This is a genomic window from Pseudonocardia sp. Cha107L01 (assembly GCF_052566575.1).
Genome location: NZ_CP199579.1, coordinates 8,140,314 through 8,197,148 on the forward strand (window position 1 = coordinate 8,140,314; position 56,835 = coordinate 8,197,148).

Annotated in this window: 53 protein-coding genes and 1 pseudogene (2 of these 54 running past the window's edge); 23 read left to right on the top strand and 31 right to left on the bottom strand. The window is 72.4% G+C overall.

Going from position 1 to position 56,835, the window contains the following annotated elements; translation table 11 throughout:
- Positions 1–99, top strand: partial view of a TetR/AcrR family transcriptional regulator gene (locus ACTXG6_RS38395; protein ID WP_445184222.1) — the end only. Its footprint begins 702 nt before the window's first position; only the last 99 of its 801 coding nucleotides appear in the window; its start codon lies beyond the left edge, outside the window; the stop codon is at positions 97–99.
- A 247-nt stretch (positions 100–346) separates the two neighbouring features.
- A complete protein-coding gene (locus ACTXG6_RS38400) occupies positions 347–1,162 on the top strand; it encodes an HlyD family efflux transporter periplasmic adaptor subunit (RefSeq protein WP_445184223.1) in 816 nt (271 codons plus the stop codon).
- A gap of 97 nt (positions 1,163–1,259) precedes the next feature.
- Here the strand turns inward: ACTXG6_RS38400 and ACTXG6_RS38405 are convergent, their stop codons facing one another.
- Positions 1,260–1,628: a response regulator gene (locus ACTXG6_RS38405; protein WP_445184224.1), complete on the bottom strand. Its 369-nt coding sequence runs from the start codon at positions 1,626–1,628 to the stop codon at positions 1,260–1,262.
- A gap of 134 nt (positions 1,629–1,762) precedes the next feature.
- Here ACTXG6_RS38405 and ACTXG6_RS38410 point away from each other — a divergent pair, with 134 nt between their 5' ends.
- Positions 1,763–2,413, top strand: a complete 651-nt coding sequence (locus tag ACTXG6_RS38410; protein ID WP_445184225.1) for a response regulator — start codon at positions 1,763–1,765, stop codon at positions 2,411–2,413.
- Complete coding sequence (locus tag ACTXG6_RS38415) at positions 2,410–5,304, top strand: PAS domain S-box protein (RefSeq protein WP_445184226.1); 2,895 nt, start codon at positions 2,410–2,412, stop codon at positions 5,302–5,304. The genes ACTXG6_RS38410 and ACTXG6_RS38415 overlap by 4 nt, the downstream gene beginning before the upstream one ends.
- A 69-nt stretch (positions 5,305–5,373) precedes the next feature.
- Here the strand turns inward: ACTXG6_RS38415 and ACTXG6_RS38420 are convergent, their stop codons facing one another.
- Positions 5,374–5,880, bottom strand: a complete 507-nt coding sequence (locus tag ACTXG6_RS38420; RefSeq protein ID WP_445184227.1) for a L,D-transpeptidase — start codon at positions 5,878–5,880, stop codon at positions 5,374–5,376.
- 370 nt (positions 5,881–6,250) lie between these two features.
- Between ACTXG6_RS38420 and ACTXG6_RS38425 the strand changes: the two genes are divergently transcribed.
- The 8 genes from ACTXG6_RS38425 to ACTXG6_RS38460 all read left to right on the top strand — a co-directional run bounded on the left by ACTXG6_RS38425 (position 6,251) and on the right by ACTXG6_RS38460 (position 11,781).
- Positions 6,251–7,636, top strand: a complete 1,386-nt coding sequence (locus ACTXG6_RS38425) for a hypothetical protein (RefSeq protein ID WP_445184228.1) — start codon at positions 6,251–6,253, stop codon at positions 7,634–7,636.
- 150 nt (positions 7,637–7,786) lie between these two features.
- Complete coding sequence (locus ACTXG6_RS38430) at positions 7,787–8,887, top strand: calcium:proton antiporter (protein ID WP_445184229.1); 1,101 nt, start codon at positions 7,787–7,789, stop codon at positions 8,885–8,887.
- Between the two features lie 19 nt (positions 8,888–8,906).
- The gene (locus ACTXG6_RS38435; RefSeq protein ID WP_445184230.1) at positions 8,907–9,101 is read left to right on the top strand and encodes a hypothetical protein; all 195 of its coding nucleotides are present in this window, start codon (positions 8,907–8,909) and stop codon (positions 9,099–9,101) included.
- On the top strand, positions 9,101–9,373 hold the full coding sequence (locus ACTXG6_RS38440) for an undecaprenyl diphosphate synthase family protein (protein ID WP_445184231.1): 273 nt from the start codon (positions 9,101–9,103) through the stop codon (positions 9,371–9,373). The genes ACTXG6_RS38435 and ACTXG6_RS38440 overlap by 1 nt, the downstream gene beginning before the upstream one ends.
- Before the next feature lie 4 nt (positions 9,374–9,377).
- Complete coding sequence (locus tag ACTXG6_RS38445) at positions 9,378–10,262, top strand: alpha/beta hydrolase (RefSeq protein ID WP_445184232.1); 885 nt, start codon at positions 9,378–9,380, stop codon at positions 10,260–10,262.
- 84 nt (positions 10,263–10,346) lie between these two features.
- Positions 10,347–10,433: a putative leader peptide gene (locus ACTXG6_RS38450; RefSeq protein WP_445190220.1), complete on the top strand. Its 87-nt coding sequence runs from the start codon at positions 10,347–10,349 to the stop codon at positions 10,431–10,433.
- A gap of 57 nt (positions 10,434–10,490) precedes the next feature.
- Positions 10,491–11,615, top strand: a complete 1,125-nt coding sequence (locus ACTXG6_RS38455) for an LLM class flavin-dependent oxidoreductase (RefSeq protein ID WP_445184233.1) — start codon at positions 10,491–10,493, stop codon at positions 11,613–11,615.
- A gap of 25 nt (positions 11,616–11,640) precedes the next feature.
- A complete protein-coding gene (locus ACTXG6_RS38460) occupies positions 11,641–11,781 on the top strand; it encodes a hypothetical protein (protein WP_445184234.1) in 141 nt (46 codons plus the stop codon).
- A 62-nt stretch (positions 11,782–11,843) separates the two neighbouring features.
- On the opposite strand, the gene ACTXG6_RS38465 is transcribed toward ACTXG6_RS38460, so the two are convergent.
- The 3 genes from ACTXG6_RS38465 to ACTXG6_RS38475 all read right to left on the bottom strand — a co-directional run bounded on the left by ACTXG6_RS38465 (position 11,844) and on the right by ACTXG6_RS38475 (position 12,766).
- On the bottom strand, positions 11,844–12,011 hold the full coding sequence (locus ACTXG6_RS38465; RefSeq protein ID WP_445184235.1) for a hypothetical protein: 168 nt from the start codon (positions 12,009–12,011) through the stop codon (positions 11,844–11,846).
- Between the two features lie 81 nt (positions 12,012–12,092).
- Positions 12,093–12,341 (bottom strand): hypothetical protein, encoded by a 249-nt coding sequence (locus ACTXG6_RS38470; protein WP_445184236.1) that lies wholly within the window; start codon positions 12,339–12,341, stop codon positions 12,093–12,095.
- Positions 12,338–12,766: a GNAT family N-acetyltransferase gene (locus ACTXG6_RS38475; protein ID WP_445184237.1), complete on the bottom strand. Its 429-nt coding sequence runs from the start codon at positions 12,764–12,766 to the stop codon at positions 12,338–12,340. The genes ACTXG6_RS38470 and ACTXG6_RS38475 overlap by 4 nt, the downstream gene beginning before the upstream one ends.
- Positions 12,767–12,938: 172 nt before the next feature.
- On the opposite strand from ACTXG6_RS38475, the gene ACTXG6_RS38480 reads away from it, so the two are divergent.
- The 3 genes from ACTXG6_RS38480 (at position 12,939) to ACTXG6_RS38490 (ending at position 15,589) form a co-directional block, all read left to right on the top strand.
- Positions 12,939–13,028, top strand: a complete 90-nt coding sequence (locus tag ACTXG6_RS38480; RefSeq protein ID WP_445184238.1) for a putative leader peptide — start codon at positions 12,939–12,941, stop codon at positions 13,026–13,028.
- 69 nt (positions 13,029–13,097) lie between these two features.
- Positions 13,098–14,192, top strand: coding sequence for an LLM class flavin-dependent oxidoreductase (locus ACTXG6_RS38485; RefSeq protein WP_445184239.1), 1,095 nt, complete (start codon positions 13,098–13,100; stop codon positions 14,190–14,192).
- Positions 14,189–15,589, top strand: coding sequence for an NtaA/DmoA family FMN-dependent monooxygenase (locus ACTXG6_RS38490; protein ID WP_445184240.1), 1,401 nt, complete (start codon positions 14,189–14,191; stop codon positions 15,587–15,589). Before ACTXG6_RS38485 ends, ACTXG6_RS38490 begins: the two co-directional genes overlap by 4 nt.
- A 64-nt stretch (positions 15,590–15,653) precedes the next feature.
- On the opposite strand, the gene ACTXG6_RS38495 is transcribed toward ACTXG6_RS38490, so the two are convergent.
- The 3 genes from ACTXG6_RS38495 to ACTXG6_RS38505 form a co-directional block, all read right to left on the bottom strand.
- Entirely contained in the window at positions 15,654–16,703 is a 1,050-nt protein-coding gene (locus ACTXG6_RS38495; protein WP_445184241.1) for an ABC transporter ATP-binding protein, read from the bottom strand.
- Between the two features lie 233 nt (positions 16,704–16,936).
- The gene (locus ACTXG6_RS38500; RefSeq protein ID WP_445184242.1) at positions 16,937–17,773 is read right to left on the bottom strand and encodes an exodeoxyribonuclease III; all 837 of its coding nucleotides are present in this window, start codon (positions 17,771–17,773) and stop codon (positions 16,937–16,939) included.
- 4 nt (positions 17,774–17,777) lie between these two features.
- On the bottom strand, positions 17,778–18,815 hold the full coding sequence (locus tag ACTXG6_RS38505) for an FAS1-like dehydratase domain-containing protein (RefSeq protein ID WP_445184243.1): 1,038 nt from the start codon (positions 18,813–18,815) through the stop codon (positions 17,778–17,780).
- Positions 18,816–18,917: 102 nt separating this feature from the next.
- Between ACTXG6_RS38505 and ACTXG6_RS38510 the strand changes: the two genes are divergently transcribed.
- The gene (locus ACTXG6_RS38510) at positions 18,918–19,610 is read left to right on the top strand and encodes a Type 1 glutamine amidotransferase-like domain-containing protein (RefSeq protein ID WP_445184244.1); all 693 of its coding nucleotides are present in this window, start codon (positions 18,918–18,920) and stop codon (positions 19,608–19,610) included.
- A 230-nt stretch (positions 19,611–19,840) separates the two neighbouring features.
- Positions 19,841–20,125: a hypothetical protein gene (locus ACTXG6_RS38515; RefSeq protein ID WP_445184245.1), complete on the top strand. Its 285-nt coding sequence runs from the start codon at positions 19,841–19,843 to the stop codon at positions 20,123–20,125.
- A gap of 142 nt (positions 20,126–20,267) precedes the next feature.
- Here the strand turns inward: ACTXG6_RS38515 and ACTXG6_RS38520 are convergent, their stop codons facing one another.
- Positions 20,268–21,251: a sunset domain-containing protein gene (locus ACTXG6_RS38520; RefSeq protein ID WP_445184246.1), complete on the bottom strand. Its 984-nt coding sequence runs from the start codon at positions 21,249–21,251 to the stop codon at positions 20,268–20,270.
- Positions 21,252–21,410: 159 nt separating this feature from the next.
- Here ACTXG6_RS38520 and ACTXG6_RS38525 point away from each other — a divergent pair, with 159 nt between their 5' ends.
- A complete protein-coding gene (locus tag ACTXG6_RS38525; RefSeq protein WP_445184247.1) occupies positions 21,411–22,916 on the top strand; it encodes an FAD-dependent oxidoreductase in 1,506 nt (501 codons plus the stop codon).
- Positions 22,917–22,938: 22 nt separating this feature from the next.
- On the opposite strand, the gene ACTXG6_RS38530 is transcribed toward ACTXG6_RS38525, so the two are convergent.
- Complete coding sequence (locus tag ACTXG6_RS38530) at positions 22,939–23,871, bottom strand: SGNH/GDSL hydrolase family protein (RefSeq protein ID WP_445184248.1); 933 nt, start codon at positions 23,869–23,871, stop codon at positions 22,939–22,941.
- A gap of 169 nt (positions 23,872–24,040) precedes the next feature.
- On the opposite strand from ACTXG6_RS38530, the pseudogene ACTXG6_RS38535 reads away from it, so the two are divergent.
- Positions 24,041–24,895: pseudogene (locus tag ACTXG6_RS38535) on the top strand (esterase/lipase family protein); the annotation flags it as partial.
- 149 nt (positions 24,896–25,044) lie between these two features.
- On the opposite strand, the gene ACTXG6_RS38540 reads toward ACTXG6_RS38535, so the two are convergent.
- Both ACTXG6_RS38540 and ACTXG6_RS38545 read right to left on the bottom strand, forming a co-directional pair.
- Positions 25,045–26,160, bottom strand: a complete 1,116-nt coding sequence (locus ACTXG6_RS38540) for an acyl-CoA dehydrogenase family protein (protein ID WP_445184249.1) — start codon at positions 26,158–26,160, stop codon at positions 25,045–25,047.
- Positions 26,157–27,350: an acyl-CoA dehydrogenase family protein gene (locus tag ACTXG6_RS38545; RefSeq protein ID WP_445184250.1), complete on the bottom strand. Its 1,194-nt coding sequence runs from the start codon at positions 27,348–27,350 to the stop codon at positions 26,157–26,159. The genes ACTXG6_RS38540 and ACTXG6_RS38545 overlap by 4 nt, the downstream gene beginning before the upstream one ends.
- Positions 27,351–27,524: 174 nt before the next feature.
- On the opposite strand from ACTXG6_RS38545, the gene ACTXG6_RS38550 reads away from it, so the two are divergent.
- Positions 27,525–28,310 carry a DUF998 domain-containing protein gene (locus ACTXG6_RS38550; protein ID WP_445184251.1) on the top strand — a complete coding sequence of 262 codons (786 nt, stop codon included), beginning with the start codon at positions 27,525–27,527 and terminating at the stop codon, positions 28,308–28,310.
- Here ACTXG6_RS38550 and ACTXG6_RS38555 read toward each other — a convergent pair.
- From ACTXG6_RS38555 to ACTXG6_RS38570, 4 genes are all read right to left on the bottom strand, one after another.
- On the bottom strand, positions 28,248–29,732 hold the full coding sequence (locus ACTXG6_RS38555) for a mannitol dehydrogenase family protein (RefSeq protein WP_445184252.1): 1,485 nt from the start codon (positions 29,730–29,732) through the stop codon (positions 28,248–28,250). The two genes, ACTXG6_RS38550 and ACTXG6_RS38555, sit on opposite strands and share 63 nt — an antisense overlap.
- Positions 29,733–29,876: 144 nt before the next feature.
- Positions 29,877–31,175: an SPFH domain-containing protein gene (locus tag ACTXG6_RS38560; protein ID WP_445184253.1), complete on the bottom strand. Its 1,299-nt coding sequence runs from the start codon at positions 31,173–31,175 to the stop codon at positions 29,877–29,879.
- A gap of 30 nt (positions 31,176–31,205) precedes the next feature.
- Positions 31,206–31,634 (bottom strand): NfeD family protein, encoded by a 429-nt coding sequence (locus ACTXG6_RS38565; RefSeq protein ID WP_445184254.1) that lies wholly within the window; start codon positions 31,632–31,634, stop codon positions 31,206–31,208.
- Positions 31,635–31,709: 75 nt separating this feature from the next.
- On the bottom strand, positions 31,710–32,522 hold the full coding sequence (locus tag ACTXG6_RS38570; protein ID WP_445190221.1) for a DUF3097 domain-containing protein: 813 nt from the start codon (positions 32,520–32,522) through the stop codon (positions 31,710–31,712).
- 124 nt (positions 32,523–32,646) lie between these two features.
- On the opposite strand from ACTXG6_RS38570, the gene ACTXG6_RS38575 reads away from it, so the two are divergent.
- Positions 32,647–33,435: a hypothetical protein gene (locus ACTXG6_RS38575; protein WP_445184255.1), complete on the top strand. Its 789-nt coding sequence runs from the start codon at positions 32,647–32,649 to the stop codon at positions 33,433–33,435.
- Between the two features lie 113 nt (positions 33,436–33,548).
- On the opposite strand, the gene ACTXG6_RS38580 is transcribed toward ACTXG6_RS38575, so the two are convergent.
- The 10 genes from ACTXG6_RS38580 to ACTXG6_RS38625 form a co-directional block, all read right to left on the bottom strand.
- On the bottom strand, positions 33,549–34,577 hold the full coding sequence (locus ACTXG6_RS38580; RefSeq protein ID WP_445190222.1) for a ferrochelatase: 1,029 nt from the start codon (positions 34,575–34,577) through the stop codon (positions 33,549–33,551).
- 72 nt (positions 34,578–34,649) lie between these two features.
- Positions 34,650–35,420 carry an enoyl-ACP reductase FabI gene (fabI, locus tag ACTXG6_RS38585; protein ID WP_445184256.1) on the bottom strand — a complete coding sequence of 257 codons (771 nt, stop codon included), beginning with the start codon at positions 35,418–35,420 and terminating at the stop codon, positions 34,650–34,652.
- A 124-nt stretch (positions 35,421–35,544) separates the two neighbouring features.
- Positions 35,545–36,249: a 3-oxoacyl-ACP reductase FabG gene (fabG, locus tag ACTXG6_RS38590; RefSeq protein ID WP_445184257.1), complete on the bottom strand. Its 705-nt coding sequence runs from the start codon at positions 36,247–36,249 to the stop codon at positions 35,545–35,547.
- Positions 36,250–36,419: 170 nt separating this feature from the next.
- Positions 36,420–37,400 carry a VWA domain-containing protein gene (locus ACTXG6_RS38595; RefSeq protein WP_445184258.1) on the bottom strand — a complete coding sequence of 327 codons (981 nt, stop codon included), beginning with the start codon at positions 37,398–37,400 and terminating at the stop codon, positions 36,420–36,422.
- A gap of 4 nt (positions 37,401–37,404) precedes the next feature.
- On the bottom strand, positions 37,405–38,370 hold the full coding sequence (locus ACTXG6_RS38600; RefSeq protein ID WP_445184259.1) for a DUF58 domain-containing protein: 966 nt from the start codon (positions 38,368–38,370) through the stop codon (positions 37,405–37,407).
- A gap of 10 nt (positions 38,371–38,380) precedes the next feature.
- Positions 38,381–39,376, bottom strand: a complete 996-nt coding sequence (locus tag ACTXG6_RS38605; protein WP_445190223.1) for an AAA family ATPase — start codon at positions 39,374–39,376, stop codon at positions 38,381–38,383.
- A gap of 487 nt (positions 39,377–39,863) precedes the next feature.
- The gene (locus ACTXG6_RS38610) at positions 39,864–40,643 is read right to left on the bottom strand and encodes a copper homeostasis protein CutC (protein WP_445184260.1); all 780 of its coding nucleotides are present in this window, start codon (positions 40,641–40,643) and stop codon (positions 39,864–39,866) included.
- Positions 40,640–42,397 (bottom strand): M81 family metallopeptidase, encoded by a 1,758-nt coding sequence (locus tag ACTXG6_RS38615; RefSeq protein ID WP_445184261.1) that lies wholly within the window; start codon positions 42,395–42,397, stop codon positions 40,640–40,642. The genes ACTXG6_RS38610 and ACTXG6_RS38615 overlap by 4 nt, the downstream gene beginning before the upstream one ends.
- Positions 42,394–43,590, bottom strand: a complete 1,197-nt coding sequence (locus ACTXG6_RS38620) for an ROK family protein (RefSeq protein WP_445184262.1) — start codon at positions 43,588–43,590, stop codon at positions 42,394–42,396. Before ACTXG6_RS38620 ends, ACTXG6_RS38615 begins: the two co-directional genes overlap by 4 nt.
- A gap of 359 nt (positions 43,591–43,949) precedes the next feature.
- Positions 43,950–45,275, bottom strand: coding sequence for an NlpC/P60 family protein (locus ACTXG6_RS38625; RefSeq protein ID WP_445184263.1), 1,326 nt, complete (start codon positions 45,273–45,275; stop codon positions 43,950–43,952).
- A 362-nt stretch (positions 45,276–45,637) separates the two neighbouring features.
- Here ACTXG6_RS38625 and ACTXG6_RS38630 point away from each other — a divergent pair, with 362 nt between their 5' ends.
- Positions 45,638–48,490, top strand: coding sequence for an aconitate hydratase (locus tag ACTXG6_RS38630; RefSeq protein WP_445184264.1), 2,853 nt, complete (start codon positions 45,638–45,640; stop codon positions 48,488–48,490).
- A 91-nt stretch (positions 48,491–48,581) separates the two neighbouring features.
- Here ACTXG6_RS38630 and egtD read toward each other — a convergent pair whose 3' ends face one another.
- The 4 genes from egtD to egtA are packed head-to-tail and all read right to left on the bottom strand — an operon-like array spanning position 48,582 to position 53,351.
- Positions 48,582–49,553, bottom strand: coding sequence for an L-histidine N(alpha)-methyltransferase (egtD, locus tag ACTXG6_RS38635; protein ID WP_445184265.1), 972 nt, complete (start codon positions 49,551–49,553; stop codon positions 48,582–48,584).
- A 50-nt stretch (positions 49,554–49,603) separates the two neighbouring features.
- Positions 49,604–50,707: an ergothioneine biosynthesis protein EgtC gene (gene egtC / locus ACTXG6_RS38640; protein WP_445184266.1), complete on the bottom strand. Its 1,104-nt coding sequence runs from the start codon at positions 50,705–50,707 to the stop codon at positions 49,604–49,606.
- 5 nt (positions 50,708–50,712) lie between these two features.
- Positions 50,713–52,083, bottom strand: a complete 1,371-nt coding sequence (gene egtB, locus ACTXG6_RS38645; RefSeq protein ID WP_445184267.1) for an ergothioneine biosynthesis protein EgtB — start codon at positions 52,081–52,083, stop codon at positions 50,713–50,715.
- Positions 52,080–53,351: an ergothioneine biosynthesis glutamate--cysteine ligase EgtA gene (gene egtA, locus ACTXG6_RS38650; RefSeq protein WP_445184268.1), complete on the bottom strand. Its 1,272-nt coding sequence runs from the start codon at positions 53,349–53,351 to the stop codon at positions 52,080–52,082. The genes egtB and egtA overlap by 4 nt, the downstream gene beginning before the upstream one ends.
- 188 nt (positions 53,352–53,539) lie before the next feature.
- Here egtA and ACTXG6_RS38655 point away from each other — a divergent pair, with 188 nt between their 5' ends.
- The gene (locus tag ACTXG6_RS38655; RefSeq protein ID WP_445184269.1) at positions 53,540–54,124 is read left to right on the top strand and encodes a TetR/AcrR family transcriptional regulator; all 585 of its coding nucleotides are present in this window, start codon (positions 53,540–53,542) and stop codon (positions 54,122–54,124) included.
- Positions 54,125–55,077: 953 nt separating this feature from the next.
- On the opposite strand, the gene ACTXG6_RS38660 is transcribed toward ACTXG6_RS38655, so the two are convergent.
- Positions 55,078–56,835, bottom strand: partial view of an ABC transporter ATP-binding protein gene (locus ACTXG6_RS38660; RefSeq protein WP_445190224.1) — the 3' portion only. Its footprint extends 129 nt past the window's final position; only the last 1,758 of its 1,887 coding nucleotides appear in the window; its start codon lies off the right edge, out of view; the stop codon is at positions 55,078–55,080.

Sequence of the window (56,835 nt, forward strand, 5' to 3'; positions counted from 1 at the left end):
CTGATCCGCCAGCAGTACATGGTCTACGGCGCGCCGATTCCCGATGACGTGGTACTGGAACTGGTCGACGAGGTCCTGATGCCGCTCATCTCCACCTGAATTCGCGAATCTGGGTTCCGCGGCACCCAGTCGAACTGGTACCCATCCGAAGCAACAAATGACGACACGCCGGATGTTGCTGCTGTGACGGGTGATACGCGTGCGACCATGCGCGTCGAATGCGCCAGCTAACTCCCACGCACGATTGTGTGCGATGCGGTCGGGAATATAAGGTACGGTGCGTTTACTAAGAACTTCGCCGGGGGGAATGGACCGTCGGCGCCGCACGTCGATCTTGGAGGCCAGGGTGGAAGGCCCGGACGCTGCATCAAACACGACCACGCGGGACAAGCTCGACGGGTCCGGAGCGGCGGCCAACGGGACCGCACCGACGGCCAACGGCACCGCACCGGCGGCCGCCCCCGCACCGGCTCCCGAGGCCGAGCCGGCCGCCCCCGGCAAGCGCAAGATGAAGCATTCCACCCGGGTCGGGCTGACCATCATCGTGATCCTCGCGGTGCTGGCGGCGCTGGGCTTCGGTGCTGCCTACTTCCTGTACTCGCGCAACTTCGTCAGCACCGACAACGCGCAGGTCGACGGAGACAAGGTGCAGATCAACGCTCCCGCCACCGGCACCCTGGTCGACTGGGAGGGCACCCAGGGCACCGTGGTGCGCCGCGACATGGTGGTCGGCCGGGTCAAGATGGGCAGCAGCGGCGCGCAGCCCCAGATGACCATCAAGTCCCCCGGCAACGGCAGCATCGCGGTCAACAACGCCGTCGAAGGACAGTGGGTCACCGCCGGCACCCAGCTGGCCACCGCCTACGACTTCAACAAGATCTACGTGACCGCCCGGGTCGACGAGACCGACGTCGCCGACATCCACCCCGGCGCCCAGGTCGACGTCGACGTCGACGCCTTCTCCGGCACCCCGGTCACCGGCATCGTCTCGGAGATCCAGGGCGCGGCGGCGAACCAGTTCTCGCTGTTCCCCGAATCCAACAGCACCGGCAACTTCCAGAAGGTCACCCAGGTGATCGCGGTACGCGTCGCATTCACCAACACCAGCGGACTCGCCCTGGTACCCGGCATGAACGTCACGGTGCACATCCACAAGAACTGAACGGACACACGCGAGCTGATGGCCCGCTCCCCTCGGGGTGCGGGCCATCGGCGTGTCGAACAGTCTGGCATTCCGCCGGTCGCCTGCCGGCGGAGCGTCAGCTGCCGTTCTGACTGTGCCAGCGCGCGACATCGCGGATCGTGCGCACCAGCACCGGCTCGACCTCGTGCTTGGCCACGAACGCGGCCGCGCCGGCCACCCAGGCCCGGGCCCGCGTCTCGATGTCGTCATGCAGGCTCAGGATCACCACCGGCAGCGCCGGGCGCAGCGCGTGCACCACGGCGGTGGCGTCGACCCCGTCCAGCCCGGGCATCTCCACGTCCATCAGGATGACGTCGGGCAGCAGCGATTCGATGAGGCCGCCCACGTCAGCGCCGCTCGCCGCCTCGCCGACCACCATCAGGTCGGGCTCGAGGGCCAGCCACATCCGCAGGCCGCGAAGGACCGCCGGCTGGTCATCGACCAAAAGCAGCCGAATCCTCCGAAAGGCCTCCACACACCTAGACTCAAGCAGCCGGCCGGGTTGAACACACCGGGCGTGCGGCCGACCGGGCACCGGCCTTCGGCCGAGGTGAGATCGGCCAAGAGACGGAGGTGGCGGTGCCGGTTCGGGTGCTCATCGTCGACGACCACAGCGTGGTTCGGCAGGGCTTGCGGATGTTTCTGAAGCTCGACGCCGAGCTCGAGGTGGTCGGTGAGGCCGCGAACGGTGCCGAGGCGATCCAGATGGCCCGCGCGCTGACCCCCGACGTGGTGCTGATGGACCTGCTGATGCCGGGCACCGATGGGATCGCCGCGACCCAGCGCATTCGCGCGGAGGTACCGAACACCGAGGTGCTGGCGCTGACCAGCGTCCTGGAGGACGCCTCCGTGGTGGGCGCGGTGCAGGCCGGCGCGATCGGCTACCTGCTCAAGGACACCCAGGCCGAGCAGCTCTGCAAGGCGATCAAGGCCGCCGCAAAGGGACAGGTCCAGCTGGCCCCCGAGGCGGCCGCCCGGTTGGTCCGCGAGGTCCGCGCCCCGGACAACCCCGAGTCGCTGACCGGGCGAGAGACCGAGGTGCTGCGCGCGCTGGCCACCGGGCTGACCAATCGCGAGATCGGCCGCGCCCTCAACATCGGCGAGCGCACGGTCAAGACCCACGTCAGCCACCTGCTGAGCAAGCTGGGCCTGCAGAGCCGGACCCAGGCGGCGCTGTACGCGGTGCGGATCGGCCTGGTGTCGGAATCCAAGCTCAGCGGCAACACATGAGTACCCGCGAACCGGTTCCCGGACCGACCCCGGAGACCACGCCCGACCCGCGACCGGCGCAATCGAAGGTCAACACCGACGACCTGCTGGACCGCGGCGAGCTGCTGAGGGTGATGTTCGACCGTGCGCCGGTCGGTGTGGCGGTGTACGACCCCGACCTGATCCTGCGCAAGTTCAACGACCAGTTCGCCCAGCTCGTCGAACGGCACGGCGCCGCCACGGCCGGCCCGGTGGAGACCGGGCGCAGCCTGTTCAGCTACTTCCCCGGCGCCGAGGACCGGTTCTGGGCACTGGCCAAGGTGGTGCTGGCCGGCGAGACCCGCTTCTACCGCAGCGTGCCGCACCAGCTCGACGAGGACATGCTGTCGCACTGGGACCTGGTGCTCTCACCGCTGCGCCGGGGCGACGAGGTCATCGGCATCGTGCAGGTCGCGATCGACGCGACCGAGCGCACCGAGGCCGAGGAGCAGTTGCAGCGCAGCGAACGCCGCTTCCGGTCCATCCTGCTCAACTCCTCCGACGTCACCGTGGTGATCGACGCCGCCGGCGTGCTGCGGTACGCCGCCCCGTCACTGCGCCGGCTGCTCGACCTGCCACCGGAGCGGGCCGTCGGTGCGGACGTGACGATGCCGGTGCATCCGGACGACCTGGGCGCGCTCCAGGACGCGATCGCCCGGATCGCCACCGACCCGGCCGATGCCGCCCCCTTCCGCAGCCGGCTCTGGCACATGGACGGCTCCTGGCACTCCTTCGAGGTGGTGCCGGTGAACCTGCTCGACGACCCGGACGTCGAGGGCATCGTGCTGCACGCCAGGGACATCACCGAGCGGACCGAGGCCGAGGCCGAGCTGCGCCGCCGGGACGCGATCCTGGAGGCGGTCCGGTTCGCCGCGCACCGGTTCCTGGAGTCGCACTCCTCCTGGCGGGTGCACATCCACGAGGTGATGGCCCGGCTCGGCCTGGCCGCCGCGGTGAGCCGGGTGTACATCTTCGAGAACTTCCGGGGCGCGGACGGCACCCAGTGGACCAGCCAGTCGCACGAGTGGGTCGCGCCGGGCATCGAGCCACAGATCGACAACGCCGACCTCGCCGCGATGTCGTTCGAGGACGCCGGCTTCGCCCACGCCGCCCGGCTGCTCTCGTCGGGCGAGGTGATCGCCGGCAGCGTCTCCGACCTCCCGGTCAGCGAGCGCGCGCTGCTGGAGGCGCAGGGCATCCTGTCGATCGTCCTGGTGCCGGTGTTCGTGGAGGGGCGCTGGTGGGGGTTCGTCGGCTTCGACGAGTGCAGCCGGCAACGGGTCTGGTCGGCCACCGAGGTCGACGCCCTGCGCGCGTCCGCCAGCACGTTGAGCGCGGCGGTGCACCGCCAGCGCGCTGAGGACCAGCTCCGCGAGCAGCAGATGCAGTACCGCCAGGTCTTCGAGGCCACCGGGGACGGCCTGGTGATCACCGACCTGGACTGGAAGCTGGTCCGCGCCAACCCGGCCTTCTACCGGATGCACGGGTACCGGCCCGACGAGCTGCTCGGCCGCAAGGCCACCACCTGGATACACCCGGACCACCACCAGGCCCGGTCGGACTACACCGCCGCCATCATCGCCGGTGAGCGACCCCGCTCGCTCGCGGTCGACGTGCGCAAGGACGGCAGCACCTTCCCGGTGCAGGTGCACGGCTCGGCGTTCACCTTCCAGGGCCGCCCGCACATCCTGGGTGTGGTGCGCGACGACACCGAGCGCACCCAGGCGTTCGCGCTGCTCGAGAAGCGCGTGTCGGCGCTGTCCACGGTGGCCGCCAGCCTGACGCTGAACCAGGCGCTGTGCGACACCCTCGAGGTGATCGCCAACTCGGTACTGGGCGCCACCCCGGCGGTCGCCTGCTCGGCGTTCGTGCTGGACCAGGACAGCGGCCAGCCGAGGGTGGTCGCCAGCGCCGGGCTGCCGGCGGGGTACGCCGAGATCGTCGAGCGCTGCTGGGACCACGGGGTGGACCCGTCGCACCAGACCTATCTCACGCACGAGCCGCTGATCATGCACGACGTGGTGCGGCGGAACCTGGAAGACCCCGCCCTCGCCCCCCTGCACGACATGCTCCGCGAGGCCGAGTGGGACACCGTGGCCGTGGTCCCGATGGCGTCCCGCGACCGCGGCTTCGGCTCGGTGAACGCCTACTACCCGAGGGGCGTCGAGCCGTCGCCGGACGACATCGCGTTCCTGCGCGCGGTGGCCGACCAGGGTTCGGTGGCGGTGCAGAACGCCCGGCTGCTCACCGAGGCGCAGAGCAAGGCCGGCCTCGAGGAGCGCCAGCGACTGGCACGCGAGCTGCACGACTCGGTGTCCCAGGCGCTGTACGGCATCGCGCTTGGCGCGCGGACCGCCCGGGCACTGGCCGAGCACAGCCCTGAGCAGCTCGCCGAGCCGCTGGACTACGTGCTGTCACTGGCCGAGGCGGGCATGACCGAGATGCGCTCGCTGATCTTCGAGCTGCGCCCCGAGTCATTGGCCGCCGAGGGGCTGGTCGCCGCGCTGGAGAAACGGGTGGCGGTACTGCGGGCGCGGCACCAGCTGACCGTGAGCGCGGACCTGTGTGCGGAACCGGAGCTGGCGCTGCCGCTCAAGGAGACGCTGTACCGGATCGCCCAGGAGGCGCTGCACAACGCGGTGAAGCACGCGCATGCCGCACACGTCGAGGTGCGCCTGGCGACGACCGGGACGACGGTGGAGCTGGAGATCGGCGACGACGGTCTCGGGTTCGAGCCGGGCGAGCCGAGGCCCGGCCACCTCGGGATGCAGTCGATGCGCGAGCGCGCCGCCGCGCACCGGGGTTCGATCGAGATAGACAGCGAGATCGGCCGGGGCACCACGGTCCGGGCCACGCTGCCACTGCCCCGCTGAGCCAGTCCGGCTGAGCAGTGGCTCGCTCGGTCACTGCCCCCGCTGAGCATGCCCCGCCGAGCCAGTGGCTCAGTGCACCTGCACCTCGTCGCCGAGCTGCAGGGTGTTGTAGAAGGTCTGCGCGTCCGCGTCGCTCAGGTGGACACAGCCCGCGGAGGCACGCCGCACGCTGCCACCGTGGAAGGCGATCCCGCCGTCGGCCCAGAACACCGACCAGAGCATCGGCGCGCCCTGCCCGTTCGGCAGCTTGAACTCCTGGCTCTTGTGGTTCTTGTCCTTCCACTGCACGTGGAACGTGCCGACCGGGGTCTCCTTGCCGGGACCACCGGAGCTCAGCGGGACCGGGCCCAGGGTGACGTTGCCCTGGCCATCGAGCAGCCAGGCCTGCTGCTTGGCCAGGTCGACGCACGCCCGGGCGCTCTCCGTACAGGGCGTGCTCTCGTAGGTGGCCACATCGGGGGCGTCGCTGCCGGAGTTGTCGTCGGACGAGTTGTCGTCGGACGAGCCGCTGTCGGAGGAACCACTGTCGGAGGCGCTCTGGGCTGACGAGTCTCCGTCGGAGTTGTCGTCGGCCATGGCGGGCACCGCAACCGCGATAGCGAGGACGCAGACGATCCCGATCACAGTTGCAACGCGCGCGGAGACCGAGGCCCGCCAGCCACGCGTTCCGAGGTGCCTACCCATTCCCGTCCTTCCCGCCGAATCCAGGCGGATCAACGAGACGACCTGGGAAAGGTGACGAGCTGGGGCTACTCCAAGTACCGACACGCCTCGGAAAGAGGGAATCAATGGGCGGTTCGGGCCCGGTTTCGTGACTTGGAGTGAATATTTCGGTGCGACGGCGCCGCCCGGGTGGCCTATCGCCGAGTGATGATCGAACTCACCGCGAACCACCCGCTCGGCATCCCGCGGGCGGCTCTCAGTTTCTGAAGGAGAGACTGGCCGGGTGCGGATCCTCATACCCGGCGGCTCCGCGTCGCTCCCCAGCAACGATGAGACCGAGGAGTTCCCGGTCACCGTCGAGGCCCCGGAGACCGAGTCGGTCACCGGTCCGAGCGGCGCGCCCGGCCCCGACCCGGCGACCGGCGCGACCGACCCCGAACCGATGGTTGCCCCCGGCCGCGCCTGGCTGCCCAGCCGGACCTGGCTGCCCAGCCGCGCGTGGCTCTCCCGGCGTACCAGCCTTGTCTGGCTGTCCCGGCACACCCGGCCGCTGTCCGGGCGCGCCCGGCTGGTCCTGCGCCTGCTCGCCGCCGCGCTGGTTCTGCTGCTGGTGCTCACCGGCTGGTCGGTGACCGGCGCACTGACCGCGCCCGGCACCGACAGCGTGGCCGCGCGACTTGCCGAGTGGGGCCGCGACCACGGCTTCGACGGCCTGATCACCTGGTTGGAGAAGGAGCAGTACCGGCCGCCGCCCACCGGTGGCGAGCCGGTCGGCGGGATCGCCGCGCCGCCCGGCACCGTTGCGCCCGAGCACATCAGGTCCGCCGGGCCGCGTGGACTGCCCGCGCCGGCCACCATGCGACCGCTGGCGAACGCCCCCGCGCTGCCCGGTGAAGGGGTGTGGCACCCGGTCGCCACGGTGCACGGCCACCCGGCGGTCGAGGTGGCCTCGCTGCGCCCGGACCCCGACCACACCTCGTTCGTCGCCGGCCTGATGTGGCTGGACCCGACGTTCGTCCGTGGCCAACTGCACCCCGGCTTCACCGATCCGGGCGGCAGCTGGAAGGCACCCGACTTCATCACGCCGGCGCTGCAGACGCGGGTCGTCGCCGCGTTCAACGCCGGGTTCCGGCTCAACGCGAGCCGGGGCGGGTACTTCAGCGAGGGCCGCACGGTGCGGCCGCTGCGCGACGGAGCCGCGAGCCTGGTGCTCAACAGCGACGGCACCGCGCAGGTCGGTGCCTGGAACACCGACGTCCGGATGGGGCCCCACGTGGCCAGTGTCCGGCAGAACCTGGTGCTGCTCGTCGACCACGGCGCGGTGAACCCGACCTGTTCCAGCGGCGGCACGGCGGAGTGGGGCAGCACGATCGGCCAGGCCGCGTTCATCCATCGCTCCGCGTTCGGCGTGACCGCCAACGGCGCCGAGGTCTACGTGGGCGGGCCGGCACTGTCCGTGTGCACTCTCGGCAGCCTGCTGAAGGCCGCCGGCGTGGTCAACGGCATGGAGCTGGACATCAACCCGGCCTGGGTCAGCGGCGCCTACTTCCACCGCAACCCGCAGGGCCAGCCGAAGGGGTTCCAGCTCTTCCCCGGTGAGCAGGTCCCGCCGCGGCACTACTTCTCCCCGGCCAGCCGGGACTGGTACGGCTGGTACGCACGCCCCTGAGCGTCCCGGAGCGGGGTCCACACCGGTGGCTAACTCGGGGCACCTGCGCATCTATAGAGTGACCGACCGTGAGTCCTACGCACAGGCGCGCCGATTAGCTCCTCGGCGCCGCCCGCAACCCACTCCAACTGGCGGACGGCCGGCACCCCGGTGCTGGCGCTGGTGCTGCTCGCGCTGATCTGGGGACGGAGCTTGCCGGCCTTGGTGGTGGCGCTGGTGGGCGCGGTGCTCATCGCCGCGGTGCTGGTCGCCGTGCACCACGCCGAGGTGGTCGCGCTGCGGGTCGGCGAGCCGCTCGGTTCACTGATCCTGGCCGTCGCGGTGACGGTGATCGAGGTCGGCCTGATCCTCAGCCTGATGCTCAGCGGCGGGCCGGGGACGGCCACCCTGGCCAGGGACACCGTCTTCGCCGCCGTGATGATCACCGGGAACGGCATCGTCGGGTTGTGCCTGGTCGTCGGTGCGCTGCGGCACGGCGTGGTGTCGTTCAACGCCGAGGGCAGCAGTGGTTCGATGGCCACCGTCGCGGCGCTGGCCACCCTGTGCCTGGTGTTCCCCACGGTCACCACGACGTCGCCGGGGCCGACCTTCTCCGGCCCGCAGCTGGCCTTCGCCGCGGTCGTCTCCCTCGCCCTGTACTCGGTCTACGTGTTCGTGCAGACGGTGCGCCACCGCGATTACTTCCTGCCGGTCATCCCCGACGAGGGCTCCAGAGTCGACACCGGTGACGGCTCCGGTGACGGCTCCGACGGCCCGTCGGACAGCCTGGAGGACTCGCACGAGGCTCCGCCGGCCACCCGGGACGCACTGATCAGCCTGGGTCTGCTCGTGGTCTCCCTGGTCACGGTGGTCGGCCTGGCGAAGTCGGTGTCGCCGGCGATCGAGTCCGGCGTCCGCGCGGCCGGCGCCCCGCTGTCCGTGGTGGGGGTCGCGATCGCGCTGCTCGTGCTGCTGCCGGAGACACTGGCCGCGGTCAGGGCGGCGTCCCGCAACCGGCTGCAGACCAGCTTCAACCTGGCCATGGGCTCGGCGCTGGCCAGCATCGGGCTGACCATCCCGGCGATCGCGGTGGCCACCATCTGGCTGCCCGGTCCGCTGGTGCTGGGCCTGAGCGCGACCGAGATGATCCTGCTCGCGCTGAGCATGCTGGTCGGCACGCTCACCGTGGTGGCCGGGCGCGCCACCGTACTGCAGGGCGCGGTGCACCTGCTGATCTTCGCGTCGTTCCTGTTCATCGCGGTGACCCCATGAGCGCGGCGGAGGCGAGCACGTGACTGAGCGGATGGTTGGGCAGCTGCCCGGTCAGCAGGCTGGGGCGCGCCTGACCGACCTGGCCTACAACTGGTACACCCGCCAGCTCGCCGGCCGCCGCCTCCCCCGGCACATCGGCCTGATCATGGACGGCAACCGGCGGTGGGCCCGGCAGATGGGCATGGCCAACGCGACGCCGAGGTGGCGTTCCTGATGGAGGTCATCGAGGAGGTGGTGGCCGAGCGGCTGATCAAGCCCGAGCCCGCCTGGCAGGTGCAGCTCGCCGGCCTGCTGGACTTGCTGCCGGACTCCACGGCGCGAGCGCTGAAGGACGCCGCCGACGCCACCCGGCACTGCCGCACCGGCGCGCACGTGACGCTGGCGGTGGGCTACGGCGGCCGGCAGGAGATCGTCGAGGCGCTGCCGGCCTTCCGGGAGATCGACTTCCTGCGCGCGCTGCGGAACTTCGCCCGGCGGGCGGCGTAGCGCCGTGCCGCTGTACCGCGAGTTCGAGACCGTCGAGCAGCTGAACGCCGAGTACAACCTCACCGTCGCGACGCCGGACTTCCCGGCCGTGGCGGCCAGCTGGGACCGCCGCAGCGAGGCGACCCGGCAACGGCTGGACCGCCGGCTCGACGTGCCCTACGGCCCCACCCTCGCCGAGACGGTGGACATCTTCCCCGGCTCGCCGCCGGGTGGTCGGCCCGGTCCGGCGGTGCTGTTCGTGCACGGCGGCTACTGGATGCGCACCACCAGCAAGCAGTGGAGCTACCTCGCCGACGGGCTGGTACCGCACGGCATCACCACCGTGGTGGAGAACTACGCGCTGTGCCCCGAGGTGAGCGTCACCGAGATCGTGCGCCAGCACCGGGCCGCGTTCGCCTGGCTGTGGCATCACGCCGACGAGCTCGGCATCGACCGGGACAACATCGTGCTCGCCGGGCACTCCGCCGGCGGGCACGCGGTGGCCGCACTGCTCGGTACCGACTGGGCCGGCCGGTACGGGCTGCCGGCGCAGCCGTTCCGCGCCGCCATCCCGATCAGCGGCCTGTTCGACCTGCGGCCGCTGCCCTACACCTACCTCGCCCCGTACCTGCAGCTCACCGCCTCCGAGGCGGCCGCGTTGAGCCCCGAGCTCCACCTGCCCGCACAGCTGCCGCCGACGCTGGCCGCGGTCGGTACCGGCGAGACGGCCGAGCTGCGGCGCCAGTCGAGGGACTGGGCGGCGGCCTGCCGGGAGAACGGGCTGCCGGTGGAGTTCACCCCGCTGCCCGGCCACCATTTCAGCGTGCTCGACGCGCTCGCCGACCCGGACGGCGTACTGGCCCGCGCGGTGCTCGAGTTCGTCGGCGGGCCGCGCGCGAGCCGCACGTGAGGCCGGCCGGCGTGACCCACGCCACGGACGTTGAAACACCGAGGGCGCACGCGTAGCTTCGAAAAAACAAGCGATGGAGGCCGGGTGCGCGCGTTCTACGGCAACGGCGGCTGCGCCTACCGGCGGCACGTGGACCTGTTGCGGGTGGCCAGCGCGGCCTGTCCGGGCTGAGCCCGTCCCCCACCCCCCCACCCCCTCGTCCCCACTCGCCAGGACACTAGGTGCCGCATGAAGTTCCTCATCCTGACGCTGATCTCGAACGGGCCCGACCCGGTCACCGGGCGCACCCCGTCACCGCACGAGCGGTTCCGCCGGGTCGTCGACCACGCGGTGCTGGCCGAGGAGCTCGGCTTCGACGGGTACGCCGTGGGCGAGCGCCACGAGCGGCCGTTCTTCTCCTCGGCGCCGCCGGTGGTGCTGAGCCACCTGGCCGCGCGCACCGAGCGGATCCGGCTGTTCACCGGGGTGACCACGCTGAGCCTGCTGGACCCGGTGCGCGCCTTCGAGGACTACGCCACGCTGGACCACCTCGCCGACGGCCGCCTCGAGCTGATCATCGGCAAGGGCAACGGGTCCGCCCAGGCCGAGCTGTTCCACGTCACCACCGAGGACCAGTGGGACCGCAACCGGGAGAGCTACGAGCTGTTCCGCCGGCTCTGGCGCGAGCAGCGGGTGACCTGGTCGGGACAGTTCCGCCCGTCGCTGACCGACGCCGAGGTCTGGCCGAGGCCGCTGCAGCAACCGATCCGGGTCTGGCACGGCAGCGCCACGAGCCGTGACTCGGTGGAGCTGGCCGCCCGCTACGGCGACCCGCTGTTCTCGGCGAACGTGACCAACCCGGTCGAGCCCTACGCCGAGCTGGTGCGCTACTACCGGGAGCGCTGGGTGCACCACGGCCACGACCCGGCCGACGCGCTGGTGGGTGCCGGTACCGCGGGCTTCTTCGTGGCGCGCAACTCGCAGGACGCGCTGGCGGCGTTCCGCCCGCTGTACGAGGCGCGGCTGCGGATGTTCAGCAGGCTCGGCATGCCGGTGGTGTTCCCGACCCTGGAGGACTTCGTCGAGCGCAGCTCCGCGCTGATCGGCAGCCCGGCGCAGGTCATCGACAAGGTGCAGCGCTACCACGCTGAGCTCGGCCACGAGGTGACCCATCTGCACGCCGACGGCGACGGGCTGACCCCGGCCGAGCACCGGGAGTCGCTGGAGCTGTTCCAGAGCGAGGTCGCGCCGACCCTGCGCGCGGCCATCCCGAGCCGCCCGCTCGCCACCTCGGTCCCGCTGCAGGGCCCGCCGTCCACCCCGTCCTCGGCCGCCGAGCGCGCCCAGCTCACCGAGGCCCGCCAACCAGCCTGAGCCGGCGCCGCTCTACGACGGCGGCATGGTCGGCTCGAAGGCCACGCACTCCTTCGAGCCGATCGAGCAGGCCGCCGAACTCGCCAAGGAACTCATCGACGCGGCGCTCACGAGGGAGCCGCTCACGGCCGAACCACTCACGGCCGAGCTGTCAACCGGGCCGTGAACTCCAGCCGTGAACTCCAGCCGTGAACCGCGCCGGGATCAGCGGCGGGACCGGTGCCGAGATCAGTGCCGCCCGGCTCCGCCGCCCTTGCCGCCGCGGAACCGGTCCATGAGCTGCTTCGCCTTCGCCCGGTTGCGCGGGTCGCGGGCGTAGGTCTTGGCCTGTTCGGTGATCCTGCGCCCCTGCGGACTCTTCAGGAACTCGCCGAGCTTGCTGAACGGGCTGGCCATCTCTGCTTCCTCCGAATTGCTGAGAACGTACTCAGTCAACTCGGCGGGAGCCGCCGGAGTTCCCCGCCGCCCGGACGACGGTCAGGTGCGGGGCAGGCCGGGCGGGTTGACCTGCGAGCTGGGCACCGCCTCGTTGCTCAGGTTCCAGCGCTGCAGCACCTGGGCGTACGCTCCGTTCTTGATCACCGCGTTCAGCGCGTCGTTGAGCGGCTTGACCAGGCCGTTGTCCTTCTTGGTCATGGCCGCGATGTCGGCGGTGATGTCGCCGCCGCCGCTGATCTGGCCGACGATCTTGGTCTCCCCCTTGACGCCGTGCGAGCTGACGGTCATGGCAGGCGGAGTTCCTTCTCGAACGGGTGCTTCCCGATCTGCTCCGGCGGCAGCTCCGGGTCGTACAGCGGGGTGTAGCCGGTGGCCAGGTACAGGCCCTTCGCCTCGGGCTGGCGGGGCCCGGTGGTGAGGTAGATCCGTCGGTAGCCGCGCACGGTGATCTCCCGCTCCAGCTCGTCGAGCACCCGCCGGGCCAGGCCGCGCCGCCGGTGCGCGGAGTGCGTCCAGATCCGCTTCAGCTCGGCGGTCACCTCGTCGTAGCGGCGGAACGCGCCGCCGGCCACCGGCTCACCGCCGGACAGCAACAGCACCAGGCCACCGTCCGGCGGGCCGAACTCGGTGGGCCGGGAGCGCATCTCCTCGCCGATGTCGCCGAGGGTGTGCCGGTACCGCGTCCAGTACTCGTGCGCGAGCTCGGTGAGCATCGGCACGACCAACGGATCCCGTTCGAGGTAATCCCGAGTCGGGCGCAAAGTCAAGCGCGCCGGTTAGGTATCCGGTCGCGCAGTGACGGCCGCCACGCGCGTTGAAACCGTCGGGGCGCGGGCGTAGCTTCGGAAAGAGGCTCGTCCAGAGCGGCCGTCCGGAGCGGCACAGATGGAGGTCACCGTGAGCGGCACCAAGCCGGTCACCCCGCTCGTCTCGCGCCGGCACGTCGACCTGTGCCGTACCGCCTCCGCCGTCTGACCCTTCCGTGCACCCGCACCGGCCCGGCATTCGCCGTGTCGCCCGCTGTGCCCGCGGAAGGACCCTCCCGTGCCCACTCCCCTGCATCTCGCGCTCGAGATCGACGGCGACGGCGCCCACCCGGCTGCCTGGCGCCGCGCCGCCCACCCGCCCGAGGCACTACTGACCCCACACCGGGTCCGCGCCGTCGCGGCCATCGCGGAGAACGCCGGCTTCACCCTGGTCACCCTGGACGACGAGGCACTGCCGCCGGGCCGGGCACCCGACCCGGTCGGCCGGATCGGCGCGGTGGAACGGGCCGCGTTCATCGCCGCCTCCACCAGCGTGCTCGGCATCGCCCCGGTGATCTCCACGACGTACGCCGAGCCGTTCCACACCTCGTCCCAACTGGCCTCGCTGGACCACATCTCGATCGGCCGGGCCGGCTGGGTGGTGGCCGAGTCGGCGGCGCCGGAGTCCGCCCGGGCCTGGGGTCGCCCCCTGGTCGACGGCCCCGCGGCGCGGGCCGGCGAGGCCCGTGACTCGGTGCGGGTGACCCGCGAACTGTGGGACTCCTGGGAGGACGACGCGGTGATCCGCGACGTGGCCACCAGCCGCTACCTGGACGCCGACCAGCTGCACTACATCGACTTCACCGGTGAGACGTTCGCCGTGAAGGGCCCCGCCATCGTGCCCCGCCCGCCGCAGGGCCAGCTCGTGGTGTTCGCACCGGACGGGCTGGTGCCGGCCGAGCAGGTGGACGTGGCGTTGGTCGCCGGCCGCGATGTCGACGCCCTGCGCCGCGCGAGCACGGGCACCCCGCTGACCTTCGCCGAGCTGGAGGTCGCGCTGGACACCCCGACCGACACCGCCGCCGAGCGGGTCGCCGACCTGGACCGCCGTGCCGGGTGGCCGGACCGTGGCCGGCTGCGCTACACCGGCGGCGCCGACGGACTGGTCCGGCTGCTCACCGAGCTCGCCCCGGTGGTGGACGGGGTGCGGCTGCACCCGCTGGTGCTGGACGAGGACGTCGCCGTGCTCTCCCGGCTGGTGCTGCCGGCACTGCTGCGCGCCCGCACCATCGCCCGCCCGGTGCCCGGCGCCTCGCTGCGCACCACGTTCGGCCTGCCCCGGCCGACCAATCGCTTCGCCGATCGCCTGACCCCAGCCGGAGACGCCCGATGACCCGCACCGATGCCAACGACGTGCCCTACCCGGACGCCCAGCTGCACTTCGGGGTGTTCTTCCAGGGCGTCAACCACTGGACGATCTGGTCCGACCCGGCCAGCGGCTCGCAGATCGATCCCGCGTCCTACCGCCGGGTGGCGCAGACCGCCGAGCGCGGCCTGTTCGACGCGTTCTTCCTCGGCGAGGGACTGCGGCTCCGCGAGGTCGACGGCAAGATCCACGACCTCGACGTGGCCGGCCGCCCGGACGCGATCACCCAGCTCGCCGCGCTGGCCGCGGTGACCGAGAAGATCGGGCTGGTCAGCACGTCGAACACCACGTTCAACGAGGCGACCGACCTGGCCAGGAGGCTGTCCGGGCTGGACCTGCTGTCGGCCGGGCGCGCCGGCTGGAACGTGGTCACCACGGACAACGCCTGGACCGGCGCGAACTTCCGCCGGGGCGGCTACCTGGACCACGCCGACCGCTACCTCCGGGCCGAGCAGTTCCTCACCGTCGCGCGGGCGCTCTGGGACGGCTGGGCGGACGGCGCGATCGCGGGCTCGACGGATGCGCCGGCCTGGTCCGCGCCCGGTTCGGTGACCCGGGTGCGCGAACACACCGCACAGTTCGACGTGGACCTCGCGCCGACGCTGCCGCGCAGTGCCCAGGGCCACCCGGTGATCTTCCAGGCCGGCGACTCGGCCGAGGGCCGTGACTTCGCCGCGCGCAATGCCGACGTGATCTTCTCCGCGCACGGCACCGAGTTCGACGACGCGCTGGCCTTCGCCGACGACATCCGCAACCGGCTGCGGGCGGCCGGCCGCCCGAGCGACGACCTGCGCATCCTGCCCGGCACCGAGATCATCATCGGGGCCACCGAGGCGGAGGCCGAGGAGAAGCGGCGCTGGATACGGTTCTCGCAGGTCACCCCGGCGACGGCGCTCAACGTGGCCGGGCTGCTGTGGAACCTGGACCTGACCGACCGCGACGCGGACGGCCCGCTGCCGGCGGAAGACCCGGTGATCGCGGAGAACAGCGGTGCGTTCGGTTCCCGCCGGATCGCCGACCCGCGCGAGACGGTGGCGCGGTGGCGGGCGCAGGCCGAGGCCAACCACTGGTCGCTGCGCGAGACGGTGATCGCACTGGGGCCGCAGCGCGGGCACCAGGGCACGCCGGCGGGGTTGGCCGAGAAGTTCCTGCACTTCGCCAGGCACGGCGCGGTCGACGGCTTCAACATCACCCCGTACCTGATCCCGGACGGGCTGGACGACATCGTCAACCTGCTCGTACCGGAGCTGCAGGAGCGCGGTGGCTACCGCACCGAGTACAGCGGCCGCACGCTGCGGGAGCACCTTGGCCTGCGCGAACCGCTCACCCGGCGGGCGACGGCGACCTCCCGCCAGGCCGGCTGAGGGCAGCCACCCCGGGGGCAGAACGAACGGCGGGACCGGAGCTGAGCTCTGGTCCCGCCGGTGGTCAGCGAATGCGCTCGGTGGGCGGGCCGTCGTCGCGGTGCCGCGCCTGGGACTGGGCCTGGGACGCGGACTTGGCCGCGCCTTCCTTGTCCAGGCTCTCCTTGATGGCGCGCTGCGCGTTCTCCGGCAGCTCGTGCATCATGTCCTGGACCCGTGCCTGGCGACGGCCGACGGCCTTCCGTTCGGGCACACCCGGGGAGACGGCGATCTGCGGCTTCATCGCCGGCAGACCGGCGAGCTCGCCGTCCATCTCCTCCATCTCCCGCGCGGCCTGCTCGGAGTCCTTCTCCTCCGACATGCCGATCGGGCCCTGGCGGCGCCCGTTCAGGAACTGCGAGACGACCGGCTCCTCCGAGGTCAACAGCACCTCACGCGGGCCGAACATCGCCAGGTGCTTGCGGTAGAGCAGGCCGATGTTGTCGGGCACCGTCTGCGCGGTGTTGATGTCGTGGGTCACGATCAGGAACGTGGAGTCGGTCTGCGCGTTCAGATCGATGATCAGCTGGTTCAGGTACGCGGTACGCACCGGGTCCAGGCCGGAGTCCGGCTCGTCGAACAGGATGATCTCCGGGTCCAGCACCAACGCACGGGCCAACCCGGCCCGCTTGCGCATACCGCCGGAGATCTCACCGGGCAGCTTCATCTCATCGCCCGCCAGACCCACCATCGTCATCTTCTCCATGACGATGTCGCGGATCTCGCCCTCCTTCTTCTTCGTGTGCTCACGAAGCGGGAACGCGATGTTGTCGAACAGGTTCATCGACCCGAACAGCGCACCGTCCTGGAACAGCACGCCGAACAGCTTCCGGATCTCGTACAGCCGATGCTCGCTGCACTTCACCAGGTCCGTGTCGTGGATGATGATCGAGCCCTTCTCCGGCTTCAACAGCCCGATCAAGCTCTTCAGGAACACCGACTTGCCCGTACCCGAGGGACCGAGCAGGACGCTGACCTCACCCGGCGGCAGAGTCAGCGTGACGTCCGACCAGATGTTCGACTTGCCGAACGACTTCGACAAGCCCTCCACCCGGACCTCAACACCAGCAGTCACCTGAGTCCTCCTCGTGGGGCACGCGCCTGGGAATGGCCGGGCAGTCTGCGTCGACGCCCTGGGCCAAGGCTTGTGACGCGGAGCATATCAACCAGCCAAACGGGCTACCCCGGGGTAAAGGTACGGCCCGCCGGAGACTATTTGGCGTGCTCAGGCAGCTGGCCCGGCGGCGGGCCTGCTCCTGCGCACGGCTGCGCCGCCCACGTGACCAGGCTCACCGGCCCGGATTCGGCCTACTTCCGACGGGCCGGGCGGGACGGCGGCGGCACCACCGGACCGATGTCGCCGTCCGGAGCCTGGTCGAGGTCGACGATCACCGGGGCGTGGTCGCTGGGGCCGGTGCCCTTGCGCGCCTCCCGGTCCACCCAGGCCGCGGCGACCCGCTCGGCCACCGGTGCGGCGGCCAGCACCAGGTCGATCCGCATCCCCAGGTCCTGGTGGAACCGGCCGGCTCGGTAGTCCCAGTAGCTGAACACCCGCTCGGTCGGCCAGCGGTCCCGGACCACGTCCCGCAGCCCGAGCGCGGTCAGCTCGGCCAACGCGGCGCGCTCCTGCGGCGTGACATGGGTGGAGTCGACGAACAGCGCCGGATCCCACACGTCGGCGTCGGTCGGCGCGATGTTCACGTCCCCACAGACCACGGCGTGCTCCCGGGCGGCGGCCACCGAGTCGCGCAGTGCCGCCAGCCAGGCCAGCTTGTAGGCGTAGTGCGGGTCGTCCGGGGTGCGCCCGTTCGGCACGTACACCGAGGTGATCCGCAACCCGGCGCAGGTCGCGGTCACCGCGCGGGCCTCCGGCTCGGGGAACCCCGGCTCTCCCGGCAGGCCCGGCGCGACGTCGTCCAGCCCGACCCGCGACGCCAGCGCCACCCCGTTCCAGCGCCCCTCGCCGTGGTGTGCGACCTGGTAGCCGCGGTCGGCGAACTCCTTGTCGAGCAGCTCGTGGAACGCGTCGTTCGGCAGCTTCGTCTCCTGCAGGCACACCACGTCGGGTTGCCGCTGGTCCAGCCAGGGCAACAGCCGGGGCAGCCGGGACCGGACCGAGTTGACGTTCCAGGTGGCGATCCGCATGACGTCAGGCCTCCCCGGCCAGTCGGGCGGTACCGGTGAGCGAGGCCGCGCCGCCGACCGGGCCGGTGGCCAGCTCCAGCCAGCCGTCCGAGCCGGCCGGCTCCGACCAGGACCGCAGCTCGGTGCCGGCGAACGCGGGGCGGCGCAACCGGTAGCGGAACTCGGCGACCGGCGCCTCGGGTCGGTTGCGGCGGGGCAGCTCGAGCGCGAGCAGTGCCAGCAGCGGGCCGTGTACCACCAAGCCCGGATAGCCCTCGACGCCCGTTGCGTACGGCTGGTCGTAGTGGATCCGGTGCGCGTTGTAGGTCAGCGCGCTGAACCGGAACAGCAGCGCGGCGTCCGGGCTCAGCCGCGGCTCCTGCTCGGCGCCCGGCTTGTCCTCGGTCGGCTGCTGCTCGGTGGGCTGCTGCTCGGTGGGCCGCTGCTCGGACGGCTGCTGCTCGGACGGCTGCTGCTCGGCGGGCCGCTGCTCGGTCGGCTGCTGCTCGGTCGGCTGCTGCTCGGTGGGCTGCTGCTCGGTCGGCTCGGCTGGCGCGACCTGTGCCGGTGCGCCGGTGGGCTCGGCGGCAGCGGCCGGCGGGTCGGGTTGGCTGCGGTAGACGATGTCCTGCTCCTCGAGCACCGCGAGCTCGCCGTGGCGGGAGAACTCGTTGCGCACGGTCACGAAGGCCATCTCACCGCTGCGGCCGGTCTTCACCTCGACGGACGTCACCGAGGACCGGCAGGTGATCGGCTCGTCCACCGGCAGCGGTTGGTGCTGGCGCCAGCGGGCACCGGCGAACATCCGCCGGCGGTGCGGGATCGGGGGCAGGAACCGGCCGGCGGCCGGGTGGCCGTCGGCGCCCAACTCACGCTGCGCGGGATGCGCCAGGAAGCCGAACCAGTGCCACATCGGCGGCAACACGCCAGGCGCCGCGCCATCGAGCGGGCTGGGCTGGTCGAGCAGCGCCGCGAACGCCTCCACCGACCAGCTGCTCACCCGGTCCGACCACTCCACCGGCACCGGTGCCCAACCCGACAGGGAACTCGCCAGCTCACTCATCGCACGTCCTCACTGCACACCCCACCGCTCGGGTTCGGACGGTAGTCGATGGCACCGACGGGTTCGCGGGGTCACCCCGGCGGTGGTTCTAGGGTGGGGATCATGGCGTCGCGCATCGTGCTGGTCGGTGGCGGGTTCTCCGCCGACCCGGACACGCTCCTGGACGACTACGTGTTCGGGCTGACCGGGCTGGCGTCACCGAGGGTGTGCTTCCTGCCGACGGCGAGCGGCGACGCGGAGAGCTACATCGAGCGCTTCCACAGCGTGCTGGACAGCCGCTGCCGCACCTCGGTCCTGCGGCTGTTCGAGCGAGACGGGACGGACCCCGCGACCACGCTGCGCGCCCAGGACGTGATCTACGTCGGGGGCGGCAACACGGCGAACATGCTCGCGGTGTGGCGGGTGCACGGGGTGGACCGGCTGCTCGTCGAGGCGTACCGCGCCGGGGTGCTGCTCTGTGGCATCAGTGCCGGGATGATCTGCTGGTTCGAGTCGTCGCTGACCGACTCGTTCGGGCCGGTCAGCCGGCTGACCGACGGTCTGGGACTGATCGGCGGCAGCGGCTGCCCGCACTACAACACCGAGCTCTCGCGACGCCCCAGCTATCAGCGGGAGATCGCCGCCGGCACGCTGCCGCCGGGGTGGGCGCTGGACGACGGCGCCGCCGCGCTGTTCCGGGACGGCGAACTCGTCGAGACGGTCGCCAGGACGCCGGGAACCCACCTGTACGCGGTCACCCGCGACGCCGCCGGCAACGCGGTGGAAACCGCTGTCCCGGCCCGCCCCCTCCCCTAAGCCCGGCACCCGGTTTCGCCGCACACCTTCTTCGTGCGCGGCACACCCGCTGCAGTTGGTGTGCCGCGCACGAAGTGGGTGTGCGGGGGCAGCGCGCGCGCGGGAAAACCGGTCGCGGGCTCAGGTGGGCTCGGTTAACGTTCTTCGCATGAACCTCTGACAGCCGCGATCACGCAGCTCATGGACCGCGCGCACGTTGGCGCGCCCTCTCGTCAGAATCGAGGTTCCCGATGCGAAACTCCCGTGCGAATTCCGGCTTCTCGGCCGGCGCTCCGGCGCCGATGACCCAGGCCCCGGACGGCTTGGCGGACGCGGTGCGCGATGCGCTGGCCCGCGAGCAGCAGAGTGACGACAAGCCGGCACCTGGTCGCGGTGCGCCGCGGCCCGGCACCGGCGGCCGAGGCGACAGCGCGGCACTCGGCCACCGGTCCGGGTCGCGCTCCGGCCGGTCCGGGCCCGGTCGGCGGAGTCAGCAACCGAACGGCTGCTCGGCTCTGCGACGCCGGGGCGGCTGACCCGCACCGGGTCGCGCTCATCTCGAGGGGGCGCCACCCGGCACGGTCAGTCAGGCGTGGTGTCAGTCAGGCGTGGTGTCAGTCAGGCGTGGTGTCAGTCAGGCGCGGTGTCAGTCAGGCGCGGTGTCAGTTAGGCGCGGTGTCAGTCGGCCTTCGGGGCCCAGGGCCGGAAGCCGGCGGCCACCGCGTCGGCCTCGGTGCGGAACCACACCTCGGCACGGGTGCGGTTGTAGTAGGGCGAGGACGGGCCGTGGCTGCGCTTCGAGCTCGCATTGCCCTTGACCATGAACTCCCCGGACGGTGCGGAGCCGTCGGCACGCGGCAGCACCGAGCCGGGGAACGGCCCGGGCCGTTGCTCCGCAGCCGTGCTCTCGGCCGTGCTCTCTGCAGCCGCGCTCTCGGCCGCCGCGCTCTCGGCCGCCGTGCTCTCGGCCGCCGTGCTCTCGGCCGCCGTGCTCTCGGCCGCCGTGCTCTCGGCCGCCGCGCTCTCGGCCGCCGCGCTCTCGGCCGCCGCGCTCTCGGCCGCCACGCTGGTCGCCGGCTTGCTGGCCTCGGGCTTGCTGGCAGCGGGTACGGCGAACAGGGCTGATTCGGCCAGGTCCTGGGCTGTCGCCTCGGTGACCACGTCGGCTTCCGCCTCGGGTTCGGCCACCGACACGGCCTCGACGTCGGGCTCGGGCACGGCCACCGACTCCGGCTCGATCTCCGGCTCGGCCACGAGCACCGCCCCGTCGGCCTCGGAGTCCGCGACCGGCTCGAACTCCGCCTCGACGGACGGTTCGGGCACGGCCACCGACCTCGATTCGGCGGAGTCCGGCGTGTCCGCGGGCTCCGCCACAGCGGCCGGCTCCGCCACAGCGGCCGGCTCCGGCACGGCGACCGACTCCGCCACAGCGGCCGGCTCCGCCACAGCGGCCGGCTCCGCCACAGCGGCCGGCTCCGGCACGGCGACCGACTCCGCCCCAGCGGCCGACTCCGCCACAGCGGCCGGCTCCGGCACAGCGACCGGCTCCGGCCCGCCGAGCAGCGGCACCTTCCGGCGTAGCGTTCTGGCCGCAACCAACCCCGCGGCGACAATCAACAGGACCAGCAGCAGCAGCGGCTTGCCGGCCGGGGACTTGGCCATCGCGTTCTCCTCGTCAGCGTGCGGTATTTGTACCGCCATTCGGGCTCGGGCCGTGGCGCGGGACCCCGTTGCCCGGCTGAATCGGGGCCGGCGCCGTCCGGCATGATCGGTCAGGTGCCCGGCCGCGCGATTCCCCTGAGAATGCGGCCACACGCGCTCGTGGTCCCCGAAACGGGCCTGCCGCACCAGGTGCCGGCCGGGACGGATGCGGTGGTCGTCGGTGGCGGCGTGGCCGGAATCAGTGCCGCCGTCGTGCTCGCCGAGCGCGGGGTGCGGGTGACCGTGCTGGAGGCGGCCGACTTCCTCGGCGGCCGCCTCGGCGCCTGGCCGCACCCGTTGCCGGACGGCACCGAGCAGGTCGTCGAACACGGGTTCCACGCGTTCTTCCGGCAGTACTACACCTGGCGCGCGATCCTGCGCCGGGCCGACCCCGCGCTGCGCTTCCTGCACCCGGTCGGCGGTTACCCGGTGATCGCCAGGCAGTGGCCGGAGGAGGACCTCACCGGCCTGCCGACCGCGCCGCCGCTGAGCCTGCTGGCACTGTTCGCCCGCTCCCCCAGCCTCGGCGTGCGCGACGTGACCGGGGCGGACCGGATGCTCGCGCTCGAACTGCTTGGCTATCACGCCGAGCGCACCACGGCCGCGCTGGACGACGTCGCCGCCGCCGACTTCCTGGCCCGGCTGAACCTGTCCGAGCGGGCCCGGGTGATGCTCTTCGAGGCGTTCGCCCGGTCGTTCTTCTGCAACCCGCGCGGACTGTCGGCCGCCGAGCTGGTGGCCATGTTCCACTTCTACTTCCTCGGCAACCCGGAGGGCCTCGGCTTCGACGCCCCGGACACGGACTACCTGAGCTGCATCTGGCGGCCGCTGACCGGCTACCTGGAACGGCACGGGGCGAGCGTGCGCACCGCCAGTCCGGTGCTCTCGGTCGAGCCGGCGGCGGATCACCGCTGGCGGGTGGAGCTGGCCGGCGAGGCGATCACCACCCGGCACGTGGTGCTGGCCCTGGACCCGGGCGGGCTGCGTGGACTGCTGGACCGCTCGACCGGGCTGCGCCGGGTGGCGCCCCAGCTCGCCGCCAGGGTCGGACAGGTGCAGCTCGCCGAGCCGTTCGCGGTCAGCCGGCTCTGGCTGGACCGGGACGTCGCGCCGCACCGGGCCGTGTTCTCCGCCGTCACCGGGGAGCCCACCCTGGACTCGGTGACCTGCTACCACCGCCTGGAGCAGCCGTCCCGGGACTGGGCGGCGGCCACCGGCGGCGCGGTACTGGAGCTGCACTCGTATGCCTGCACCGAGCCGGACGCCGAGCGGGCCACCGCCCTGATGCGCGCCGAGCTGGCCGAGCTGTGGCCGGAGACCGGAGCGGCGCAGGTACGCCACCAGGTGCTGCGCCACGAGAGGACCGCGCCGGCGTTCCCACCGGGCGGGTCCGGGCGGCGCCCCCGGGTGCGCACCGACGCGCGGGGGGTGCGGCTGGCCGGCGACTTCATCGAGCTGCCGTTCTGCACCGGGCTGATGGAGCGCTCGGCGGCGTCCGGGGTGCTGGCGGCCAATGATGTGCTCGCGGAGCACGGCGCGGCCGCCGAGCCGATCACCGGGGTGCCGCAGCTCGGGCTGCTCGCCGGCCTGACCCCGTTCACCCGGCGCCGCCGGGGCGCTCGGTAGGAGAACGCGCCGGGAGAGCCGGTCAGGCGCCGGCCAGCTCCCTGACGTGCAGCGTGTGCAGCACGTTGTTCGCGCTGTTGCGCTCGCCGAGTGCGTTCGGGTGCACCGGCGCGGCCGGCGAGGTGGGCACCAGGCCCTCCACCCACTTGGTGCCGGGCAGCTTGCAGGCGTCGTGCCCGATGCTGGTGCGGTAGGTGTCCACGTACTCGGCGCCGGCGTCCTGGGCCTGCTGCTCGAGCATCGCGTTGAGCTTCTTCTCGATACCCCGGAAGTAGGCCACGTCGCCGGGGCTGAACGGGATCACCGGGAAGCAGCCCGGGCCGGTGTCCGGCAGGATCGTCGGGTAACCCACGACGAGCACCTTGGCGTCCGGCGAGCGCTTGTCGATCGCGTCCAGCACGGCGGCCACCTTGGGTGCGGTGGCGTCGATCCGGTCGGCGATCTGGTCCCGGCCGCCCTGGTTGTAGTAGTCGCGGCAGGCCGCGCCGAGCGGCTTGGTCGGCGACTTCAGCGCACAGGTCTCAATGATCGAGGCGAAGCCGATGTCGTTGCCGCCGATGCCCAGGCTGACCAGGTCGGTGTGCTCGCTCAGGGCATCCAGCTCCGGCGGGTTGGTCCCGCCGGTCACGGACTGTGGCGAACTCATCTCTTTCGTCGTCGACCCGCTGCAGCTGACGTCCTTGAACGCCGAGGAGTGCAGCGCGGCGCGGACCAACGACGGATAGTTGTGGTCGGAGCGCAGGCAACCGACCGGCTGCCCGGTCTGGAGCGGGATGAGCGGGCCGGCGGTGTAGGAGTCGCCGAGGGCCACGTACTCCCCGGATACGTCCGATCCCGGAGCCGCGGCCGCCTGACCAGCGGTGAACACCGCGAGCCCGGCGCAGGCCACCGCCGTCATGAGCGCACGCAGTACGTGCCGAACCCGCGCAGGACGCACCGCGGCGGCCCCCTCCACCAGATCAACTTCAAACGCAGCGGAGCGTAACGGAGCGTGTTCGCCTCGCATAGGGCGACCCCGGAATCACCCCGGACCGGGTGGTGTCACCAGCGGTGTACGCACCGTAGTCATAACCGTCTCGTTGCGTGAACTAACGGAACGCTGAAGTACCGGGGGACGGATGCACATGGGTCGACGACGCTGGGCCGTCATCGCCGGGACGGTCGCGGTCGCGGCCGGCCTGCTGGCCAGTGGTCCGGTCGCCGCGCGGGCGGCGGCCGCGCCCTCGATCGGTCTCCTCGGCCCGACGTCGGTGTTGGACCCGCCGCCGCCCGGCTCGAACGACTGGAACTGCAAGCCCAGCGACGAGCACCCGAACCCGGTTGTCCTGGTGCACGGGCTGTTCGCGAACCAGGCTGCCAACTGGGGCTACCTCGCCCCGATCCTGGCCAAGCACGGGTACTGCGTGTTCTCGCTGACCTACGGCCGCAACCCGCTGGCCCCGCCGCCACTGTCACAGGTGGGCGGCCTCCAGAAGATGGAGCAGAGCTCCCACGAGCTGGCCCGGTTCGTGGACCGGGTGCGGGACGCCACCGGAGCGGACAAGGTCGACATCGTCGGCCACTCCGAGGGCAGCCTGATGCCGGACTACTACGTGAAGTTCCTCGGCGGCGACGAGTACGTGGACCACTACGTCGCGATGACCCCGCTCTGGGACGGCACCCAGACGCTCGGGCTGGCCGAGCTCAACCACATCGCCGTGCAGTTCGGCCTCGGCCCGGCGGTGGGTGCCGTGCTCGCGCCGCTGTGTGGGTCCTGCCGGGAGTTCCTGCACGGCTCGCCGTTCCTGGCCAAGCTGAACTCCGACGGCGGCCCCGCGGTCGACGGCGTCACCTACACCACGATCATGACGAAGTACGACGAGGCGGTCGTGCCCTACACGAGCGGCCGGCTGCACGGCGACGACGTCACCAACATCGTGCTGCAGGACCACTGCCCGCAGGACCTCTCCGAGCACGTCGCGGTGGCGTTCGACCCGGTGGTCGCGCAGTACATCGTCAACGCGCTGGACCCGGACAACGCCAAGCCGGTGCGATGCTCCCCGGTCGGCCCGGAGCACATCCCGGGCATGGCAACCACTGAAGTCCGTGAGTGGCCCGCTGTAATACTCCAGCCAGCCACTCACGACCGTCAGCTGGCGCGGGTGAGCAGTGGCCACAGGCCGTCGGCGCCCTCGGCGAGTACCCGCCGGGCGATCACCGCGTGCCAGTGCGCCTCGCTCCCGTCCTCTTCCCGCCAGGCCCACAGCCGGGTGGTGGCCAGCCGCAGGTCGTGTTCCAGGGTGAAGCCGATCGCGCCGTGCACCTGGTGCGCGATGCGGGCGATCACGCCGGCCGCCTCACTGGTCCTCGCCTTGGCCACCGCGATCGCGAAGCCGGCATCCGGCCCGGCCACGCCGCCGGCCGCGATCCGGGCCGCCGCCTCGGCCGCCGCCCGACCGGCCGCGACCTCCGCCGCCGCCAGCGCGAGCTGCTGCTGGATCGCCTGGAACTTGGCGATCGGGCGGCCGAACTGCACCCGCTCCCCGGCGTAGCGCACCGAGCCGGCCAGCGCCCGACCGGCCGCCCCGGCGAGCAGCAGCGCGCGGGCCAACGCGGCACGGCGCACCAGCGGCTCCCGGGTGCCGTCCGGCGCCGCGGCGCAGTCCGCCTCGGCGATCCGCAGGTCCAGCCGCACGTCGTCGCGCGGCTCACCGGCCAGGTTGGTGCCCTCGGTCAGCGACACGCCGGCGGCGGCCGGGTCCACCGACAACACCACGTCGGCGCCGTCCGGCCCGGTGGCCAGCACCGCCAGCCGGGCGGCCGCCCTGGCCCAGCCCACCCTCGTCAGCTGGCCGGACACCGCGTAGCCGCCGTCGGACTCCGCCCGCACGTCGAGCGCGGCACCGGTACCGGACACACCGCTGTCCCAGGCGACGGCCAGCACACCGGACGGCACGGCCAGCCCGGCCGAGTGCAGCAGCCAACCGGCCAGCTCCGTCTCCGCGAGCGGCACCGGCGCGGCGGCCTCCCCGGCGACCAGCAACAACGCGGCCAGATCCGCCAACGTACCGCCGCTGCCACCGGCCTCCTCGGGCAGGCTCAGCTGCACCAGGCCGAGCTCGGTCAGCGTGGACCACAGCGGCGCCGGCAGCCCGTCGCTCACCTCCGCCGGGTGGTCGGCGAACACCGACCGGGCGGTCGCCACCAGCTCGTCGGTCTCCGAACCGGTCGCCGAGCCGGCACCGGCGTTCATCCCGGAGTTCATCGCAGCCCCAGCCCCCTCGCCACCACGCCACGCAAAATCTCGTTCGTACCGCCGCGCAGGGTGAACCCGGGCGCGTGCAGCACCGCATCGGCCAGCAGCCGGGCGAACCCGGACTCCGCACCCGGGTCCGGTGGGATCGACACCAGCAGCCGGGCGGCGTCGATCACCTCGCTCTCGTAGCGGGTGCCCAGGTCCTTCACCATGGCCGCCGGCACGTCGGCCGCCACCCCGGAGCTGAGCGACGCGGCGATGCCGAGGGAGAGCCGGCGCAGCGTCCACACCCGCGACACCAGTGCACCCAGCTCACGCAGCCCACTGGCGCCCAGGGCGGACTCCCCGGCCCGGGACAGCTCGTCGACCAGTGCGACCAGCAACGGGAACGTGGACAGGAACCGCTCCGGGCCGCTGCGCTCGAACGCCAGCTCCGAGGTCACCTGGTGCCAGCCGGCGCCGATCTCGCCGAGCACCAGCTCGTCCGGCACGAACACCCCGTCCAGCACCACCTCGTTGAAGTGGTGCGCGCCGGTGAGCAGCCGGATCGGGTTGATCTGGATACCCGGCGAGTTCAGCTCGACCAGGAACTGGCTCAACCCGGCGTGGCGGTTACCGTCCTGCACCGGCTCGCTGCGGGCCAGCGCGAAGAATGCGTGCGCGTGGTGCGCGCCGGAGGTCCACACCTTGGTGCCGGTCAGCTGCCAGCCGCCGTCCACCCGGGTGGCGCGGGTGCGCACCGACGCCAGGTCGGACCCGGAGTCCGGTTCGCTCATCCCGATGCCGAAGTAGCACTCGCCGGCGGCGATCCGGGGCAGGTAGCGCTGCTTCTGCTCCTCGGTGCCGAAGCGCAGCAGCGACGGCCCGATCTGCCGGTCGGCGACCCAGTGCGCGGCCACCGGGGCACCCGCGGCCAGCAGCTCCTCGGTGACCACGTAGCGGTCCAGTGCGGTCCGCCCGTGCCCGCCGTACTCGGTCGGCAGCGTCATCCCCAGCCAGCCCCGAGCGCCCAGCTCCCGGCTGAACCGCTCGTCCCAACCGGACAGCCAGACGTCACAGCGCGGCACGAACCGGCCCTCGGCGCGCTCCTTGGCCAGGAACTCCCGGACCTCGGCCCGCAACTCCTCGGTCTCCGGGGCGAGCCCCACGGAGGGCAGGGCCAGGGTCTGGGCCAGGTCCCGTTCAGCGGCGGTACTCACCCGGCGATCCTCGCACGGGCTCACGGGCGCCGCCGGACTTCGGGTCGCCGGCCGTCAGGTCGATTAGAGAGCCGTCACCCACAGACCCACAGCGAAACCACAGCTCGCTCCGGAACCCCGGGCCCGAACACACCGTTAGCCGAGTGAATGACCGTTGATCCCGGGGAGCCCGTCGTGACCTTTCCACCCGTGCCTCGGACCGCCCCGGCCGAGCGGGCCGTGCTGCCCACCGTCGGTGTCGGCCTGCTGAGCCTCGGTTCGCTGCTGGTGCTGCTGCTGCACGTACTGCCGCCGTCCAACCAGATCGACCCGATGACCCGGACGATCTCGCAGTACGCGCTCGGCACGAACGGCTGGATGTTCGACGTCGGAGTGCTCGCGCTGGCCGCCGGCTCGATGGCGATCCTCGCCGGGCTGGTCCGGGGCGGCGTGGTGCGCGCGGTGAGCGGCACCTCGGTGTTCCTCACGCTGTGGTCGGCCAGCCTGACCGTGCTGGTCGTCTTCGAGAAGTACGACTTCGCGGCCGGTCAGCACACCGGGGCCAGCGGCATGATCCACCGGATGGCGAGCCTGGTGGCGTTCCTGAGCCTGCCGGCCGGCGCACTGCTGGCCACCCGGGGCGCCGTGCGGCGCAACCCGAGCTGGCGCGCGCCGGCCGCGTTCACCCGCTGGACCGCGATCGTGTCCTGGGCCTGTGTGTCGCTGCTGATCTACGCGGTGGCGCAGAGCTTCTTCACCGACGTGTCGTGGTGGCGGCTCTTCCCGCTGGGCGCCATGGAGCGGCTCATCGCCGGAGCCGAGGTCGTCGCGGTGTTCGCGCTCGGCCACTGGGCCCGGCGGGCCGCGACGAGCCCGGCCGGGACCGACCCGGCCGGGGTCGACCCCGGCGGAGCCGACTCAACTGGAGTCGCGGGCGACCCAGTCCGCGACGCTGGCGGCGGCGCCGCGCTCGTGCAGTGAACGCAGCGCCCGCTGGTACTCGGTGACGAAGCGCTCGTCGTCCACCAGGTCGCCGAACAGGTCCCGGTTGGCCACGAAGTCGAGCCCGTCGACCCCCTGCGCGGCGGCGTTGGCCATCAGCGCATCCTTGAGCTGGTCCTGCACGTCGATCGGCTCGCCGGCCTCGTCGACGCCCTCCGCGTAGCGCGCCCAGGCCGCGATGGTGAGCACCGAGCGGTGGTACTCCCCGCCCTGTTCCAACTGGTGATGCAGGACCGGGACCAGGAACTTGGGGATCCGGTCGGAGGAACCGAAGCACAACCGGGCCAGCGTGTCGGCCACCGCCGGGTTGGCGAAGCGCTCGATCAGCGTCTGCCGGTACTCCTTGAGGTCCACCCCGGGAACCGGTTGCAACGACGGGGTGCCCTCGCGCTCCCAGTAGCCCATCAGCAGCTCGACGAAGTTCGGGTCGGCGGCGGCCTCGTGCGCGTACCGGTAGCCGGCCAGGTAGCCCAGGTAGCAGAGCACCTGGTGCCCGGCGTTGAGCAGCCGCAGCTTCATCAGCTCGTACGGCGTGACGTCGTCGACGACCTGCACGCCTACGTCCTCGAACGGCGGCCGGCCCTGGGTGAAGTGGTCCTCGAGTACCCACTGGGTGAACGGCTCGCAGACCACCGGCCAGCGGTCCTCGACGTCGAAGCGCTCGGCCAGGGTGGCCCGGTCCGAGTCGGCGGTCACCGGCGTGATCCGGTCGACCATGGAGTTCGGGAACGCCACGTTCTCCGTCATCCAGGCGCCGAGCTCGGCATCCCGCTCGGTGGCGAACGCGGTGATCATCCGCCGCGCCACGTCGCCGTTGCCCTGGATGTTGTCGCAGCTCATCACCGTGAACGGGGCCAGCCCGCGGTCGCGCCGGCGGACCAGCGCCTCGGTGATGAGCCCGAACGTGGTGGTCGGGGTGGCACCGGGGGCCAGGTCGGCCTGGATGCGCGGGTCGCGGTCGTCGAACTCCCCGGTGACCGGGTGCACGTGGTAGCCGCCCTCGGTCACGGTCAGCGAGACGATCCGGGTGCGCTCGCTGGCCATCCGCTCGACCACAGCCTCGGGGTCGTCCGGGGCGAACAGGTAGTCCATCACCGAACCGATCACCCTCGGCTCCAGCCGGCCGTCCGGGTACTTGAGCACCAACGTGTAGAGGTGGTCCTGAGCGCTCAGGGCGTCCCGCATCGCGGCGTCCGAGGGCAGCACACCGACGCCGCAGATCCCCCAGTCCAGTGCCTTGCCCTCGGCCATCAGCCGATCCAGGTACATCGCCTGGTGGGCCCGGTGGAAGCCGCCCACCCCGAAGTGCACGATCGCCGTCTGTTCCGGGGAGCGGGCGTAGTCCGGCACCGGCACGGTGTCGCTGATCGAGGCAAGCGTCTCGGCGTTGAGCGCGCGCATGGCCATCCTCTCGGTAGTCCCGGCAGCGGCGGCCCACCGGTGCGGGCGCCGAGGTCAGTCTGCTACCCCGGGGCCCGGTTCGTCGGCGATATGCGCAACCGGAGCGCCAGGTGACCGCGCCGGCGCCTCGGGAACGGCCCGCGCTCAGTTCCAGGGCGGCTCCGGCTGCGGCCGGGGCCCGGGCAGCCCCGGTCCGCCGCCGTTGCCGGCACCCGGGCCGTGCGGGGCTTCCGGGGGCGGCGGGAAGGCGGCCGGCGGCGGCGGCGGGAGCCGCGGCGCGGCCGGGAAGTCCGGCGGCGGCGCGAGGTGCCGGCCGCCCGCCTCGACGGGCGGGATGTCACGGCGGGCCTCCGCCTCCGCCTCCGCGACCGCCCTGGCGATCTCCGGGTCGCTCACGGCGTCCATCCAGCCGGCCACGTCGTCATCGTCGTCCCCCGGCCGGGCCGGCGCGGGGCCGTCGTCCGGGCTGGGCTGGTACCGGAACACACCGTCCTCACCGGGCGCCCCGAGCATCCTGGTGAAGCCCTCCAGTGCCTTGCCGAAGTCGCTGGGCACCAGCCAGACCTTGTTCGCCTCGCCCTGCGCCATCTGCGGCAGCGTCTGCAGGTACTGGTAGGCCAGCAGCTCCGGGGTCGGTTTGCCGGCCTTGATCGCGGCGAACACCTTCTCGATCGCCTTGGCCTGGCCCTGCGCCTGCAGGTAGCGCGCCGCCCGGTCGCCCTGGGCGCGCAGGATCTGGGACTGCCGCTCGGCCTCCGCGCCCAGGATCGCGGCCTGCTTGGCGCCCTCGGCGTACAGGATCTGCGCGCGCTTCTGGCCCTCGGCCGCCTTGATCGCCGCCTCCCGCTGCCCCTCGGCGGTGAGGATCATCGCGCGCTTCTCCCGGTCGGCCTTCATCTGCCGTTCCATCGAGTCCTGGATGGACAGCGGCGGGTCGATCGACTTGATCTCCACCCGGTTGATCCGGATCCCCCAACGGCCGGTGGCCTCGTCCAGCTCGCCGCGCAGCACGCTGTTGATCTGGCCCCGGGAGGTCAGGGTGCCTTCCAGGCTCATGCCGCCGACCACGTTGCGCAGCGTGGTGGTGGTGACGTTCTGGACGCCGAGGATGTAGCTCTCGACCCCGTACAGCGCGGACTTCGGATCGATCACCTTGTAGTAGACGACGGTGTCGACGTGCACCGTGAGGTTGTCCTGGGTGATCACCGACTGCGGCGGGAAGGTGACCACCTGCTCGCGCAGGTCCACCCGCTGGCGGACCTTGTCCACGAACGGCACCAGGAACGCCAGCCCGGCCTCCTTGGTGCCCTTGTACCGACCGAGCCGCTCCACGATCGCCACCGAGGCCTGCGGGATGATCTGCACCGACTTGACCACCGTCACGATCACCAGCAGCACGATCAGCCCGCCGACCAGCAGCGCGATCGAATTCAGCTCGAGCATCGTCTCTCCCCAAGCTCTCTCATGGACGTGTCACAGCTCGGCCGACACCACGGCGGTGACCCCGGACAGCTGCATCACGGTGACCCGCTCACCCGGCTCGAAGACCCGCTCGTGTTCCAGCGAGCGCGCCGACCAGAGCTCCCCGTCGATCTTGATCTGGCCGCCGTCCCGGTGCACCCGCTCGATGACCAGACCGGTCACGCCGACCGGGTTGTGGCCGCCGGAGTCCAGCTCGACGTGCAGCCGGCGGCGCAGCGCCGGCCGGACCCCGACCAGCAGCGCGACCGAGACCACCGCGAAGACGCTCACGTTGACCATGGTGGGGGTGTCCCCGATGCCGGCGACCGCGGCCGCGGCCAGCGCCGCACCACCGAGCATCACCAGTACGAACGTGCCGGTGAGCACTTCGACACCGAGCAGCACGAGACCCGCGATCAGCCAGACGACCGCCTCGGTCATAGCACGATAGTGCCAGAGCTGGGAGTGCCCTGGTGGCGAATTCGATCGTAGCTACGCTGAGTTATTGCCAGCCGGTCACGAGGTGGTCACGAAATCGATGAGCTTCTCGACGGCCGTGATCAGCGGCGTTTCGAGATCCCGGAAATCCCGCACCGCGCCCAGTACCCGGCGGGCCCCGTCGGCCGGCTCACCCCAGCGCAGGGCATCGCAGACACCGGTCTTCCAGTCGGTGCCCCGAGGGATCTCCGGCCACTGCCGGATGCGCACCACGGAGGGCCGGACGGCCTGCCAGACGTCGACGTAGGGGTGGCCGGTGACCAGCACGTGCGGACCGGCTGCGTTCTTCATACTCGCCGCTAACCGGGTTTCCTTGGTACCGGCGACCAGATGGTCGACCAGGACACCGAGGCGGCGGTCGGCGGTCGGCCCGAACTCGGCGACCGCGCCGGCCAGGTCGTCGATCCCGTGCAGCGGCTCCACCACCACACCCTCCACCCGCAGGTCGTGTCCCCAGACCTGCTCCACCAGCGCGGCGTCGTGGATGCCCTCCACCCAGATCCGGCCGCCCCGCGCGGTGCGCGCGCGCAGCCCGGCCACCCGGACCGAGCCGGACGAGGATCGCGCCGGTTTCGCCGGTGCCGCGGCCGGGCGCACCACGGTGACCGGCTGACCGTCTATCAGGAATCCGGCGGGCCGCAGCGGGAACACCCGGCGCCGGCCCTTCGCGTCCTCGAGGACCGCGCCGTCCTTGCCGATGCTGGTCACCGCGCCGCAGAAACCGGTGGCCGGGTCCTCCAGGACCAGGCCAGACTCGCCGACGACGGTCGGGATCTCCTTGCGGCGCCGACCGCCCGACGCAAGTGGATCACCGTAGTGTTGGGTGCGCACCCGATCGGTGCGGGCAGTTCCATCCATGGCTGCGCAACGTTATCCGCGTGTCACCCGCCTGGCGGGAGTGCCACGCCGAGCGATGCCCTCTAGCCTGAGTCGGGTGTCCTGCGTTTCCGCGACGATGACCGTGTGGGTATCCGCCTGGTTGGTGGGTGCCGCCGCGCCCGATGACGTGCTCGACGCGCTCGAGCCCTGGGGCGAAGCACACGACGTACTGGCCGCCGACGACGCCACCGCGCGTGGCATCGGCCTGCCCGGCCCGACCGACCGACCCACCTCGGTGACGTTCCTGCTCGCCGCGCTGCGCAAGGTGCGCGGCACGGTGACCCCCGGGCCGGCGCGGCTGGTGCTCACCGCCCCCGGCGATCTGCGCGGGGTGCCCGGCCCTGGCCAGTTCAGCCGTGCGGTGATCGACTCCGGCGAAGGCCTGCTGTTCGCCGAGATCGGGTACGGGCTGGTGCCCACCCCGATGGGCAGCGGCCTGCTGCGTTGGACGGTGCACTCGGCGCTCGAGGCAGCTCCGCCGGAGGAGTTCGTGGCGCTGGGCGAGGCCGAGTTCGCGCTGCGCGACCAGGTGCGCCAGTCCGCGTCGACCCTGACCGCGCTCGGCGTGGCCCGGCACCGGCCCGGCGTGCGCGAGGAGATCGAGGCCACCCTGCGCTCCCGGCCGCGCTCGATGTGGCCGGACGGCATGCCGGGGCACAGCCTGCGGGTGCTGCAGCAGGCCGACGAGGTGGAGGCGATCCTCGCCGCTGCGTTGGTGGACGACCCCGGTGCGGCGCTGACCGCGACGGCCGCGCAGGCGCGCACCGACGCACTGCGCCCGCTGGCCACCGCGATCCGGGTCGCCCGGCGCGCCGCCGTGGCGGACGCGGTCCGGGTGCTGGCCGGCAGCGCCGACCGCACCTGACCGCCTCAGGTGGCCGCCGCCGGCCGCTCTCCCGCACGGCACACACCGCGTGCACGCGCCACAGAGGTTGTACGGGGTGTGCGGCGCGCACCCAGGGTGTGCGGCCGACCACGTCAGGGGCGGCGGACGGGGGCGCAGCAGTCGACCCCGCAGGGCTGGCCGTTCACACCCGCGCCGGCGAGGGGAACCCCGCCGAGGGATCGGGGGGACACACCGTCCAGCTGCTCGCGGACCAACTCCACCACCATCCGGGCGAACCGGGTGGCCGCTCCCGCGGTGGCCGCCCGCGCGAACGACATGCCGTACCCGGCGGCGCGCTCGCTGGCCTCGTTGTCCAGGTCCCAGACCACCTCGACGTGGTCACTGACGAACCCGATCGGGCACACCAGGACGGCTTGCACCGACTTGGCGTGCAGCGCGTCCAGGTGGTCGAGCACGTCCGGCTCCAGCCACGGCACGCTCGGCGGCCCGGACCGGGACTGCCACACCACGTCGTAGTCGGGCACGTCCACCGACTCCGCCACCAGCCGTGCCGCCTCGGCCACCTGGCGGGAGTAGCGACGGCCGCCCTCGGCGGGGACGCCGGCGGCCGCGTCGGCGGCGGACGGGATCGAGTGTGCGGTGAACACCAAGCGGGCCTGGTCGCGCCGCTCGACCGGCAGCGTCGCCGCGGCCGAGCGGACGGCGTCGGCGGCCGCCCCGACGAAGTCCGGGTGGTCGAAGAAGTGCCGCAGCTTGACCAGCTCCGGGGCACCCTCGCCGACCGACTCGCGCGCCCGCTCGATGTCCTCGTGGTACTGCCGGCAGGCCGAGTAACCCCCGTACGCGCTGGTCGCGAACACCAGGGCACGGCGCACCCCGGCGGCGGCCATCTCCGCGACGGTGTCCTCCACCAGCGGATGCCAGTTGCGGTTGCCGAAGTACACCGGCAGCGCGACGCCCTGCTCGGCGAGCTCGGCGCGGACCCGCTCGATCAGTTCCCGGTTGCGTGCGTTGAGCGGCGAGACACCGTCGAAGTGCTCGTAGTGCTTGGCCACCTCGAGCAGCCGCTCCCTGGGCACCCCGCGCCCCGCGGTGGCCCGCTCCAGGAACGGCAGCACGTCCCGAGGCCCCTCCGGGCCGCCGAAGGACAGCACCAGCAGCGCGTCGACCGGCCGCCCCGACGAGTCGGCGCCACCCGGTGCGACAGCGCCACCGGGCGCGACCGCGGCCACCTAGACGCCGACGGCGTGGAACCCGCCGTCCGCCCACACCATCGACCCGGTGGTCGCCGGCAGCCAGTCCGACAGCAGCGCGCAACAGGTCCGGGCCACCGGCTCCGGGTTGTTCACGTCCCAGCCCAGCGGGGCGCGCCCGTCCCAGGCGTCCTCGAAGGCGGCGAAGCCGGGAATCGAGCGGGCCGCCATCGTCCGCACCGGCCCGGCCGCCACCAGGTTGACCCGGATGCCCTTCGGGCCCAGGTCCCTGGCCAGGTAGCGACAGATCGACTCCAGCGCCGACTTGGCCACGCCCATCCAGTCATAGGCCGGCCAGGCCTGCCGGTTGTCGAAGTCCATGCCCACGATCGAGCCGCCGGGCGACATCAGCGGCAGGCACGCGGTGCTCAGCGACTTGAACGAGTAGGCGCTGACCTGCAGCGCGCTGGCCACGTCCTCCCACGGCGCGCTGAGGAAGGCACCCTCACCCAGGCAGGACGCGGGTGCGTTGCCGATCGAGTGCAGTACGCCGTCCAGCCCGTCGGTGTGCTCGCGGACCCGGTCGGCGAGGCTGTCCAGCTGCGACTGGTCGGTGACGTCCAGCTCGAGCACCGGCGCCGGCTTCGGCAGCCGCTGCGCGATCCGTTCCACCAGCCGCATCCGGCCGAACCCGGTCAGCACCACGGTCGCGCCCTGTTCCTGCGCCGCCTTGGCGACGTGGAAGGCCAGCGACGCGTCCGTGATCACGCCCGTCACCAGGATGCGTTTACCCTCGAGTAGCCCCGTCACGTGTCCTTCTCCCGTTCCTGGTCTGGCGCGATTGGTCTGGTGGTGGTTCCCGGTCCGGAGCGGCTGGGGAGTTGTCGGCCGGAGTGGTCAGTGACCCCTCAGTGACCCCTCACTAGCCCATCCCTCAGTGGCCCATCCCGAGGCCACCGTCCACCGGGATCACCGCACCGGTGATGTAGGCGGCGGCGTCCGAGGCCAGCCAGGTGGCGGCCGCCGCGATCTCGGCGGGCGCGGCGATCCGTCCCAGCGGGATCTGGCCGAGGATCTCCTTGTTGCGCTTCTCCCCCAGCTCGGCGGTCATGTCCGTCTCGACGAAACCGGGGGCGATCACGTTCGAGGTGATCGAGCGGCTGCCCAGCTCGCGGGCGATGGACCGGGCCAGGCCGACCAGTCCCGCCTTCGACGCGGCGTAGTTCGCCTGCCCCGGGGCGCCGCTCAGCCCGACCACCGACGAGATGAAGATCATCCGTCCGCCCCGGGCGCGCAACATGCCCCGCGCGGCCCGCTTGGCGACCCGGTATGCGCCGGACAGGTTGGCGTCCAGCACCCGGGTGAACTGCTCGTCGGCCATCCGCATCAGGAGCGTGTCGTCGGTGATGCCGGCGTTGGAGATGAGCACCTGCACCGGCCCGTGCGCGGCCTCGACCTCGGTGAACGCGGCGTCCACGCTCTCCACGTCGGTGACGTCGCAACGGACCCCGAGCAAGCCGCCCGGAGCACCGGAACCGCGGTGCGTCACCGCGACGTTGTCCCCCTGTTTCGCGAACGCCTGGGCGATCGCAAGGCCGATTCCTCGATTGCCACCGGTAACCAACACGCTGCGTCCCACGCCAGGAGGCTAACGAGCCCGGGCCGACTTGGCTCGCCCAGGTTGCCCGCGAGTCGGGATTCTGGTCAGGGTGAGTCGGGGATCTCAGCAGACCGTGACCGTGCGAGCGATCCGCGTCACTTCGACGGTATCCCCGACTCGCCCGGACTGAATCCCCGACTCGCGGAGGATCAGGGCAGCCGGCGGCCCAGTGCGACGGCCGACCCGAGCCCGAGCATGGCCAGCAGGGTGCCGGCGATCAACCAGCCGTGGCTGATGTCCACCCGCCGCGTCTCGTAGCCGATCTCCTCGCCGAGGGTGGCGTAGACCTGCTGCAGCTCCTCCTGGCTGGCCGCCGTGAAGAACTGGCCGCCGGAGATCTGCGCGATCTCGTGCAGCGACGCGTCGTCCACCGGTACCGCGGTGCTGCGGCCACTCAGGTCGATCCGGCCGAGCAGGGTGCCGAAGGAGATCGTGGAGATCGGGACCTTGGCGTCGGACGCCTTGTGCGCCGCGGTGAACGAACCGCGCGGCTCGTTCTCCCCCTCCGGGCCGGGCAACGTCTGCTTGCCGTCGCTCATCAGCACCACGCGGGCCGGCGGCGGGCCCTCGGTGCTGCCGGCGAGCCCCTCGGAGAAGCTCTGGATGGACTGCAGCGCCGCGAAGATCGCCTCACCGGTGGCGGTGGACTCGGACAGCTTGAGCCCGTCGATGGCGTGCTTCACCGGCTCCCGGTCCGCGGTGGGCGAGACCAGCACGGCGGCCGTGCCGGCGAACGAGATCAGCCCGAGGTTGATCCCCGGGGTGAGCCGGTCGGCGAAGCTCTTGGCTGCCACCTGGGCGGCCTGCAGCCGGGTCGGCGAGACGTCGGTGGCCTGCATGGACAGCGACACATCGATCACCAGCATGACGGTGGCCCGGTTGCGCGGCACCCTGGCCTCGGCGGTCGGGCCGGCCAGCGCGACGGTCAGCAGCGCGAGCGCGACCAGCAGCACGACGGTCGGCGCGTGCCGGAGCCAGGCGCGGCGGCTGGACACCACCCTCTCGAGCAGCTCGAGGTTGGTGAACCGCATGACGTCGCGGCGCTTGCGGCGCTGCAGCAGCCAGTAGCCGACCGCGACGGCCCCGACCATTAGCAGCAGCAACAGCCACCACGGCGAAGCAAAACTCATCGGTTCACCGCATGGCCGCCGGGCGGCCGCCGCTGATCGGCAGGGTGCCGGGCGCGTCGGACCACTGCCGCTTGCGGGCCACCGCGAAGCGCACCACGTCGGCGATCCAGTCCCGGTCGGTACGCAGCACCAGGTGCGCCGCACCGCACCGGCGCAGCGCGGTCGCCACCGTCTCGCGGTGCTCCGCCGCCGCCGCCACGAACTCCCGGCAGAGCAGCGGCGTGGTGTCCACCTCGCGCTGCCGGCCGGTCTCCGGGTCGGCCAACACCACGGTGCCGACCTCCGGCAGCTCCAGGTCACGCGGGTCGAGCACCTCGACGGCCAGCAGGTCGTGGCGGGCGGACAGCGCGCGCAGCGGTCGCTCCCAGGACTGCTCGCCCAGGAAGTCCGAGACCACCACGGCCAGCCCTCGCCGCCGCGGCGGGCGGCGCAACTGCTCGATCGCCTCGGCCAGGTCGCCCCGGGTGCCCTCCGGGGCGCGCGGCGTCTGCGCGACGCGGCGGATCAGACCCCGGGCGTGCGCCAACCCGCCCCTGGCCGGAATCCGCACGGTCCGCTCGCCGGTGGCCACCAGTGCGCCGATCCGGTTGCCACCGCCCCTGGTCAGGTGGGCCACGGCGGCGGTCGCGGCCACCGCGAGGTCGCGCTTCTCGCAGGCGGCGGTGCCGAAGTCGAGGCTGGCGGACAGGTCCACCACCACCCAGGTCTCCAGCTCGCGGTCCGCCTCGGTCATCCGGATGTGCGGCTCGGTGGTACGCGCGGTCACCGCCCAGTCCATCCGGCGCACGTCGTCGCCGGGCTGGTAGGGCCGGGCGTCACCCGGTTCGCTGCCCGGTCCGGGCACCAGCCCGATGTGGTTGCCCTGCAGCAGTCCGTCCAACCGGCGCCGGACGGTCAGCTCGAGCACCCGCAGCGCGGCCTCCAGCTGGCCGTCGCGCAGGTTCGGTGCCGCCGGGTAGGGCTTGTCCACCTGGGCCTTCCTACGTGGTTGCGTACTGCGGCCGCGAGCTGACCTGCGGCAGCGGCACGGTCTGCAGCACCCGGGACAGGATGTGGTCCATCGGTACCGCGTCGGCGACCGCGTCGTAGGACAGCACCAGCCGGTGCCGCAGCACGTCCGGCGCCACGTCCATCACGTCCTGCGGCAGCACGTAGTCCCGGCCCCGCACCAGGGCCAGCGCCCTGGCGGCGGCCACGATGCCGAGGCTCGCCCGGGGTGATGCACCGTAGGACACCCAGCCGGCCACGTCGTCAAGGCCGTGCTCACCGGGCGACCGGGTGGCCACCACGAGGCGGACCACGTAGTCGACCAGCGCGTGGTGCATGAACACCCGCGATGCCACGCCCTGCAGCCGGACCAGCTCGGCGGGGGTGATCACCTGCTCGGCGACCGGCGGCTCGACGCCCATCCGGTAGATGATCTCCCGTTCCTCCTCGAGGTTCGGGTACTCGATGATGAGCTTGAACAGGAACCGGTCGCGCTGCGCCTCCGGCAGCGGGTACACGCCCTCGTTCTCGATGGGGTTCTGGGTGGCGAGCACCAGGAACGGGTCGGGCATCGGGAATGTCTTGCCGCCGATGGACAGGTGCCGCTCGGCCATCACCTCGAGCATCGCGGACTGCACCTTGGCCGGCGCCCGGTTGATCTCGTCGGCGAGCACGAAGTTGGCGACCACCGGCCCGAGCTCGACGTCGAACTCCTCGCGGCCCTGCCGGTAGATCCGGGTACCGAGGATGTCTGCCGGGACCAGGTCGGGGGTGAACTGGAGCCGGGAGAACGAGCCGCCGACGACCTTGGCCACGGTCTCCACCGCGAGTGTCTTCGCCACGCCGGGCACACCCTCGAGCAGCAGGTGGCCCTTGGCCAGCAGGCCGACCAGCATCCGCTCCACCAGGCGGTCCTGGCCCACGATCACCCGCTTGACCTCGAACACGGTGCGTTCGAGCAGCTCACCCTCGCGCGCCGGGCTGGGCACGCCGCCGCCCTTGGCCGGGCTGGGCGCGGCCTGGCCGGACCGGGTCGCGCTGGCCTGAGCGGCGCTGGTCTGAGCGGCGCTGGCCTGAGCGGCGCTCGCCTGGTCCAGCTTGACTTGGTCCGCGCTGGCCTCAGCCGAGTTGGCCTGGGCCGAGCCGGACTGGGCCGAGCCGGGTCGAGCTGAGCCGGACGCCGCCGGACTGGGCGTGCCGCTCTGCTCCGCCGGCTGGTTGCCAGCCTGGTCAGCCGACTGGCTGGCCGGCCGCGCGCCGCCGTCGGCGTCCGCCTGCTCCGGGTTGGTCACCGTCGCGTCTCCCTCCACCGGAGGCGGTACCCGCCTCCAAGTCTCCCCGGGCAGCAAACCGGTCGCGCCGTATGACCACCGTGAAGCACGCTGAGCGCGGCCTCAGCGCACCTGCCCGGCGACCGCTGCGGGCGACCGGTGCGGGCGACCTCCCGGACCGGTACGAGCGACCGGTGTGGGCCGATCAGCCGGCGCGCACGGCGGCGAGGAGCTCGGCGGCCGCCGACAGATCGAACTCGGCATGGCCCCCGAAGTCCACCGCGCGGCCCGCGATCCGCGCGCGCACGGCGGGTCGGCGAGGTGCCGCGTGCACGTCCGCCGCCCCGGTCGCCCGCAGCAGCGCCGCCGCGTTGTGGGCCCGAATGCCGCCGCACGCGGTGACCGCAAGCCGGTCGCCGGCCACCCGCACCATCGCCGCCAGCACGCCGGCGCCGTCCTCGGCACGTACCTCGTGCCCGGAGCTCAGCACCCGGTGCACCCCCCACCCGGCCAGCAGGTCGACGGCCGCCAGCGGGTCCCGGCAGACGTCCAGCGCACGGTGGAAGCACACCGGCCGGCCGGCGGCGGCGGCGACCATCTCGGCGACCGCGCCCCGGTCCGGGTCACCGTCCCCGCCCAGCGCGCCCACCACCACACCGGCGGCGCCCACGGCCACCGCGTGCGCCACGTCCGCCGCCATCGCGTCCACCTCGGTCGGCCGGTAGTCGAAGCCGCCAGCCCTGGGCCGGACGAGCACGTGCACCTCGGTACGCCGACAGCGGGCCAGCACGGTGGCCAGCAGGCCCGGCCCCGGCGTCAGCCCACCGAGCGCACCCGCCGAGCAGAGCTCGATGCGCCGCACCCCCAGCGAGTCCGCCGCGACCGCACCGGCCACCGTGTCAACGCTCAGCTCGACCCGGGCGCGGTCGACGCCCGAACCACCCCGCGCGGCACGCGCGCCCAGCCCGACCGGCGTGAGGCTCACAGCAGCTCGGGGACCAGGACCGGGTCGGCCATGTCGGGGTCGAACGGGTACATCGGCCGCTCGATGTCCCGATGGCCCAACCGGATCAGGTCCTGGTCCACGCCGCCGGGGGTCAGCGCGAGCCGCCAGCCCGCCGCCATCTTGTACAGCTCCGGTTCCAGGTACCCGATCTTGACGATCACCAGGTCGGCCGAGCGCGGGTCCAGGCCGAGCGCGGTGAAGTCGGACTCCAGGTGGTACGGCTTGCGCCGGGCGGTGACGATCACCCGCAGGCCACCGACGCCCAGCACCACGGCGGTACCCGCGACCGGGTCGTGCTCGTCCACCGCGATCACCTGCCCGGTCAGCTCGACCGGGCCGCGCGGACCCGCGTCGATCTTGCCGCCGAGCGCCACCCGCACCTGGGCGCCCACCCCGGCCACCACCGCCGCCTCGGTGGCCGAGGGGTCGACGATCGAGGCGTAGAGGGTGCTCACCGCCGAGTCGGTGATCTCCGGTGTACGCAGCAGCACGTCCAGGCTCCAGGACGTGTCACCGGCGCCGCCGGCGGTGGGGTTGTCGCCCGAGTCGCTGATGAAGAACGGCCGCTCGGTGCTGGCCAGCGCCGTCCGTACGCAGTCGGCCAGCGACCCGGTCGGCGCCACGAAGTCGAAGTCCCGCCGCGCCTGCCAGTACTCCCTGGCCAGCCGTCCGGCCCACCAGCTGATCGCCTCGACGTCGTCGCCGGCCACCACCACGGCGGCCTGGCACCGGGGTTCGTCGGCCCAGGCGTACCCGACCCACAGCGCCGCGTCCAACACCCCTTCCGCCGCCTCGGCCCGCGCCACCAGCTCGTAGAGCCCGCGCGCCGGCTCCAACCGGGTACTCGTCTTCTCCCCCGGCAGCAGTACCGGCACCGGTACCCACGCCTTCAGCGGCCGGCCGCCGTCCCGCAGCCGGGCGACCAGGTTGACGGCGGCCCGCTCCCGGGTCTCCCAGGTGTCCACGTGCGGCGCGGTCCGGTAGCAGGTGACCAGGTCCAGCGCGGTGGCCAGCCGCCGGGACACGTTGCCGTGCAGGTCCATCGACGCGGACAGCAGCACCGTCGGCCCGACGATGGCCCGGATCTGCTCGACGAGCTCGGCCTCGACGTCGGTGCGCCCGACCACGCTCATCGCCCCGTGCAGGTCCAGCAGCAGCCCGTCCAGCGGGCCGGCGGCGCGCACCAGCTGGCAGATCTCCTTGGCCAGCCGCAGGTAGCTCCCGTCGGTCACCGCGCCGCCGGGCAGCGCGACCGCGTGCAGCAGCGGCACCCACTCGGCGTCCCCGGCCAGCGCTGCGCCCGTGTTGAGGAACGGGTACCGGGCGATCAGCTCCTCGCCCCGGCTCACCCGGAAGTCGGCCATCGTGCTGCGGTGCGGGGAGAACGTGCTCGACTCGATCGCGATGCCGGCGATGCCGATCCGCGGCGGCATGTCCCCGGGGCCGCCGTTCACCCGGCGGCCGTTGGCCGCTCGGCCACCGTTGCTGGACCGGCCGCCGTTGCTGGACCGGCCGCCGTTGCTGGACCGGCCGCCGTTGGTCGCGCGACCGCCGTTGATCGACCGGCCGCCGTTCCCCGTGGCGCCGTTCCCCGCACCGCCGCCGTTCCCCATGGCGCCGTTCCCCATGGCGCCGCCGCCGTTTCCCGTGACGCCGTTCCCCGCACCGCCGCCGTTCCCCGTGACGCCGTTCCCCGCACCGCCGTTCCTCGGGCCGCCCCATCCGCTGCTCACCGGGCCGCCCTGCTCGTGATGTCGACGACCCGCCCCGAAGCCGCCGACGGCGCCGAGGCCACCGGGTCGAACACCCGCTCCAGGGCCCAGGTGCCCGCACCGATCAACCCGGCGTCCGCCCCGGCCGGCACCCGCTCGATGCGCAGCTCACGGGTGGCCAGCGGCAGGCAACGCTCGTAGAGGGCGCCCCGCACCGCGGCCATGTACACCTCCGAGCCGGCCAGCAGGCCGCCGAGCAGCACCGCGTCCGGGTTGGCGAAGTTGACCACCGTGGCCAGCACCTCGCCGAGCAGCAGCCCGGCGGTGCGCACCGCGGTGGTGACCGTCGGATGGGCGTCCTCGGCGGCGCTCATCACGTCGGCGGTGTTCGCCACCTCGATGCCCCGCGCACGCAGGCTGGCCACCAGCGCGGCGCCGCTGCCGACGGTCTCCAGGCAGCCCCGGTTGCCGCAGCTGCACGGGCGGTCCCCGCCGGCCGCGATCCGGACGTGGCTGATGTCGCCGGCCACCCCGGCCCGGCCCCGGTGCAGCCGGCCGTCCACCACCAGGGCGGCGCCGACCCCGGTACCGGCCTTGACCACCACCAGGGTCTCCCCCGGCCGGCCGCCCCTGGCCTGGCCGAGTGCCAGCACGTTCGCGTCGTTGTCCACCTCGACCGGCTGCTCGAACATCCGGCGCAGTGCGGCGCGCGCCGGGAAGCCGCGCCAGCCCGGCATCCGGGAGGGCAGGGTGACCGTGCCGGCGGCCACGTCGACCGGCCCCGGCAACCCGACGCCCACCCCGAGCCAGCGCCCGGGCAGTTCGGTGTCGCCGGCGTGCCTGTGCACCGCGGCAGCGAGCTCGGCCAGCACGGCGTCCGGGCCGGCGGCGATGTCCAGCGGGCGGTCCCACGCGCACAACAGGTTGCCGGCCAGGTCCATCGCCCCGACGCGCAGGTGCCGGGAGCCGACGTCGGCCGCCCAGACGTGCCCGTAGCCGGAATTGACCGCGAGCAGCCGCGGCCGCCGGCCACCGCGGGACGGCCCCTCGCCGTGCTCGGTCAGCACCCCGGCCGCCAGCAGTGCCTGTACCCGCACCGAGATGCTGGACTGCGGCTGCCGCAGCAGGGTGGCCAGTTCCAACCGGGTCACGGCGCGCCCACTGGCGATCAGCCACAGCAACCGCATCGCGCCGACGGTCTCCGAGTCGGACATGTCACCCCAGACTTTTGACAGCTTTGAGATAAGTCTGTCGAGGCTGATTCGCCGCCTGCCGCCCCATCGCTCAGGAAGGAGGATGCTTCAATCTCAAGTAACTCTAAGGGTGGAATTGCCCTGGTACAAGCCTGTCATGACAGGAATCACGGCAGAGCAATTCCCTTTTGTCAAACATGTCGAAAGTGGAAATAATGATCCGCGGCGGCTCTACCGCCAGGCACTGGCGATCGGCGCCTGCCTGGCCCTCGCCGCGTGCGCGGGCGCCCAGGTGCGCCACGGTGGCGGCCAGGGCAGGCCCGTGCCGGGCGGTGCGGTGCGGTCCCGGTGTCCGCGCCCGGTGGTCCGCGCCCGGGGCGTCAGCCCAGTAGCCGGGTGGCGTTGGGCATCAGGCCGTCGCCGTAGCGGACCGGCACGATGCGCACCGCGCCGCCGGAGTACGGGGCCTCGACCATCTTGCCGTTGCCGATGAACAGCGCGACGTGGTGGATGGTGCCGCCGTCGGCCCAGAACAGCATGTCGCCGGGGCGCATCTGGGAGATCGGCACCTTCTTGCCGGCGTTGTACTGGTAGCCGCTGTAGTGCGGCAGCCCGATGCCCAGCGCACCGAACGCGTAGAGCATCAGACCGGAGCAGTCGAAGCCGGTCTTGCGGTAGTCGCCGAACTCGTCGGCCACCCCGCCGTCGCGGATCCCCCGGGACGGCCCCCTGGCGGTGCCGCCGCCCCACGCGTAGGTCACCCCGACCTGGGACAGCGCCCGGTCGATCACGCCGCGCGCGCCCGCGGTCACGGCGGCGCCGACCCCGGCGCCGGCGCCGGCCACCCGGGCGGCGGCGGCCGCGGCGGCGGCCTTGGCGGCGGCGGCCACCTGAGCCTGGTAGCTGAGGTACTGCTGGCGCTGGGCACGCAGCCCGGCGTCGTGCGCGGTCAGCACGTCGAGCTGGTGTTCGAGGCTGACGCGCTGCACGTTGACCTGGCGCAGCTGCGCCAACCCGGCGCTGAGCGCGGCCTGCGCGCTGGCCACCGCGCCGTCCGCGGTCTTCTTGGCGCCGGCCGCGGCGTTCTGTTTGGCGACCGCCGCCAGCTGCGCGGCCCTGGCCAGCGAGTCCGCGTTGACCTTGGCGACCCGGGCACGCTGCATGGCCTCCAGCGCGGCCTTCTCCTGGTCGGCCACCGCCTGGGTGAGCTCGGCGCGCTGCACCAGGTCGGTCGGGTCGTCGGCCTCCATCAGCAGACCGAACGAGCCGCTCTGCACACCCTGCTCGTAGGCGACCGCGATGAACTCGTCCAGCTGCCGGTGCGCCTCCTCGATCGCACCGGCGGCGGCCGTCGCCTCCACCTGGGTGGCCTGGGCCTGCCGGGCGGCCTGCGCGGCGGCGTCCTGGGCAACCTGCAGGTCGACCAGCGCCTTGTTGGCATTCTCCTGGCGGCCCTCGAGCTTGAACCCCAGCTGGTCCGCCTCGGCCTGCACGGCGGCCAGCTGGCTGGTCAGCTTGCCCACCTGCCCGGCCGCCGAGTTGATGTCGCTCTTGCTCTGGTCGAGCTGTTGGTCGGACGGGTTCGGCGGCGGGGACGGCGGTGGCGCGGGGTCCGCCAGCGCCGACCCGCTGCCCGCGACCATGGCTCCGACGAGCAGTGCCGCAACTACGGCCGCCCGTCGGGCATGCACGCGCAGCAATCGCACGACCGACCCTCCGAAACCAGGACTAGCCCGTCCGTGTTGACCAGACGGCGGGACTCTCTCACCCTGCGCACCGAAATCGCGGCACCGACACCACCTCTGGCATCAACTGTCACCGCAAGAGCGATATCCGGCCGCGCTCGGTGTGTACTGAACGACACCGGGTGACCTGACCCTCGACACTCAAGCAGTACGCGCGTACTGTTTGAGGCGAAGGGTGCTGAGTGAACCGCCGCACTCTCCGACAGGGCCTACCGGATACAGGTTTTCCACCGTGCGACAGACTGCCCGTGACGCCCAATACCACCACCGCGGTTCCGGCTCAGCTGACCCGGCGGAACCGGCACTCCAGGAGAGGACGCGACGTGAGTTCCACAGACCCGGCTGACACCCAACCCGCGGCAGGCCCAGACAGCTTCGGCGCGCGCGGCACCTTGAGTGTCAGCGGCCCGGGTGGGAGCACTGATCACGAGATCTTCCGGCTGTCCGCCGTCGACGGCGCCGACCGGCTGCCCTACAGCCTCAAGGTGCTGCTGGAGAACCTGCTGCGCACCGAGGACGGCGCGAACGTCACCGCCGACCACATCCGCGCGCTGGCCGACTGGGACCCGAACGCCGACCCGGACACCGAGATCCAGTTCACCCCGGCCCGGGTGATCATGCAGGACTTCACCGGCGTGCCGTGCGTGGTCGACCTGGCCACCATGCGCGAGGCCGTCACCGAGATGGGCGGCGACCCCGCGAAGGTCAACCCGCTGGCCCCGGCCGAGCTCGTGATCGACCACTCGGTGATCATCGACGTCTTCGGCACCGCCGACGCGTTCGAGCGCAACGTGGAGTTCGAGTACGGCCGCAACAAGGAGCGCTACCAGTTCCTGCGCTGGGGACAGGGCGCCTTCGACGAGTTCAAGGTTGTCCCACCGGGCACCGGCATCGTGCACCAGGTCAACATCGAGCACCTCGCCCGCACCGTGATGTCCCGGGGCGGCCAGGCCTACCCGGACACGCTGGTCGGCACCGACAGCCACACCACCATGGTCAACGGCCTCGGCGTGCTGGGCTGGGGCGTCGGCGGCATCGAGGCCGAGGCGGCCATGCTCGGCCAGCCCGTGTCGATGCTGATCCCCCGGGTCGTCGGCTTCAAGCTCACCGGTGAGATCCCGTCCGGCGCCACCGCCACCGACGTGGTGCTGACGATCACCCAGATGCTGCGCAAGCACGGTGTGGTCAGCAAGTTCGTGGAGTTCTACGGCGAGGGTGTGGCGGCGGTGCCGCTGGCCAACCGGGCCACCATCGGCAACATGAGCCCGGAGTTCGGCTCCACCGCGGCGATCTTCCCGATCGACGACGAGACCATCCGCTACCTCACGCTCACCGGCCGCTCGAAGGACCAGATCGCACTGGTCGAGGCGTACGCCAAGGAGCAGGGCCTCTGGCACGACCCGGCGCGCGAGCCGGTGTTCTCCGAGACCCTCGAGCTCGACCTGTCCACCGTGGTGCCCTCCATCGCCGGCCCGAAGCGCCCGCAGGACCGCATCGAGCTCACCGACGCCAAGTCCTCGTTCCGCAAGACGGTGCACGACTACACCGACGACGCCGTGGGCAGGGCCCCGCTCAACCACGTCGACGAAGCCGGCGACGAGTCCTTCCCGGCCAGCGACGCCCCGGCGCTCAGCTTCGCCGACGAGGACGCCGCGCCGGTGGTGCACTCCGCCGCCAACGGTGGCGAGGGCCGCCCGTCCAAGCCCACCCGGGTGCGCTCGGAGACCCGGGGCGACTTCGTCCTCGACCACGGGGCCGTGGTGATCGCCTCGATCACCTCCTGCACCAACACGTCCAACCCCTCGGTGATGCTGGGCGCCGCGCTGCTGGCCAAGAACGCGGTCGAGCGCGGGCTGACCGTCAAGCCGTGGGTGAAGACCTCGATGGCGCCGGGTTCGCAGGTGGTCACCGACTACTACGACAAGGCCGGCATGTGGCCCTACCTGGAGAAGCTCGGTTACCACCTGGTCGGCTACGGCTGCACCACGTGCATCGGCAACTCCGGGCCGCTGCCCGAGGAGATCTCGGCGGCCGTCAACGAGGCCGACCTGACCGTCGTCTCGGTGCTGTCCGGCAACCGGAACTTCGAGGGCCGGATCAACCCCGACGTCAAGATGAACTACCTGGCCTCGCCGCCGCTGGTGATCGCCTACGCGTTGGCCGGCACGATGGACTTCGACTTCGAGAACCAGCCGCTGGGCACCGACACCGACGGCAGCGAGGTGTTCCTGCGCGACATCTGGCCCACCCCGGCCGACGTCCAGCAGACCATCGACTCCTCGATCAGCCAGGAGATGTTCACCAAGGACTACGCCGACGTGTTCAAGGGCGACGAGCGGTGGCGCGCGCTGCCCACCCCGGAGGGCAACACCTTCGAGTGGGACCCCGAGTCCACCTACGTCCGCAAGCCCCCGTACTTCGAGGGCATGTCCGCCGAGCCGTCCGATGTCCAGGACATCAGCGGCGCCCGGGTGCTCGCGCTGCTCGGCGACTCGGTGACCACCGACCACATCTCGCCGGCCGGCTCGATCAAGGCCGACACCCCGGCCGGGCAGTACCTCAACGAGCACGGTGTGGACAAGAAGGACTTCAACTCCTACGGGTCCCGGCGCGGCAACCACGAGGTGATGATCCGGGGCACGTTCGCCAACATCCGGCTGCGCAACGAGCTGCTGGACGGGGTGAGCGGTGGCTACACCCGCGACTTCACCCAGGAGGACGCCCCGCAGGCGTTCATCTACGACGCCGCGCAGAACTACGCCGAGGCGGGCATCCCGCTGGTGGTGCTGGGTGGCAAGGAGTACGGCTCCGGCTCGTCGCGGGACTGGGCGGCCAAGGGGACCTCGCTGCTGGGGGTGCGGGCGGTCATCGTGGAGTCGTTCGAGCGGATCCACCGGTCGAACCTGATCGGCATGGGCGTCATCCCGCTGCAGTTCCCGGCCGGTGAGTCGGCCTCGTCGCTGCACCTGGACGGCACCGAGACCTTCGACATCGCCGGCATCACCGCGCTGAACGAGGGCTCGACGCCGCGCACGGTCGCCGTCACCGCGACCAAGCAGGACGGCACGAAGGTGGAGTTCGACGCGGTGGTCCGGATCGACACACCCGGTGAGGCGGACTACTACCGCAACGGCGGCATCCTGCAGTACGTACTGCGCCGCATGCTCGCCTCGTAATTCAGCCGGCACAGGCCGTTCCCGGGCCGCACAGACCTTGCAGGGTCTGTGCGGCCCGCGGCACGTCTGTGCGGCCCGGGTTTTTCGGTGGTCAGTGGGCGGTGGCCAGGGCGAGCGCGAACCGCTGCCGCGAGTCGGTCCACAGCTCGGTCAGCTCGAACCCGCTCCCGGTCAGCTCGGCCCGCAGGCCGGCCGGCCGGAACTTCGCGGACGTCTCGGTGCGCATCTCCTCACCCTCGGCGAACGGCACGTGCAACCCCAGTTCGGCGACGTGCACCGTCATCCGCCGGGTGGCGCGCAGCCGCATCTCGATCCACTCCCGCTCGGCGTTCCAGAGCGCGCGATGCTCGAAGGCATCGACATCGAAGTCGGCGCCCAGTTCCCGGTTGAGCACCCGCAGCACGTTGCGGTTGAAGTCGGCGGTCACACCCTGGGAGTCGTCGTAGGCCGGCACCATGACGGCCGGGTCGATCACCAGCCCGACGCCCACCAACAGCTGCTCCCCCGGCCGCAGTACAGCCCGCGCGTTGCGCAGGAACACCGCCCGGTCCTCGGGCATCAGGTTGCCGATGGTGCCGCCGAGGAAGGCCAGCAGCCGCTTGCCCGCGGCCGGGATACGGGACAGGTGTCGGGTGAAGTCGCCGACGATGCCGTGCACCATCAGGCGGGGGTAGTCCACCGCGAGCGCGCTGGTCGCCTCGCGCAGCGCCGCCTCGGACACGTCCAGCGGCAGGTAGCTGCGCAGCGTGCCGTGCGTGCTCAGCGCATCCAGCAGCAACCTGGTCTTCTCCGAGGAGCCCGAACCGAGCTCTACCAGCGCCTCGGCACCGGACGCGGCCGCGATCTGACCGGCCTGCGCGCGCAGGATCTCCCGTTCCGCGTTGAAGGGGTAGTACTCGGGCAGCGCGGTGATCCGTTCGTAGATCTCGCTGCCGGCGGCGTCGTAGAACCACTTCGGTTGCAGCACCTTGGGCACCGCGGTCAGGCCGACCCGGGCGTCGGACCGGAGTTCGGCCTCCGCGTCGGATTCGGACAGGTAGACATCGAGTACAGCGGAAGTCATCAGGCTCCTCTGTGGTCCGCGTTGACAGTCTTCAGAGTTCGGGATCTCGGTCAGGTGGCTGGGCTGTGCTCCGTGTCGTTGCCCGCGGCGTCGTTGCCCGCGGCGTCGTTGCCCGCGGCGTCGTTGCCCGCGGCGTCGTTGCCCGCGGCGTCGTTGCCCGCGGCGTCGTTGCCCGCGGCGTCGTTGCCCGCGGCGTCGTTGCCCGCGGCGTCGTCCGCACCGGCACGCCGGGCGCCGTTCCTCCCGGCACCGTTCGTCGCTGCGCCGTTCCGCCCCGCCCCGTTCACTGCCGCACCGTTCGCGGCTCCCCCGTTCCGCCCCGCTCCGTTCACGGCCGCCCCGTTCACGGCCACCCCATTCACGGCCGCACCGTTCGGCTGCCAGGCGACCCTCGGCAGCTCAGCGGGCGAGGCGATCGGCACCGTGTCGGCATGGCCGGGCCAACCCACCAGCAGGTGGCCCTCGGGCACCGGCGTCCAGCCCGGCTCCTCGTCGTGCGGCTCGGAGCCGACGGTCACCGCATCCGGTTCGGTACGCACCACCAGGGAGTGTCGCCAGGCGGTCGCGTAGATCTGGACGCCGTCGGTGAGCAGCAGGTTCAGCTTCGAGCCCGGTGCGGCGGCCGCGACCGAGTTGACCACGCCGGCCAGCGCCGAGCCCGGTTCCTCGCCGGAGCGCAACCGATGCCGGACCATCGCCCACAACAGCGCCGAGTCGGTCGGCGCGTCCAACGTGAGCAGGTCGGTCACCGGCAGCTCGCCGGCCAACCCGGCCACGGCGGACGGCCAGCCGAGCACCACGCCGTTGTGGCTGAACAGCCAGCGACCGTCGGTGAAGGGAGCACTGGCGGTGTTCACCACCGGCATCCCCACCGTCGCGGAACGGATCGCGGCGAGCAGAGCGCCCGTCCCGGTGACCGCCGCGACCTCCGCGAACGACTGGTCGGCCCAGAGCGGACGATCACTGCGGTAGCGGGTCGGCGCGGTCGAGCCGGCGGAGGGATACCAACCGACGCCGAAACCGTCCGCGTTGATCGTCCCGCCGCCGCGCATGTCGCGGGGCGCGTAGGCCTGCCGCAGCAGCCCGTACGCAGGCTCCAGGACCAGCGCGGCGAGCGAACGAACGGGACCGAGGTAGGCCAGATGGCGACACATGGCGGCTACCGGGCCCAACCGTCGCGCAGCTCGGCCGGGGTGGCGTCGCGGGCGCAGCGGAAACCGGTGAAGATCTGCCGGCGGACCGGGTGGTCCCAGTTGCGGAAGGTGGCCCGCACCGCTGCCGGGTCCGTACCGAACGAACCACCGCGCAGCACCCGGTAGTCGCCACCGAAGAAGACCTCGGAGTACTCCGGGTACGGGAACATCTGGAACCCGGGGTACGGGTGCCACCCAGAGGACGTCCACTCCCACACGTCACCGATCAGCTGGTGTACACCGAGCGCCGAGGCGCCCTTCGGGTACGCACCGACCGGCGCCGGGGACAGGTGGCGCTGGCCGAGGTTGGCGTGCTCCGGGGTCGGCTCCTCGTCACCCCAGGGGTAGCGGCGGGAGCGGCCGGTTGCCGGGTCCCACCGGGCGGCCTTCTCCCACTCCGCCTCGGTGGGCAGCCGCTTGCCGGCCCAGGCCGCGAAGGCGGCCGCCTCGTGGAAGCAGACGTGCACCACCGGCTCGTCCTCGCGGACCTGCTCGAGAACCCCGAACCGGCGCCGCCACCACTGCCCGTCGGCATCGCGCTGCCAGAACCGCGGCGCGACCAGCTCGGCGTCCGCCCGGTGCCGCCAGCCCTCGGCGGACCACCAGCGCGGCTCGGTGTAACCGCCGGCCTCGACGAACTCCACGTACTGGCCGTTGGTCACCGGGGCGGCGTCGATCACGTAGCCGGGGACGTCCACCCGGTGTGCCGGGCGCTCGTTGTCCAGCGACCACGGCTCGGTGGAGGTGCCCATGCTGAACGCGCCGGCCGGCACCAACACCTCGGCCGGCACCGGCGGGCCGGCCGACCGCGGGGGGGGTTCGGCATGCAGGACCGGTGCGCCGACGCGCAGCTGGTGGGTGGCCAGCATGGTCTCGTCGTGCTGCTGCTCGTGCTGCACGATCATGCCGAACGCGAACGCGTGCTCCTCGAGCTGGCGGCCGCGCAGCGGGCTGTGCTCCAGCGCGTCCAGCGCCTTCTCCCGCACCTCGGCGACGTAGCGCCTGGTCTCCGGAGGGGTGAGCAGCGGCAGCTCGACCCGGCTGGCCCTGGAGTGCTGGAACGCGTCGTAGAGCCCATCGATCTCCGGGCGCAGCGGCTCGCGGCCGCCCACGTCGCGGACCAGCCAGAGCTCCTCCTGGCTGCCGATGTGTGCCAGGTCCCAGACCAGCGGCGACATCAGCGGCGAGTGCTGGCGGACCAGGTCGGCCTCGTCCACCGACTCGGTGAGCACCGCGCTGCGGGCCCGCCCCCTGGTCAGCTCGGCCGCGACGTGCTCGCGCAACGCATCGGGGGTCAGCTCGGTGAGCGGGTGGGCGAGCTCACGGTCCGTGGTCATGACTTCTCTCCCCTCAGGTCGGTATCGGCTGTTCGGTGCGAGTCGGACCCGGGCGGGCCGGGCGGGTCGACGTCGGCCGGGCTCAGGCCGCGCAGTACCCGGCGCTCGAGGAAACCGTCGACCAGGTCGCGCACCTGGCCCGGCCCGACCAGCGCCGGCAGTGCCTCGACGGCCAGGGTGAAGACCTTCGCCGCCGCCCGGGCCAGCTCCGGGTCGGCGAGCCCGATGCGGGCCGCGTCTTGCCAGCGCCCGGCCACCGGGAGGCAGGCCTCGATGGCCGCGTCGGTGGTGGCCGGGGCCGACATCAGTGCGGCGAACACCGCGACCGGCACCACCCACTCGTCGCCGGCCTGGGCGTCCACGTAGCGCACCTCGACGTGGCCGTGCGCGCGGACCGGCGGGAACAGCGTGGACAGGTGCAGGTCGAGATCCTCGGTCGTGGGCGGTTGCGGCAGCGCGCCGGCGAGCCAGTCGGCGAAGCTCACCCCGGGCGGGGCGTCCCACGCCTGGCCGGACCTGCGCAGGCAGATCAGCCCCGCGTCCATGGCCCGCCGCGCGTAGGCCGCCGCCGGATCGGCGACCCACAGGTCCGGCGGGGCGGTACGCGGTGGGTCCAGAGCCAGCCAGACGGCCATCCGGGAGGACTGCCACCCGGTGCGCCGGCCGTGCAGCACCGGCGAGTTCGCGAACGCGGCCACCAGCACCGGGCCGAGCAGGTGCAGCGCGGTCCAGCGCACCGAGAGGTCGGCGCGTTCGCCCAGGTCAAGGCTCGGTTGGACGGCCGCGGTGGAGCACATCATGCTCCGGCCCTCGGGACCGAGCCGGTCGAACGCGGCCTCCATCGCGGCGTACCGGGGGACGGTCAACACCCGGTGCGGCGGGAGAACCGGGTCGGCCCCGGAGGGATACGGCCGCAGCGACTGCTTGTCGAGCAGACCGTGCAGTTCGGCGGCGTCCGACTGGACGGCCTGGACCAGCTCGCCGAGATCGGCGAACGGCTGGCTGGCGAGCTCTACCTGGCCGCCTGGCTCGACCGTGACGGTCGAGCCTCGGGGCATCGGGAGCGCCGGGGACAGCGGGTCGAGCGAAGAAGGGGTGTGCGGACCGAGCGCGGCCGTGAGCACCGCCGCATCGAGCGGACTGGGGGGCTCGGCCCTGCGGGCCAGCAGCCACTCCAGCTCGACGCCGATCAGCCTCGGCGGACCATGTTTGAAGCACACCGAGGCCACGTACGCTTCGGCCTCCTCGCGGCTGTGCAGAACCTGCACAGCGCGCTCGTTCAGAGTCTCCCGGCCCTCGTCACACACCCGAGCGACCGCCTTGGGTGACACCACCAACCACCCCCGAATGAGTCGAACACCGGAAATCGACGCTACACAACGGGACCGACAAAAGCAGGAAGCCGTAAGGGCGCGGTAATCCGTACATACGGCCTGCTAACGGCTACGCTGGGTAGATGCCTCGCGTCAGCGCTGGCCACTTGGCCGCCCGCCGCGAGCAGATTCTGGACGGTGCTCGGGCCTGTTTCAGCCGGTACGGATACGAAGGGGCGACCGTACGACGGCTGGAGGAGGCGACCGGGCTGTCCCGGGGAGCGATCTTCCACCACTTCCGGGACAAGGACTCGCTCTTCCTCGAACTGGCCCATCAGGACGCCCGGCGGATGGCCGAGGTCGTCGCCGAGCAGGGCCTGGTGCAGGTGATGCGGGACATCCTCACCGACGCCGCGAGCGGCGGCACCGGGATCAGCTGGCTGGGCACCCGGCTCGAGGTGTCGCGCCGGCTGCGCACCGACCCGATGTTCCGCGCGGACTGGGAGCAGCACGCGCACGGGCTCACCGAGGCGATCCAGCTCCGGCTGACCCGCCAGCGCGAGGCCGGCGTGGTCCGCCCGGACGTATCCATCCCGGTGCTCACCCGGTACCTGGAGCTCGCCTTCGAAGGCCTGGTCTCGCACCTGGCCATGGGGCTGCCGGCGGACGACCTGCGCGCGGTCCTGGACGTCGTGGAGAGCAGCGTCCGGGTCCCCGCCGCCCACTGACCCGCCGCCCACTGACCCGCAGCGCAACCACCCGCTTCCACCCGATCCAGCCGCATCCGCACGCCACGGCATACCCGCCCACCGCCGCCCGAACCCCGGCGAGTCGGGCATTCCGGCCGCGCGAGTCGGGGATTCCGGCCGCGCGAGTCGGGGATTCCGGCCCGGCGAGTCGGGGATTCCGGCCGCGCGAGTCAGGGACTCGGCCGCGCGAGTCAGGGACTCGGCCGCGCGAGTCGGGGATTCCGGCAGCGTGAGTCGTGGATTCCATCCGCGCGAGTCGGGGATCCCGGCCCGGCGAGTCGGGGATTCCGTCCGCGCGAGTCGGGGACTCCGGCCCGGCGAGTCGCGGATTCTGGCGGCGTGAGCCGCGGCTTCAGGTCGCGTGAGCCGGCGTACCGGCACGCGGCGAACGACGACTCGAACAGCGCAAGCCCGAGAACCCGCCCACCGCGGCCGCGGCCACCGATTCGACTAGCCGCGGACCGCGGCGGCGCGAGCGGGCCGCGGAATGGGTCGCTGCGAGCCTGGCTCGGACCTTCGGGCGGCGCTCGCGGCGGCGGCGCTCGCGGCGGCGGCGCTCGCGGCGGCGGCGCTCGCGGCGGTTCGCGGCGGCGGCGCTCGCCGCGGCGGCGGCGGTTCGCCGAGAGGTTCCGACTGAACAGGTCTGCATCGAGAGTAACGTCAGTCTCGATTGGATCGAGCCAAAACAATACTCACGTTACTTTCGAGTGCGAACACGGGCGACCAACGAACGCCGAGCCGTCCGCACCACCGGGCGGACGACCGTCCCGATTCGAGCGGCCGCACAGACCGCGAGCCGTCCGCACATAGCTTGCAAGGTCTGTGCGGCCTACGAGCGGTCTGTGCCGGCGCGCCTCCGAGATCCCCAGACGGCACGCCGCCAGCCCGGGCGGCACGCCGCCAGCCCACACAGCCCAGACGGCTCAGGCGGCTCAGGCGGCGGGCTCCACCAGGTCGCCTACCAGGCGGTTGCCGAACTGGCGGCGGTACAGGTCGGCATAGCGACCCTCGGCGGCCAGCAGCTCCTGGTGGGTACCGCGCTCGACGATCCGCCCGTGCTCGACCACCGCGATCAGGTCGGCGTGGCGGACCGTGGACAGCCGGTGCGCGATGACCAGCGCGGTGCGGCCGTGCAGCGCCTCGGTGAGCGCTTCCTGCACCGCCGCCTCGGACTCGGAGTCCAGGTGCGCGGTGGCCTCGTCCAGCACCACGACCGCCGGGCGGGCCAGGAGCAGCCGGGCGATGGTCAGCCGCTGCCGCTCGCCGCCGGAGAGCCGGTAGCCGCGCTCCCCCACCACGGTGTCCAGCCCGTCGGGCATCGAGTCCAGCAGCTCACCGAGGCGGGCCCGGCGCATCGCCTCGACCAGGTCGGCGTCGGTGGCCTCCGGGCGGGCGTAACGCAGGTTCGCCCGGATCGTGTCGTGGAACAGGTGCCCGTCCTGGGTCACCACCCCGACCGCCCCCCGGATGGCGTCGAAGGTCAGGTCCCGCACGTCCACCCCGGACAGCTCGACGGCGCCGGACCGCACGTCGTACAGCCGGGGCACCAGTCCGGCCAGGGTGGACTTGCCGGCGCCCGACGACCCGACCAGCGCGACCACCGACCCGGCCGGCACCTCGAGGTCGATCCCGTGCAGCACCTCCTCGCCGCCCCGGGAGTCCAGGGTGGCCACGTCCTCCAGCGATGCCAGTGACACCTCGGTGGCCGACGGGTAGCCGAAGTGCACGTCGCGCAGCCGCACCGAGACGGGGCCGTCCGGCAGTGCCACGGCAGCCGGCCGCTCGGTGATCATCGGGCGTAGGTCGAGAACCTCGAACACCCGCTCGAAGGAGACCAGCGCGCTCATCACGTTCACCCTGGCGTTGGACAGCTGGGTCAGCGGCCCGTACAGCCGGGACAGCAGCAGCGCGAGGGTGACCACCGTGCCCGGCGCGATCCGGCCGGTCACCGCGAGGTAGCCGCCGAGGCCGTAGACCAGCGCCTGGGCCAGCGCGGAGAGCAGGCTGAGCGACGTCAGGAACACGCGGGAGACCATCGCCGTGCGCACCCCGATGTCGCGCACCCTGGCTGCCCGGCTACCGAACTCGGCGCGTTCGCCGGCCGGCCGGCCGAACAGCTTCACCAGGGTGGCGCCCGGTGCGGAGAACCGCTCGGTCATCTGCGTGGTCATCCCGGCGTTCAGGTTCGCCGCCTCGCGCTGCAGCCCCGCGATCGTGCCGCCCATCCGACGCGCCGGCAGCAGGAACACCGGCACCAGCACCAGCGCCACCAGGGTGACCTGCCAGGCCAGCCCGATCATCACCGCGAGCGCGAGCACCAGCTGGATCACGTTCGACACCAGGCTGGACAAGGTGTCGGTGATCGCCGCCTGCGCCCCGATCACGTCGTTGTTCAACCGGCTGACCAACGCCCCGGTGCGCGTTCGGGTGAAGAACGCCACCGGCATCCGCTGTACGTGTGAGAAGACCGCGCGGCGCAGATCCAGGATCAGCCCCTCGCCGATCCGGGCGGACAGCCAGCGGGTGGCCAGCCCGACCCCCGCGTCCAGCACGGCGAGCCCGGCGATCGCGGCCGCCAGTACCAGGACCGCGCGCACCGCCGGGGCCGCGCTGGACAACTTGGCCGCGCCGATGACGGCGTCCACCACCCGGCCGGCGAGCAGCGGGGTGAGTACGCCGATGACCGCCGA

Excerpts from the sequence above, each read along its gene's own strand:
- ACTXG6_RS38415 (WP_445184226.1), top strand. The coding sequence starts at position 2,410 with ATGAGTACCCGCGAACCGGTTCCCGGACCGACCCCGGAGACCACGCCC.
- ACTXG6_RS38420 (WP_445184227.1), bottom strand. The coding sequence starts at position 5,880 with ATGGCCGACGACAACTCCGACGGAGACTCGTCAGCCCAGAGCGCCTCC.
- ACTXG6_RS38440 (WP_445184231.1), top strand. The coding sequence starts at position 9,101 with ATGGAGGTCATCGAGGAGGTGGTGGCCGAGCGGCTGATCAAGCCCGAG.
- ACTXG6_RS38455 (WP_445184233.1), top strand. The coding sequence starts at position 10,491 with ATGAAGTTCCTCATCCTGACGCTGATCTCGAACGGGCCCGACCCGGTC.
- ACTXG6_RS38460 (WP_445184234.1), top strand. The coding sequence starts at position 11,641 with ATGGTCGGCTCGAAGGCCACGCACTCCTTCGAGCCGATCGAGCAGGCC.
- ACTXG6_RS38465 (WP_445184235.1), bottom strand. The coding sequence starts at position 12,011 with ATGGCCAGCCCGTTCAGCAAGCTCGGCGAGTTCCTGAAGAGTCCGCAG.
- ACTXG6_RS38470 (WP_445184236.1), bottom strand. The coding sequence starts at position 12,341 with ATGACCGTCAGCTCGCACGGCGTCAAGGGGGAGACCAAGATCGTCGGC.
- ACTXG6_RS38475 (WP_445184237.1), bottom strand. The coding sequence starts at position 12,766 with ATGCTCACCGAGCTCGCGCACGAGTACTGGACGCGGTACCGGCACACC.
- ACTXG6_RS38480 (WP_445184238.1), top strand. The coding sequence starts at position 12,939 with ATGGAGGTCACCGTGAGCGGCACCAAGCCGGTCACCCCGCTCGTCTCG.
- ACTXG6_RS38490 (WP_445184240.1), top strand. The coding sequence starts at position 14,189 with ATGACCCGCACCGATGCCAACGACGTGCCCTACCCGGACGCCCAGCTG.
- ACTXG6_RS38500 (WP_445184242.1), bottom strand. The coding sequence starts at position 17,773 with ATGCGGATCGCCACCTGGAACGTCAACTCGGTCCGGTCCCGGCTGCCC.
- ACTXG6_RS38505 (WP_445184243.1), bottom strand. The coding sequence starts at position 18,815 with ATGAGTGAGCTGGCGAGTTCCCTGTCGGGTTGGGCACCGGTGCCGGTG.
- ACTXG6_RS38510 (WP_445184244.1), top strand. The coding sequence starts at position 18,918 with ATGGCGTCGCGCATCGTGCTGGTCGGTGGCGGGTTCTCCGCCGACCCG.
- ACTXG6_RS38515 (WP_445184245.1), top strand. The coding sequence starts at position 19,841 with ATGCGAAACTCCCGTGCGAATTCCGGCTTCTCGGCCGGCGCTCCGGCG.
- ACTXG6_RS38520 (WP_445184246.1), bottom strand. The coding sequence starts at position 21,251 with ATGGCCAAGTCCCCGGCCGGCAAGCCGCTGCTGCTGCTGGTCCTGTTG.
- ACTXG6_RS38540 (WP_445184249.1), bottom strand. The coding sequence starts at position 26,160 with ATGAACTCCGGGATGAACGCCGGTGCCGGCTCGGCGACCGGTTCGGAG.
- ACTXG6_RS38555 (WP_445184252.1), bottom strand. The coding sequence starts at position 29,732 with ATGCGCGCGCTCAACGCCGAGACGCTTGCCTCGATCAGCGACACCGTG.
- ACTXG6_RS38560 (WP_445184253.1), bottom strand. The coding sequence starts at position 31,175 with ATGCTCGAGCTGAATTCGATCGCGCTGCTGGTCGGCGGGCTGATCGTG.
- ACTXG6_RS38565 (WP_445184254.1), bottom strand. The coding sequence starts at position 31,634 with ATGACCGAGGCGGTCGTCTGGCTGATCGCGGGTCTCGTGCTGCTCGGT.
- ACTXG6_RS38575 (WP_445184255.1), top strand. The coding sequence starts at position 32,647 with ATGACCGTGTGGGTATCCGCCTGGTTGGTGGGTGCCGCCGCGCCCGAT.
- ACTXG6_RS38595 (WP_445184258.1), bottom strand. The coding sequence starts at position 37,400 with ATGAGTTTTGCTTCGCCGTGGTGGCTGTTGCTGCTGCTAATGGTCGGG.
- ACTXG6_RS38620 (WP_445184262.1), bottom strand. The coding sequence starts at position 43,590 with ATGTCCGACTCGGAGACCGTCGGCGCGATGCGGTTGCTGTGGCTGATC.
- egtD (WP_445184265.1), bottom strand. The coding sequence starts at position 49,553 with ATGACTTCCGCTGTACTCGATGTCTACCTGTCCGAATCCGACGCGGAG.
- egtC (WP_445184266.1), bottom strand. The coding sequence starts at position 50,707 with ATGTGTCGCCATCTGGCCTACCTCGGTCCCGTTCGTTCGCTCGCCGCG.
- egtB (WP_445184267.1), bottom strand. The coding sequence starts at position 52,083 with ATGACCACGGACCGTGAGCTCGCCCACCCGCTCACCGAGCTGACCCCC.
- ACTXG6_RS38655 (WP_445184269.1), top strand. The coding sequence starts at position 53,540 with ATGCCTCGCGTCAGCGCTGGCCACTTGGCCGCCCGCCGCGAGCAGATT.